The sequence below is a fragment of the Acinetobacter sp. 24-47-39 genome (assembly GCF_056783825.1).
In genome coordinates this window covers 1-57671 of sequence record NZ_JBWYIP010000004.1, presented here as the reverse complement: position 1 = coordinate 57671, position 57671 = coordinate 1, and the positions used below count along the sequence as shown (strand labels likewise).

At 36.1% G+C, this 57671-nt stretch carries 45 protein-coding genes and 2 pseudogenes (1 of these 47 running past the window's edge); 22 read left to right on the top strand and 25 right to left on the bottom strand.

Annotation, left to right across the window (positions count from 1 at the left end; all coding sequences use genetic code 11):
• Positions 1–1844 carry the 3' portion of a hypothetical protein gene (locus tag AC1M9C_RS05350; RefSeq protein WP_481953348.1) on the top strand. Its footprint begins 4 nt before the window's first position, so 1844 of the gene's 1848 nt are visible here — the last part of the coding sequence; its start codon lies beyond the left edge, outside the window; it ends in the stop codon at positions 1842–1844.
• Between the two features lie 143 nt (positions 1845–1987).
• On the opposite strand, the gene AC1M9C_RS05345 is transcribed toward AC1M9C_RS05350, so the two are convergent.
• A complete protein-coding gene (locus AC1M9C_RS05345; RefSeq protein WP_481953347.1) occupies positions 1988–2902 on the bottom strand; it encodes an IS5 family transposase in 915 nt (304 codons plus the stop codon).
• 582 nt (positions 2903–3484) lie between these two features.
• Here AC1M9C_RS05345 and AC1M9C_RS05340 point away from each other — a divergent pair.
• From AC1M9C_RS05340 to AC1M9C_RS05300, 9 genes and pseudogenes are all read left to right on the top strand, one after another.
• Positions 3485–4243, top strand: a complete 759-nt coding sequence (locus AC1M9C_RS05340) for an HD domain-containing protein (protein ID WP_481953346.1) — start codon at positions 3485–3487, stop codon at positions 4241–4243.
• Positions 4244–4247: 4 nt separating this feature from the next.
• Positions 4248–5051: an alpha/beta fold hydrolase gene (locus AC1M9C_RS05335; RefSeq protein ID WP_481953345.1), complete on the top strand. Its 804-nt coding sequence runs from the start codon at positions 4248–4250 to the stop codon at positions 5049–5051.
• A 392-nt stretch (positions 5052–5443) separates the two neighbouring features.
• The gene (locus AC1M9C_RS05330; RefSeq protein ID WP_481953344.1) at positions 5444–6346 is read left to right on the top strand and encodes a hypothetical protein; all 903 of its coding nucleotides are present in this window, start codon (positions 5444–5446) and stop codon (positions 6344–6346) included.
• Positions 6339–6854, top strand: coding sequence for a hypothetical protein (locus AC1M9C_RS05325; RefSeq protein WP_481953343.1), 516 nt, complete (start codon positions 6339–6341; stop codon positions 6852–6854). Before AC1M9C_RS05330 ends, AC1M9C_RS05325 begins: the two co-directional genes overlap by 8 nt.
• Positions 6855–6864: 10 nt before the next feature.
• Complete coding sequence (locus AC1M9C_RS05320) at positions 6865–8034, top strand: iron-containing alcohol dehydrogenase (protein ID WP_481953342.1); 1170 nt, start codon at positions 6865–6867, stop codon at positions 8032–8034.
• 5 nt (positions 8035–8039) lie between these two features.
• On the top strand, positions 8040–9059 hold the full coding sequence (locus AC1M9C_RS05315; protein ID WP_481953341.1) for an acyl-CoA dehydrogenase family protein: 1020 nt from the start codon (positions 8040–8042) through the stop codon (positions 9057–9059).
• Positions 9060–9071: 12 nt separating this feature from the next.
• Positions 9072–11615, top strand: coding sequence for an aminotransferase class III-fold pyridoxal phosphate-dependent enzyme (locus AC1M9C_RS05310; protein WP_481953340.1), 2544 nt, complete (start codon positions 9072–9074; stop codon positions 11613–11615).
• Positions 11616–11624: 9 nt separating this feature from the next.
• Positions 11625–12620: a phosphatidylglycerol lysyltransferase domain-containing protein gene (locus tag AC1M9C_RS05305; RefSeq protein WP_481953339.1), complete on the top strand. Its 996-nt coding sequence runs from the start codon at positions 11625–11627 to the stop codon at positions 12618–12620.
• A 179-nt stretch (positions 12621–12799) separates the two neighbouring features.
• Positions 12800–13937, top strand: a pseudogene (locus tag AC1M9C_RS05300) (IS3 family transposase).
• On the opposite strand, the gene AC1M9C_RS05295 reads toward AC1M9C_RS05300, so the two are convergent.
• The 8 genes from AC1M9C_RS05295 to AC1M9C_RS05260 all read right to left on the bottom strand — a co-directional run bounded on the left by AC1M9C_RS05295 (position 13929) and on the right by AC1M9C_RS05260 (position 23550).
• Positions 13929–14228 carry a helix-turn-helix domain-containing protein gene (locus AC1M9C_RS05295; protein WP_481953338.1) on the bottom strand — a complete coding sequence of 100 codons (300 nt, stop codon included), beginning with the start codon at positions 14226–14228 and terminating at the stop codon, positions 13929–13931. The pseudogene AC1M9C_RS05300 and the gene AC1M9C_RS05295 overlap by 9 nt on opposite strands.
• A gap of 437 nt (positions 14229–14665) precedes the next feature.
• Positions 14666–15241 (bottom strand): hypothetical protein, encoded by a 576-nt coding sequence (locus AC1M9C_RS05290; RefSeq protein WP_481953337.1) that lies wholly within the window; start codon positions 15239–15241, stop codon positions 14666–14668.
• 24 nt (positions 15242–15265) lie between these two features.
• Positions 15266–17674, bottom strand: a complete 2409-nt coding sequence (locus tag AC1M9C_RS05285) for a S8 family peptidase (RefSeq protein WP_481953336.1) — start codon at positions 17672–17674, stop codon at positions 15266–15268.
• Positions 17675–17678: 4 nt separating this feature from the next.
• Positions 17679–18875 (bottom strand): AAA family ATPase, encoded by a 1197-nt coding sequence (locus AC1M9C_RS05280; RefSeq protein WP_481953335.1) that lies wholly within the window; start codon positions 18873–18875, stop codon positions 17679–17681.
• Positions 18876–19086: 211 nt separating this feature from the next.
• Positions 19087–20118: a TniQ family protein gene (locus tag AC1M9C_RS05275; protein WP_481953334.1), complete on the bottom strand. Its 1032-nt coding sequence runs from the start codon at positions 20116–20118 to the stop codon at positions 19087–19089.
• On the bottom strand, positions 20115–21008 hold the full coding sequence (locus tag AC1M9C_RS05270; RefSeq protein WP_481953333.1) for a TniB family NTP-binding protein: 894 nt from the start codon (positions 21006–21008) through the stop codon (positions 20115–20117). Before AC1M9C_RS05270 ends, AC1M9C_RS05275 begins: the two co-directional genes overlap by 4 nt.
• A complete protein-coding gene (locus AC1M9C_RS05265) occupies positions 21005–22882 on the bottom strand; it encodes a transposase (RefSeq protein ID WP_481953332.1) in 1878 nt (625 codons plus the stop codon). Before AC1M9C_RS05265 ends, AC1M9C_RS05270 begins: the two co-directional genes overlap by 4 nt.
• Positions 22879–23550, bottom strand: coding sequence for a TnsA endonuclease N-terminal domain-containing protein (locus AC1M9C_RS05260; protein WP_481953331.1), 672 nt, complete (start codon positions 23548–23550; stop codon positions 22879–22881). The genes AC1M9C_RS05265 and AC1M9C_RS05260 overlap by 4 nt, the downstream gene beginning before the upstream one ends.
• Positions 23551–23608: 58 nt before the next feature.
• Between AC1M9C_RS05260 and AC1M9C_RS05255 the strand changes: the two are divergent.
• Positions 23609–24256: pseudogene (locus AC1M9C_RS05255) on the top strand (ATP-binding protein); the annotation flags it as partial.
• 44 nt (positions 24257–24300) lie between these two features.
• Here the strand turns inward: AC1M9C_RS05255 and AC1M9C_RS05250 are convergent.
• Entirely contained in the window at positions 24301–25041 is a 741-nt protein-coding gene (locus AC1M9C_RS05250) for a TorF family putative porin (RefSeq protein ID WP_035268070.1), read from the bottom strand.
• Between the two features lie 688 nt (positions 25042–25729).
• Here AC1M9C_RS05250 and AC1M9C_RS05245 point away from each other — a divergent pair.
• Entirely contained in the window at positions 25730–27043 is a 1314-nt protein-coding gene (locus AC1M9C_RS05245; protein WP_481591499.1) for an OprD family outer membrane porin, read from the top strand.
• 101 nt (positions 27044–27144) lie between these two features.
• Here AC1M9C_RS05245 and ppa read toward each other — a convergent pair whose 3' ends face one another.
• Both ppa and AC1M9C_RS05235 read right to left on the bottom strand, forming a co-directional pair.
• Positions 27145–27681, bottom strand: a complete 537-nt coding sequence (ppa, locus tag AC1M9C_RS05240) for an inorganic diphosphatase (protein WP_005233448.1) — start codon at positions 27679–27681, stop codon at positions 27145–27147.
• Between the two features lie 120 nt (positions 27682–27801).
• Positions 27802–28200, bottom strand: coding sequence for an MAPEG family protein (locus AC1M9C_RS05235; RefSeq protein ID WP_035268067.1), 399 nt, complete (start codon positions 28198–28200; stop codon positions 27802–27804).
• 100 nt (positions 28201–28300) lie between these two features.
• On the opposite strand from AC1M9C_RS05235, the gene AC1M9C_RS05230 reads away from it, so the two are divergent.
• On the top strand, positions 28301–28684 hold the full coding sequence (locus AC1M9C_RS05230; RefSeq protein ID WP_035268065.1) for a hypothetical protein: 384 nt from the start codon (positions 28301–28303) through the stop codon (positions 28682–28684).
• Positions 28685–28723: 39 nt separating this feature from the next.
• On the opposite strand, the gene AC1M9C_RS05225 is transcribed toward AC1M9C_RS05230, so the two are convergent.
• Both AC1M9C_RS05225 and parC read right to left on the bottom strand, forming a co-directional pair.
• Positions 28724–30397: a long-chain-fatty-acid--CoA ligase gene (locus tag AC1M9C_RS05225; protein ID WP_481953330.1), complete on the bottom strand. Its 1674-nt coding sequence runs from the start codon at positions 30395–30397 to the stop codon at positions 28724–28726.
• 150 nt (positions 30398–30547) lie between these two features.
• Positions 30548–32764: a DNA topoisomerase IV subunit A gene (gene parC, locus AC1M9C_RS05220; protein WP_180028852.1), complete on the bottom strand. Its 2217-nt coding sequence runs from the start codon at positions 32762–32764 to the stop codon at positions 30548–30550.
• A 244-nt stretch (positions 32765–33008) separates the two neighbouring features.
• Between parC and AC1M9C_RS05215 the strand changes: the two genes are divergently transcribed.
• On the top strand, positions 33009–34739 hold the full coding sequence (locus tag AC1M9C_RS05215; protein WP_481953329.1) for a hypothetical protein: 1731 nt from the start codon (positions 33009–33011) through the stop codon (positions 34737–34739).
• 34 nt (positions 34740–34773) lie between these two features.
• Here AC1M9C_RS05215 and niaP read toward each other — a convergent pair whose 3' ends face one another.
• The 4 genes from niaP to AC1M9C_RS05195 form a co-directional block, all read right to left on the bottom strand.
• Positions 34774–36093 (bottom strand): niacin transporter NiaP, encoded by a 1320-nt coding sequence (niaP, locus tag AC1M9C_RS05210; protein ID WP_481596093.1) that lies wholly within the window; start codon positions 36091–36093, stop codon positions 34774–34776.
• 144 nt (positions 36094–36237) lie between these two features.
• A complete protein-coding gene (locus AC1M9C_RS05205) occupies positions 36238–36882 on the bottom strand; it encodes a trimeric intracellular cation channel family protein (protein ID WP_035268119.1) in 645 nt (214 codons plus the stop codon).
• A 61-nt stretch (positions 36883–36943) separates the two neighbouring features.
• A complete protein-coding gene (locus AC1M9C_RS05200; RefSeq protein ID WP_373687195.1) occupies positions 36944–37411 on the bottom strand; it encodes a YchJ family protein in 468 nt (155 codons plus the stop codon).
• A 55-nt stretch (positions 37412–37466) separates the two neighbouring features.
• Complete coding sequence (locus AC1M9C_RS05195) at positions 37467–39053, bottom strand: TerC family protein (RefSeq protein ID WP_035268121.1); 1587 nt, start codon at positions 39051–39053, stop codon at positions 37467–37469.
• A gap of 349 nt (positions 39054–39402) precedes the next feature.
• On the opposite strand from AC1M9C_RS05195, the gene AC1M9C_RS05190 reads away from it, so the two are divergent.
• Entirely contained in the window at positions 39403–40029 is a 627-nt protein-coding gene (locus tag AC1M9C_RS05190) for an LOG family protein (RefSeq protein WP_481953328.1), read from the top strand.
• Positions 40030–40118: 89 nt separating this feature from the next.
• On the opposite strand, the gene AC1M9C_RS05185 is transcribed toward AC1M9C_RS05190, so the two are convergent.
• Positions 40119–41960, bottom strand: coding sequence for a choice-of-anchor I family protein (locus AC1M9C_RS05185; protein WP_481953327.1), 1842 nt, complete (start codon positions 41958–41960; stop codon positions 40119–40121).
• Between the two features lie 164 nt (positions 41961–42124).
• Between AC1M9C_RS05185 and mdtD the strand changes: the two genes are divergently transcribed.
• From mdtD to AC1M9C_RS05160, 5 genes are all read left to right on the top strand, one after another.
• A complete protein-coding gene (gene mdtD / locus AC1M9C_RS05180) occupies positions 42125–43516 on the top strand; it encodes a multidrug transporter subunit MdtD (RefSeq protein WP_481586706.1) in 1392 nt (463 codons plus the stop codon).
• Between the two features lie 88 nt (positions 43517–43604).
• Positions 43605–44369 carry a glycoside hydrolase family 25 protein gene (locus AC1M9C_RS05175; RefSeq protein WP_179998910.1) on the top strand — a complete coding sequence of 255 codons (765 nt, stop codon included), beginning with the start codon at positions 43605–43607 and terminating at the stop codon, positions 44367–44369.
• 99 nt (positions 44370–44468) lie between these two features.
• Positions 44469–45479, top strand: coding sequence for an MBL fold metallo-hydrolase (locus AC1M9C_RS05170; RefSeq protein ID WP_481953326.1), 1011 nt, complete (start codon positions 44469–44471; stop codon positions 45477–45479).
• 42 nt (positions 45480–45521) lie between these two features.
• The gene (gene dinB / locus AC1M9C_RS05165; protein ID WP_481953325.1) at positions 45522–46583 is read left to right on the top strand and encodes a DNA polymerase IV; all 1062 of its coding nucleotides are present in this window, start codon (positions 45522–45524) and stop codon (positions 46581–46583) included.
• A gap of 364 nt (positions 46584–46947) precedes the next feature.
• Positions 46948–47301, top strand: coding sequence for a RidA family protein (locus AC1M9C_RS05160; RefSeq protein WP_035268129.1), 354 nt, complete (start codon positions 46948–46950; stop codon positions 47299–47301).
• Between the two features lie 43 nt (positions 47302–47344).
• On the opposite strand, the gene AC1M9C_RS05155 is transcribed toward AC1M9C_RS05160, so the two are convergent.
• Together AC1M9C_RS05155 and AC1M9C_RS05150 are read right to left on the bottom strand one after the other, a co-directional pair.
• Positions 47345–47890 (bottom strand): DUF2726 domain-containing protein, encoded by a 546-nt coding sequence (locus tag AC1M9C_RS05155; RefSeq protein ID WP_035268130.1) that lies wholly within the window; start codon positions 47888–47890, stop codon positions 47345–47347.
• Positions 47891–48318: 428 nt separating this feature from the next.
• Entirely contained in the window at positions 48319–50715 is a 2397-nt protein-coding gene (locus AC1M9C_RS05150; RefSeq protein ID WP_481953324.1) for a YgiQ family radical SAM protein, read from the bottom strand.
• 325 nt (positions 50716–51040) lie between these two features.
• Here AC1M9C_RS05150 and AC1M9C_RS05145 point away from each other — a divergent pair, with 325 nt between their 5' ends.
• Positions 51041–52066, top strand: a complete 1026-nt coding sequence (locus AC1M9C_RS05145) for an alpha/beta hydrolase (protein ID WP_481953323.1) — start codon at positions 51041–51043, stop codon at positions 52064–52066.
• Positions 52067–52554: 488 nt separating this feature from the next.
• Entirely contained in the window at positions 52555–53097 is a 543-nt protein-coding gene (locus AC1M9C_RS05140; protein WP_035268133.1) for a type 1 glutamine amidotransferase domain-containing protein, read from the top strand.
• A 40-nt stretch (positions 53098–53137) separates the two neighbouring features.
• On the opposite strand, the gene AC1M9C_RS05135 is transcribed toward AC1M9C_RS05140, so the two are convergent.
• From AC1M9C_RS05135 to AC1M9C_RS05120, 4 genes are all read right to left on the bottom strand, one after another.
• The gene (locus AC1M9C_RS05135; protein ID WP_035268134.1) at positions 53138–53449 is read right to left on the bottom strand and encodes an ankyrin repeat domain-containing protein; all 312 of its coding nucleotides are present in this window, start codon (positions 53447–53449) and stop codon (positions 53138–53140) included.
• A 35-nt stretch (positions 53450–53484) separates the two neighbouring features.
• Entirely contained in the window at positions 53485–54339 is an 855-nt protein-coding gene (locus AC1M9C_RS05130) for a cell division protein (RefSeq protein ID WP_035268135.1), read from the bottom strand.
• A gap of 81 nt (positions 54340–54420) precedes the next feature.
• Positions 54421–55770 carry an aromatic acid/H+ symport family MFS transporter gene (locus tag AC1M9C_RS05125; RefSeq protein ID WP_092767403.1) on the bottom strand — a complete coding sequence of 450 codons (1350 nt, stop codon included), beginning with the start codon at positions 55768–55770 and terminating at the stop codon, positions 54421–54423.
• Positions 55771–56142: 372 nt separating this feature from the next.
• Positions 56143–57393 (bottom strand): esterase-like activity of phytase family protein, encoded by a 1251-nt coding sequence (locus AC1M9C_RS05120; protein ID WP_035268143.1) that lies wholly within the window; start codon positions 57391–57393, stop codon positions 56143–56145.
• Positions 57394–57671 lie beyond the last annotated feature (278 nt).

The following is a 57671-nucleotide window of genomic DNA, read 5'->3' as shown; positions in this document are numbered from 1 at the left end:
CAAAAATCACATATCTGAAATTCAAAAAATTTCCACAAAATGAAAGTTTTTGGAGATTAGACTGGGTTTCAACCGTCGAAAGAAATGAAAATATTGATAGTGAGCCCAAAGTTCTAGTTCATTTTAGCGAACTAACTAGTTACGAAGGAAATGCCCTTCACTCAAAATCAAGAACAGGAAATACAGAAAAAATTTGGCTTGGAATAGGGCAATTCCCTCTATTTAGAATAGGCTCTATTTGGCACAAAGGTTATTGTCTAAATTATCCTGGCTACCAATCACCACTATTTCCTTCACAATTACCATTAAAATCAATCAAAGTCACAATTGATACTAATACCGTTCGAAAAATCACTTTTTCAGGTCAAATTAATATAGATAATTTTGTTTACAGACCTATACCCAAAATCTATTTTGACATTGGTACTAACTTTAAAGAGTGCGCTAAAGGACAACTTATAATAATTAATAGCCTAACTTCAGATCAAACCTTGATTATCCCAACTTTTGAATTATTTAGATTTTACTATTCATGTTCAACAAAAGTAACTAAAGCTGTATTCAAAAATGATTTTTCTCAATACATTGATAAGAATGATTCTTCACTAAAACCTTACGGAGAAGCTTTCTTGAACTTAAAGCACAAATGTGACTCTAATGATGCTTGGTTCTTTTCAAGATGGTTGTTTGACCCTAATTGCGCTAAACAAATAGAAAATTTCCATCGTAAATTAATTACTAATAACATTAATAATGCAGGAACATTTTCACAAAAAAATTTATATGAAAACCACATAGACATCAGTTTTCCTTTTCTTGGCGTCACTGAATTACAAGCCTATGCAAAGCCTATTCAGTTAACTAGTCTTTGCAACAAGCAAAAAAAATGGGTTAATCTAGTACTCGGAATAGAGTCTTGCTCTGCACCGTATCCATTTGATTTTCTTTCTATAGATAGAGATTTAGACCCAAGAAAGGGGGATAATTCAAACGACCCTTCCTTAATAAAAGTTCCACCACCCCATCAAAAAGAAGCAATTGTAGATGAAAAAAGTGATGATACAGCTAATGTAACAAATGAGGAGGAACCAAAATTTTCAATCCCACTAGAGTTCAATATCAATTACAAAAACAGGTTCACAGCACTAAAAAGCAAATGGCTTCACGAAAAGCCAAAACAAACACAGAAATATAAAACTACAAGTCGTATTCCAGTTGAAAAAATTCCTTTTGAACAATTTGGAACAGGTGATGGAACGCATTCAAATGAAACAAATACAGGAGCACTTTCAGTAAAAGAAAATGAAACAGGAGTAGAAATCGAAACCATTAATTCAGAAGAACTTGAAACAGATTTAATCACGTTTCTTAAAATGGTTAATTTAATCAGATTAAAAAGAAAACAATGGGACATTCAATCAGTTTCAGCATTTAATGGGCGCATAAAAAGAATAGATGAAAGCGATGATTTTCTGACTTTTTTTCCAAAAATATTACCACCTTGCTCAAGTTGGCATTTAATAACACAAGAGCCAATGACACCACGAACTATCGCTATCTTTGAAATTAAAACTCTAACTTGTTTTTTTTATTTGATAGAAATTGAAAGAAAATATGGTGGAGCTCAAAAAACAGGACAAAGCACCTTAGCTATATATAATGAAACAAGAATAAAACTTGATGAACTCGAATTATCAAAATTTTTGAAAGCTACAGCAATAAAAAACTCTTGGCCTTCAACAAGCATAATGCCTGAGTTACGACGTATAACAACAAGGCATCATAAAAATAGAACTATCGAACAATTTGCAGATATAATTATAAAAAAACTAGAAAGCCACTAAGCCTCAGTTCCACAAATAAACTAGAGGGTCTATAAAATTTAAATTTATATAATTTTCAAATAGATACAGATTCGTTGCACAAAAATTTGAAAGGCAAAGCGCCCCTAATTGAGCTAAATTTAAGGCGTAACTTGGGTAAGTGGTCAACCTAATTCCGTAAATCTGTTGAGGACTGCTACACGTGCATGAACCTCATTGACTTGGCTATCAAAGCTCCTTGCACTGAGTTTATCTCCTAATAATTTGATGCAGTGCATTTTAGTCTCAACCAAACTTCGGCGATGATAGCCTGACCATTTTTGCCATAGTGTCCTACCTAAACGTTTAACTGTTCGAAGCAATTCATTTCGCTCTAGCGAGCTGCTCTTTGTATCTCTCCATGGTTTCGCATTTTTTCTAGGTAGAATCACCGCATGCGCTTGCCGATCTGCAATGGCCTGACGGCATTGCTTGGTGTGATAAGCTCCATCGGTATAAACAGAGTCAATCTGCTCATCTTGTGGAATCTGATCAAGATCAAGTAAATCACCTAGTACCTGTGAATCACTGATATTATAGGTTGTGAGCTGAATAGCTCGTATTTGAAGAGTTTCAGCATCTATAGCAATATGTAGCTTACGCCATTGGCGACGATATTCAGGTCCATGTTTCTTGCGTTTCCATTCGCCCTCACCTAGAAACTTCAAGCCTGTAGAGTCCATGAGTAGATGCAGCCCATAGCTACTTTTTTGGTAGCTGATTGCAATATCAATATACTTTTGTCTTCTACAAAGCGTACTGTAATCTGGCGCTGTCCAATTTAATCCGCAAAGTTTAATCAGACTTTGCACAAAGCCAGTGACCATACGTAAAGACAGACGAAATAAGGATTTAATTATTAAGCAGCATTGGATGGCTGCGTCGGAATAGGTTTGATTTCGTCCTTGTTTGCCTTTTGATAGAGCATACCATTGCGTAGTAGGATCAAACCAAATGGCAATATTTCCACGATTAATGAGTGCTCGGTTATATGCGGGCCAATTGGTTGTGCGGTAGATTTTATGTGTAGGCTTCTTCATTTGAAAATTATATGGCTGAAGAAGCCCTTAAGAATAGCTTTCTGCAACAAAGCCTCTCCTTAGTAGTTTGTTAAATTTATGTTTTTTAATGTAAATATGATTGTTAAGATTAATTATTTTCTAAGAATCTAGATGGCTGGTGACCACATTTTCACTTTAATCATTAACTTTTATTCTTAAAAATTGATTTTAATAGATCCAAAATAATTACTACCAAATTGGGAGACATTCAATCAAGAAACATGTGATTTGACGCGCTTTTTCTTAACCTAGTAATGTATGTTTTACTTACTGCCTAAAAAATAAAATATGTATACTACTGGTAACCTCCTAAAAATTACAAAATCTAACATACTATATAGTTTTACTAAACAAATCATCACTTTAGAACATTCATGTGGCATAACTGAAAAACAAGACTTAGTTTTAAATTTATTTGTAAAATTATAAATATACGACAAAAAAACATTTTTAATAAACAATTTTCAATAAAATTTTGAAATGTGTGAATCAATCTACAATATTGACAAAATTATCTGCCTACAATAATTTAGAGCAAATACTCTATTTTTTGGAAAAAAAATGCCTATAAAAAAAATTGGTAGCTTTGAATGGATGCAATCAACAAATGGACATCTCAATACTAAGGAAAAAATTAAACTTTTAAATTCAATCCTTTTACCTAGTATGCTTGGTGTAATGAAAGCTCAACTTCATATTGGGAGTTCAAAAAGCAATATAAATTTAGAAGATATAAAAGTTCCTGATACTAAGATTATCGTTGAAGCAACAAATGAGCTGAATGAGAAAGCTCCTAGTACTCTTATCAATCACTCATGGAGAACCTATTTTTGGGGTGCTGCGATAGGTCTTCAAGATCAACGAAAATATGACCCAGAAGTTTTATTATTAGCCTCTTTGTATCATGACATTGGCCTTACGGATACACATAAAAAATCAAAAGGTTGTAAATGTTTTACATATGAAAGCTCAACGCAATTTGAAAAGAGAGCGATGATCTTAAATTACGATAAAAACAAAATCAAAACTGTCAAAGATGCCATATGCATGCATATGAATGGCTATATATCTGAAGATAATGAATCAGAAGTAATTCTTCTTCAACAAGGTGCATCTTGTGATGTTGTTGGTGATAAATTTTTCACCTTACCCAAGGACTATAGATCAGAACTTCTAGAGAAGTATCCACGTCTAAGATTTAACTCAGAATTCAAAAAATTATTAGCAGAAGAGCGAAAAACTGTTAAAAGCTCGCGAACAAAATTCTTATCGCAGTTAGGTCTACCAATGATGATTTCAATGAATCCATTTGGAGAATAAAGCCATGAATCAAACTTTTCTATTTAATAATAAGTTCCCTGTTATAGTAAAAAAATTCGAAGCAGCTAAATCAACATCTGAAAATATAACTTTTATATTATTGCCAGCAATTGGTGTACCAATTAAAAAGTATCAAAATTTTATAGATGAATTAAATACCTATGGATTTAATGTAGTAGCTGCAGATTATCCTTGTTGTGGAGAAAATCAACCTCACATTGAAAGAGGCAAGGACTACGGATACGCAGATTTAGTAGAGGGTTTTGTGCCCCAGTTAATTAGTTCTGCTAATACAAAAAATATTATCTTACTTGGACACAGCCTTGGTGGCCATTTAGCAACTTTATATTCAATCGATAAAAAAATACCTGTTATAGGAATTGCAACAGGTAACATCCATTATAAAAATTGGGATGGTCTGGGCAAGTTCACTATTCTGAAAGCTGTGGGCTTATTCAAAATTCTAACAAATTTATATGGTTATCTACCAGGTTATAAAATTGGATTTGGAGTTAAAGAGGCTAAGACTTTAATTAAAGATTGGTGCCACACTGCTATTACAGGTAATTATAGCTACTATTTAAAAACTTCTAGTTTATCCGAAGCTAAGGCTTATTTTATTAACATTAAAGGTGATGATTTTGCTCCACTGCGGTCAACAAAAAAACTAGCCGAAATGTTCGATAATCACTCAGTCGAAAGTATTGAGTTAGAAGAAAATATTAAAGGAAATAAACATAGTATTTGGCTTAAAGACCCAAAAAAAATAGTGAATATAATTCAAAAAAATATTGGTGAGTTATGTTAAAAAAAATTCATTTCCTTAAAAAAGAGAGTTGTTATCTTTTTTTTATCACAATAATTTTAACAATAATTTTATTTAATCAAATAAATATTATTTATTATATGGTCTTTTTTTTATTGATTGATTTAATTGGATATATACCAGGAAGAATATGGAATTTATTTAAGGGTGACGAAAATACCGCAAAAATATTCTATAAACTTTATAATTTATGTCACAGCTTTGTCACTATAACAATTATAAGTCTAATCTGGCTATATTTCGTCAAAAATGATTATAGTTTTATAGCTCTATATACGCATTTATTTCTTGATAGAGGTTTACTTGGTAATTTTCCAAAAGAAGAAAAAGATACTTTTAAAACCCCAACAATTAATCTAACGGATTGAGTTACTATGAATTTATCTGGTTTTTTATTAGAAGCTACAAATACAGAAGCAAAAGTTAAAAGTAATATTTTGAATGATTGGTTCACCATCAAAAGTAATGAACATAAGATAGACACTTTTAAAGAAGATATTCAATTCAATAACAATTATTTAGAAGAATCACTAAAACAAGAGCTTAGCTTTAAATCATTAACAGAGTATTATGCTTCTAAAGCAATTCTAGATATTGTAAAAATTGCACCCTCATTAAAAGAGTATGACTTTTTAAACACTCTACTAATTGATGAAACTCATCATAGTTATCTTTTTAGAACCTATCTTAAAGACAATGGTCTATTAACCCTTACAAACCCTTTAGAGGAGATGGCTGAAGTACTAAACCATTCTCATCAACAAGTTGTGATTCCTTTTCAGGATTTTATTAAAAAGTGGGTGGTTGATAAAAATGATTTTTATGCGGGTATTAGCATTATTACAATTATTTTAGAAGGTATCCTTGCGCCAACAGCAGAATTAAGTGAAGTTAAATGGCTTCCATTTTATAAAAAAGCATCTGAAATTCAAAGATATGCAAATATTGATGAGATTAGGCATCTGACAATATGTGCAGAAATTCTTAAATCAAAAGTAAACACTAATCCAGAAATTAAAAATAGTCTCCAAGAATGCATTCATGAAGGCTTGAATATCTGGAATAACTCTAATATTCAAAATATTATTTTGCAAAGAGAATCTCTTTATCAGCAAGGGATAGAAGAAAATAAACACTTAATCGAAGATTATTATTTAATTGATGGAGTATTGCTTAAAGATACAAGCTCTGAGATGCGTCTTGAAATTTCCAACTCAATGGTTTATCAAATGCAAAAATCAAGACTTGATTATATAGGGATCCAACTTGATGATTAAAAATAAATTAATTAATATAACTTCTACTCATATTATCCATTTATATTTAAACAGTACTTTGATAATTATTGGTAATATTTTAGATAAAGCGAGTAAAGAAAACTATGCACTTCAAGAACAGCTTGAAGACTTCAGAGATGGGGCTAAAATTTTATTTAAAATTAATTATCTAAAAAATGGATTTATCGTTTTACAAGTCAGGAATAATTCTCTTCATCTTATTAAAGAAGTTGAGAAATCTATAACAGAATATGACTTGGCAATCGTAGTTAAACATCCTGTTCTGGCATTTAAAATATTAACTCTCCAAGAGAGCAATACAGTAGCTGTGGCAAATAATAGATTTTTAACAAGCGGTGATGCTTCATTAGCTATACGTTTTATCAATTGTCTAGAAATCGTTGAAGCCAACCTATTACCTTCATTTATTGCTAAGAACATTGTTGCTAAGCATGAGCATATTCCATTAAGTAAAAAAATTAATTTTATAACTAATTTACTAATCTGAGATATAAATAATGTTTAATAACTATGAATTTTTTAGCCCTGTAAGAATACTATCTGGAATAGAAACACTTAAACGCTTACCAGATATCATCCATAAGCTTGAAGGATCTAGTGTTTTCATCATGACAGATAAAGGAATCTCAGCAGCGAACGCTCATGAGCCTGTAATAAATGTATTAAATGAAAATAATATTCCATTTGTTTTATTCGATGATATTCCACCTGATGGTAGTGTTGATGCAGTCTACAATGCACGCGAACTTTATAATAAGCATAGCTGTAATTTGATCATTGCAATTGGCGGCGGATCTGTAATTGACACTTCTAAGGCATTAAATATTACAGTCACTTTACCGGGTGATCTCGAAAAATACCAAGGAGTAAATAATCTTCCTCATAGATTAAAACCTTCTATCATCATTCCCACAACTGCAGGTACCGGTTCAGAAGTTACTGCTGTTGCAGTAGTTGCAGATAAACATAAGAAGCTAATTTTTAACTCACGATATTTAATGGCTGATTATGCCCTACTTGATCCACTAATGACGCTAAACTTACCGTTGTATATTACAGCAATGACAGCAATGGATGCTTTAACACATTGCATTGAGGGATATACTTGCAACGGTAGAAATCCGATTTCATCAGAACTTGCTTTCTCAGCAATTAAAAAGATATTACTTAATCTACCTATTGTGATGAAAGACTCTCAGAACCTTCAGTCAAGATTGGCTCTAGCAGAAGCATCTACTATGGCAGGAATGGCATTTTCTAATTCAATGGTTGGCTTAACACATTCTTTAGCACACGCATTAGGTGTTAATTTTAAAGTTCCTCATGGCTTATGCTGCAGTATCTTTCTACCACATGTCTTAGAATTTAATAAAAATTACATTTTAGATGAATTAAGTGAACTCTCTTTACTTTTTTTAACAGAAAATGAGTATAAATCCAGCAGTAAAAAGGTTCGTGCGGAACTCTTAATAAAGAAACTTAATCAATTAAAAGAAAGCTTAGAAGAGATTTCTAAACTTCCCTCTAAGCTGAGATCAACCAATAAAGTGGTAATGGATGATTTTAATTTTATTGCAAAAAAAGCTTTGGTCGATGGTTCCATAATTTATAACCCAGTAAAACCTACAAAGGATGAAGTTATTGAAATCTTGGAAAAAGCATGGTGAGATGAATGAATATAATACAAGGAAATAATTCTGAAGACATAGTAGTTAAAGATAAAGATAGTTTAAAAGCATATCTGCAAAACAATAAACTACTATCGGTTTCTTTAACTACTAAGGCAAACGAGTCACAAAAATCATTAAAGTCCCTTTCTGATCTTATTCGTAAAAATGCAGCACTAGACCCAAGTTTGGGAATAGCATTGACGATGCATCACCATATTGTTCTAGTTCTAGCTAAATATCCTGAGATTTTCAGAAACTCAGCTCAAATTTTGAAAGAAGTTCATCAAAATGAAGCATTAGTTGCCTCAGCATTTGCAGAAGGAAATGCTGGCGTAGATGTCTTTAATCCATCTTCTGAAATTACTAACACTAATAACTTTTTTATCTTAAATGGTCAAAAGAAGCCTTGTACTTTATCAAGTATCTCTGATTTTTATGTTTTATCAACAGCATTAGATAATAAACTGAAATTAATTAACTTACCATCTAAAAGAGAGGGAATTTCAGTACAATCTTTTTGGAACTTAGATATTTTCAAATATTGTGACAACCAAGCAGTAATATTTGAAAACGTAAGTTTACGAGAAGAAGAGCTTTCCATTCTCCAAGATGATGAATTGTCATTATGTTTAATTTATGGCTTATCTTTGTTTAATTATTTTGCAGTAAGTTCATATATTGGCATAGCTGAAGAATTAATGAATATTATTCCCCAAAATCTAACTAATATCCCTCATATAAAAATTAGATTAGTTGAATTCAACAATATTAATACCACCATTTTATCTCAAATAAATAAAATATGTTCTGAAAATACTCTTACCGAACAGAGCTTAAGTGAAGTTCTAAATTTAAGATACATAATAGAAAAAAACTTGGATAACATTAAAACTTTTGTGCTTCAAAACATTGGTGGAATAACAGTAATGAAAAATCCATTAATTTTAAAATTAGTTAATCATATCGAAATGCTAAAATATCATCCAACAGGTAAATTTCAATTTTATAATCAATTTGTTTAAAAGAGAAAAAAAATGTATAAGATTAATGAATATCGGCAAAATCTTCTAAATAAATTTAAAATTAGCCTTAGTCCTCAATCCGCTAAAGATAATATTTTTTATTTGCCTAATGGTAAGATCGCTTATGATTATTTAGCACAATACGGGGCTGTACCTTTTGGACATAATCCAGACTTTCTAAAAGAAGCTATCCAAAATTATTTTTCTTCTAACCAAGCTAACTTCATACAACCTAATATTCATCCAAAAGTTGAGGAATTTGCTACAGCTTTAATTGAGTCGGTTAACTCCAATCATTATTCAAGATGTATAACTACTAATAGCGGAGCTGAAACAGTTGAGGCTGCACTGAAACTGGCTCGTATTAAAACTGGTAGGCGTAAGGTACTTGGTATTTTTAAAGGTTTCCATGGTAAAACATTTGCAGCCTTATCTGCAAGCGGATCAAATCGCTTCAAAATGCCTTATATTCATGACAGTGATAATTACGAATATGTGAATTTAAATGATATACATACTCTGATTAGCAAACTAAGTACAAAAGAATTTGCTGCTTTCATTGTTGAACCAGTACTAGGTGAAGGAGGAATGATTCCAGCTTCATGTGAGTTTTTAAGACTGGCAGTCGAACTTTGTGAGCAACATGGGACAATGTCGATTTTTGATGAAATTCAAACTGGCTTAGGACGGTTAGGTGATTTCTGTGCAGCAAAAAAATATAAAATATTTCCAGATTGTATTTTATTTTCAAAGGCGTTAGGAGGTGGAATTGTACCTATTGGTGCTGTAATTTATAAAGAACAGTTCTATGATTTTAACTTTGATAAAAAACATAGCTCCACATTTGCTAATAACTCCCTTTCAGCAACAATTGCTCTAAATGTGATTAATTATTTGAATAATCCTGAGAACAATATATATAAAAATGTGAATAATTTAAGTAAGTATTTAGATGAGTGTATAGAAAACATTACTGATCAATATTCAGATATTATTAAATTTACTGGTAAGGGTTTAATGCGCGCCTTTGAATTTTACAATAAAAATGCTCAACAAAATATATTAGTTAATTTCTGTCAAAACAATGGTAGTTTAGCTTATATTATTTGTGGTTTTCTTTTAAAAAATCATAACATATTTGTAATGCCTTTATTGTCTCAACCATGCTCAATTCGATTTGAACCTCCATTAAATATTAATTATAATGATATTGATCGTTTTATTCATGCTTTAGAAGAAATTTGCATAATAATTAATAATGGGCGTTACGATTTACTTTTCGGAAATTTAATAGATATAAATAAAGATTCTTTACCAGATTTGAGTATCTCATTTCCAGTTTCATATGTAGAGGACTCTAAAATAGCTGAAATTTACTATAAAAATGAAGATAAAAATTTAAATGCCGGTAAAACTTTTGCTTTCTTCATTCATGCTACTTCCGCTGAAGATCTAGTAAATACATTCCCTTATTCAATTAAACAAAATTTTAATGATGAACAACTTCGGCAACTTGCGGATGAAATTCTAGATATTGCTCGCATCGATTACAGCCCTGATGTAGGCGCTTTTTTTACTGTATACAACGATCAGACATATGCAAATGGAATGTTTATCTTTTCCCCACTTAGTCCAAAAGATATGATGCGACTTAATGAAAAAGAGAAACTAGAACTAATGCTTGAATACCTGCAAGTGGCTGAAGAAAATGGTGCCGAGTTGGTAGGGTTAGGCGCATACACATCTGTAATCGCTAATGGTGGAACTAGCATCTTACCTTATACCAATAACCTTACAGTTACTAATGGGAATTCACTTACTGCTCTTTCTACAGTAGAGAGCCTATTTTCACTAATAGAAGATAAAAATGTAGAAAATGCATACGCGGTTATTGTGGGAGCAAGAGGATCAGTAGGAAAAATAGCTGTTTCAGGAGTGGCCCACAAATATGGCAATTTAATATTGGTAGGTCGGCCAGGAAGTGAATTAAAAATCCAGCAAGAAATTATTCCTTATTTAATACAGAGCTGTCTAACTACAGATTATGAAATTTCAAAAAATTCCTTTTTTGATAAATTAAGTTCTTATCTAAACATTACTGATTATAAGACGATCAATTTTCATAAGTTAGTTGATGATATTTCTAAGTTAGGAGTTTCTGTGGAAGTCGATTATCAAATTGCTTTCTCGAAAGCAGATGCAGTCATTTCAGCTACAAGTGAAGGTAAGGGTTTCCTGAATACTAAATATCTCAAAAAATCTGCTTTAGTATTTGATGCTGCCAGACCGTTTGACTTCGTAAATGATGAAGACTTCAAAATCTATGAGGGAGGTCTAGTTAGACAACCTAACGAAGTGTTTTATAGCGACTGTAATATGGTAAAAGCCCCGCCTGGAATTAATTTAGCTTGTTTATCAGAAACTATTGCCTTGGCATTAGATAATACAAAAGAACACCAAAGTATTGGAAAAAGTATAGATTTCAAAAAAGCAAGCAGTATCTTAAATATATCAAAAAAACAAGGCTTTAAGTCAGTCAATTACAACTTAAAATAAGAGTTAAATATGTTTTCTATTAGATCCTTACATACTAATGAACTAATTGATACAGAACTTCTAAATCTTTGCGGAAGTTCAGTATCACCCCTGCTTTTTGAAAAAAATCTTACGTGGTTTATATCTGATAAATCTGCTATAGCCTTTTTTCAATACAAAAATACTTTGATCAGTCTAGGGGGAATTTTAGCAAGCACAAATGATAAAGAACAAACACTTAAGAACTTCTTAAAATACTGTAAAGACAAGAAATACCAATACCTTTTTTTACATTTCCCTAAAGAGGATATTCCATTCTTTGAAAGAAACTCATTATTGATCAATCAATTAGGAGCATCTTATACAATTGATATTAAAAAATATTCACTCGAAGGAAAGAAGTTCCAACAACTACGTAATAAAATTAATAGAGCTAAGAAAAGTGGTGTTTCAGTAGAAAGAATTGATGACCAAGTTAATTTTGAAATTCTTAAACCGAGGCTTAAAGAGATCAATAAATCTTGGTTAAAAGATAAAAAAACTAAACATTTAACCAATTTGGTTACTGATTTCGAAGCATTAAATTTAGATTCTGGACTTCATAAACTCTATATAGCTAATAAGGAAAATGAGGTCATAGCATATATTATATATAGTAAAAATTTTGGTAAGTTTAAGGGATGGTTTCATAACATTACACGTAAGGCCCCAGGTACTCAAGATGGAGTAATGCAGCTAATCAATCAAAAAGCACTCAATGAATTAGAGGATTTAGATTATCTGAATTTTGGGTTTACACCTTTGGTGGAACTACAGCCTAATTTGAACTTTAATTCTTCTCCTACTTTTCATAAGATAATGAGATTTATGGAAAGTAAAGGTGGTGTTGTCTATCCCGCTCGTTCACAACGGCAATATAAAATGAGCTGGCGACCACAAATAATTGATTATGAATATATTGCATTTCCTCAAGGGAAAGCTATCAAATCTCTTTTAACTCTACTACGCTCAACGAATAGTATATGATCACTTTTACAAAAATTTAATGATGAAAGATTATTAAAAAAAACTCAATAGTTAATATCTTTGCATAAATTAGATTGATTATCCCCTATAGATTTTCATAAAATTTATATCTGTAAAGTGGACTGCCACCACTCTCCTAGACAAATATCATCTATTCTTTTTGCATAGGAGAGAACATTATGAGTGGACAACGATACACCCCAGAGTTTAAAGATGAAGCTGTTAAATTGATTACTGAACGCGGATATTCTGTCACTGATGTCGCAGAACGTTTAGGCGTATCACAACACAGCATTTATAAATGGCCAAAGGCAGTGCAACCTTTACGCAACAGCCCTGATGAACATGAATTGCTCGAGGCAAAGAAAGAAATCCTTCGCCTTAAAAGTCAGCTTAAACAGACTGAAGAGGAACGGGAAATCTTAAATAAGGCCGCAAGGTACTTTGCAAGCCTGCCCGAGTAAAGTATCAGTTTATTCTGGAATACAGCCATCAATTTAAGATTAAAACGATGTGTCGAGTTCTTAAGATTGCTCGTGCTGGCTATTATGCTTGGCTACATGAACCCGAATCAGGCAGAACAATTGAAGATAGACGGTTATTACAACTAATCCGTTCTTCTTATGATGCCAGTTATGGCATCTATGGTTATCGTCGCATTACGCTGGATCTTAAAGAGCTAGGTGAAAGCTGTGGACCTAATCGTGTGTTGAAGATCATGAAAGACAATGGCATTACCGCTGTTCGAGGATATAAGAAGCATAAAAGTTATGGTCGTGGTCGTCCTCAGATTGTGCCACCTAACCATTTAAATCGAGAGTTTGTTGTAAACACACCTGATACCTCGTGGGTAACTGATATTACCTACATACGCACCTGGCAAGGCTGGTTATATCTGGCGGTGGTTCTCGATTTATATTCAAGGAAAGTCATCGGTTGGTCAATGAAACCTGCGCTTGCCAAGGATATCGTTTTAGATGCACTTCTTATGGCGGTATGGCGACGCAAACCGAATGAACCTGTGATCATACACTCAGACCAAGGCTCACAATACAGCAGTGGAGACTGGCAGAAATTCTGTCAGAAGCATAATTTAGTTCCAAGTATGAGTCGTCGTGGAAACTGTTGGGACAATGCTGTTGCGAAACCTTTTTTAGCAGCTTAAAGAAGGAAAGAATTAAAAAGAGGATCTATAAAACACGAGAAATAGCGCGTGCAGATGTGTTTGATTATATCGAGATGTTTTACAATCGAATCAGGCGTCATTCGCACCTCGACGGAATGAGCCCAGAAGCATTCGAGGCAGCTTCAAAATGAGGCTGTCTCGTGTCTAGGATACTGGGAGCAGTCCACTACGTGGCGGACGATTCTTGAAGCAGTAGGCTCTGACACACCATAACTCGTTGCGACATGAAACAATGTTCGATATTCACGCCAATAATTTAAGCACAGAAGGATTTGATCTTCTACACTTAACTTAGATGGTCTACCTTTAGCAGGTACAAGCATTTTTAGCTGTTCAGCCATTAAATCAAAGGTTGACCATGAGATGCCTGTATATCGCTTAAACTGTGTTTCAGAAAGCTTCTTTGAGTCGATGTATTTCATTCGCAAATTATGCATGAATATTTAAAATTATTCGGTACAAATAGTCAGCAAGGGATAGATCGTTTTTTGATTTATGAAAGAGATCTAATATTTTTTGATAATTGTATATTATCCATACATCTCTCTACAAACAAAAATTAAAACCACTAATACATTTTTGAATAGTAAAAATCATAAATTGATTTTAATCAATTTCATTTTATAGCGATATCTGTACGATATAGGTTACATTCAAGTTTATAAAAAAACCACTTAGCCAACAGAAAGTTTATAATCCTATTTTTCAAAAACCTAAATCTCATCAAAGAGATAACTTACCATGAATTTACTTAAACTTTAATAAAAATTTTATACCTTGATTTTTATAGTTTTTTCGATCAGAAATTAACTTATCTTTTTTTTAGGGAAGTGTTTTGAAAAACTTCCCAATCTAAAAGCTATTCCTTTTTCACATCAAGTAAAGGTTCTTTTTTTTTATTTTTATCAAAACTTTGTTCTTTAGCTTGCATAAAACCAAAAATATTTAATGAAAAAAATAGAAATATTGAAAATATAGTAGCAACTATATCCTTATCACTAGTTTTTTTTAAATCAACGTTAATTATTTTTAAGGCAGAATAAAAATAACTACCAAATAAAATTATTGGAAAATTTAACCACACTAGCATCGCTACTTTACCTGTTAAATTTGCTGTAAGGATTAAACCCACTATTTCAAAGCAAGTAAAATAAATTGTTAAGATTATTAAATATACTTGATTTTCTATATCTTCAGAAACTATCCCTTTTAAACCTTTAAATACATAAAGCGTAAGGACTACAAATAACAATAAAACGAACAATAAATAAAAAACAGCATAATCTATAACACAAGTATTACTCTTCAACTCTATTACACATTTTTCAGAAACTAATCTTATTACATAAAAAACTGCATAATAGCAAACAACAAATAAAGATATTAATGTTGCCTGTCTCAGTATTACATCAGTCAAATCTATTTTTTCAGTCATTCAATTCACTATTTTTAAATTATTTTACGGCTTTAAACGAGGTCTCAATGCTGTTCTAATATCAGAAAGTTGTACACCTTCTGACTGTAACTGGCTCCTAACAGCATTAAATACATCTTCTATTTGATTAGGATCGCTAATAGTTACAATGATACTGAATGGTATAGGCTCTTTGATCACATAATCTGCTCTAGTTAATGGCTCTACTACCAAACGACACTGTGAAGATTGTCCAACACCTTCAATAAATACGTCATTTAATTGTTTGATTGGCCACCATTTAGCTCCTTGTGCAATTCTTTCTTTTTCTAAGCCACTATCTGCTTTTTCATTTCTAATCATTCCACGATAAGAAATTTTTCCAGTGTTTTTATCAATTTTAGCTTGTCTTAGCCATGTGTTTATATTGACTAAGACGAATTCAGCGCCATTTTCTCTTTCGATTGGAGGGCGATACACTGTTGTAATTTTCACACTACCTTGACATTTACCTTCTGGAGTAACTAGGCAAGATGGCCATGCAAAATCAAAAACCATTTGCTGTCTATGACCTATTTCACCATTAAACACCATTGTAATTTCATGATTATTTAACAATAGTGATGAACTTGCATTTTGAGGTAATCCAACCCCAACATAATCTTTTGCTACTCTTTTTAAATTCTTCGTTTGTAATATTTGCGGTACTTCAGAATTATGTAATAACAATCCACTCAAAGCCTCTCTAGGCACTTTCCCCTCAATTGCAAAATCTAGTGCTGCAAGAGTTTTTGCTACTAACGGTGCAGCATAACTAGTACCGCAACCTTGACATAAATTACCGTCAGGACTTATCGAATAAAGACCATGTGATTTTGCTAATCCTCCCCCCACATGTGCAATATCAGGCTTTGCTCCATATGATGGACCAGGTCCTTTTCTAGTATACTGAGCTGGTTTTATATTACCTGTCATTGAGCTTGGATCTAACGCTCCTACTGTAATAGAACGTAGACTATCTGCTGGTTGAAAAATTCTATCTTTTCCTGAGTGTCTATACTCTGCAAGCATTTGCAAAGCATCTTTATCAGTTGATGGCCACGGTTTTCTTACAGTATTTTGATCTAAATTGCCTGCTGGCAATACAAAAATAACATCATATTTATCGCATATCTGGTCTATTGTATTTGCAAATAAACTATAGCGAGTATCCTCAACTAAAGTTTCAACAGACAAGCTCATATTAAAAATACGAACTCCTTGTGAAACTGCTTCTGCTATTTCAATTTCAAGCTGCTCAAGAAAGTCAATAAACCCATTTGGGTAGTAATATGAAAATTTCTTTTCATCTGGATATATCCCCAAATCATAAAACTTACATTCACTTTCTTCTAATTCAGGTAAGGGATTTAACTTTTTCCCAGCACTTACAAGCCCTGCAATGAATGTACCGTGATCAGTTTTCTTCATGTTTGGAAATACAAAATCAGAACTTCCAATACTCCATGAATTTAAGGCAGCAATGTCAGCAACACCAGAATCAATAATTCCAACCACAGGATAATTTTTACCTGCTTGAGGTAAATTCAGAGTACAAACAGATTCATTAACTGTGGATTCATTAGATGCTTGTAAAATTGGTGGAAGAAAGATAGATCTGACAATTTGTGAATTATCTAAAAAGGCAAGTAATGACTCATGATCTTCAAGTGTTGCTCCATTTGGGCGATTCATTTTAATTACAAAAAAAGTGTTAGAAAGCCAATCCTTATTCACTTCTATTACAGAAATTGGGATATCTAATGCATTTAAGCTAGCTTTAAATTTTCTCAATAGCTTTAAAGACTGACTCTTCTGCTTGTCATTAACAGTTTGTGAAACAAAATCAGCTGAATAGAACGTCTCTATATAATAAGCTCCGCCTGTTCTAGCATCACTTAACCAATTCCAAGCTTGCTCTGTCGTAAAATTTCTTCGCTCTTGGGTTGAATAAGCTCTAATTGTAGTAATTGCACCAACCTCACTCCTTTGAGCACTCGGTTTAGCAACTGTTTTACCCTTTTTATCCTTTACCCAATTTGTTTTTTCTTCAGCAGCGATTACAGCTAATTCAGCTGTTTGGAGATCTTCTTCAGATAATTCAACAATTAACCGTCCGAGTTCATTACCACCAATAGATCGTACTTTTTTTAAAGGAAAAAGTTTATCTGTTGGTTTATGACTTTTAGCCCAAGCAGCTGATTGTAATTCAACAGTAGCGTATATAACCTCATTATCTTTGAGCATTTTACTACTTCTAAGATATTGAATTTCTTCGATCAAATTTTGTTTATGAGTCTTAAAATCTTCATCACGCCCAGCATAAAAATCCTTATTTCCTCCACCTGGTGGCTTATTATTGGCCACCACATAGTTTTGTGTATTTAGGACAATTTGTACTGGGTTATTACTCATATTCTTATCCTTCTAAAGCTACGATATCTTTGTTGGAATTTAACATTTTGCTAATTTTAGGTTGTGTTACACCAAATAATTGAGCTATTTTCATTTGTGAAAAACCTAACTCAGTATCATGGTTCAACACTTGAGCTAATTCTTCAGGTGAACTTAATACCTTTTGCTTTCGCTCATTGCTATTTGTATTCGCATTCAAACGCAAATATTCTTTAATTGTTTCTAAAAAATGAAATTCTTTATCTAGAATGGCAATTTTTCTTTGAATAAAAAATGCCAATTTTTCAATATCCGATCCACTATAACCTTTTGATAACCATACTAAAAAATCTAATTGGACATCAGTTATTTTAATTAAATCATTAAAATGATTCTGCAACATTGTACGTCGTGCTAAAGCTACAGGTTTTGGAATTTCAATTCTTAAATCAAATCTACGCCAAATAGCTGAATCTAAAAGTAATTCATGATTAGTAATCGCAATTGTAAAACCAATCTTGCTTCTTTCATCAAGACATTGAAGTAAGGTATTTACAACCCTCTTTAGCTCACCAAGTTCATTTGGATCATCACGCAACTTAGCAATTGCATCAAACTCATCTAACAACAAAATACATTTATACCTATTTGCAAAAGCAAAAAGATTTGCAATATTTCGCGCAGTTGTACCTAAAAAAGATGAAAGTAACCCATCGAGGCGAGCCACAATAATTGGTAATCCTAATGTTTCACCGATATGATGTGCTAACAATGTTTTACCAGTACCTGGTGCTCCAAAGAGCATTAAAGATAATGCAGGCTCAATTCCCTTGCTCTTTAATTTATCGACATGTTTCCATTCATCCAAAATATTATTGATACTTAAAGCTAATCCACTTTCGAAAATTGGCAAAGTTATAGGATTAGCGCTAGGAAAAATAATTTCGGCTAATGATGCGCTTGTTTCTCTATCAACAGGAGCCTTCACTGTTGGAATCAATTGCTCACCTGTTAAGGCATTTGATGACAGAACAACTCTGCTCGGCAAAATTTCTATATTCTTTTTTTTAGCTTGTAAAAGCTTTTTTAATCCAGCAACTTGATCCACCTCTTCATCTTTCTCCAAAGCTTTTATCAACCTTTCAACATGACCTGATATGGCTGGATTTTCGACTTGTAGTGCTGCTCGGCATATAGCGACAACAATTGAGTAATGTTGCATGTTCCACCTAATTGCTTTCTATTCCAAAAAATAAAAAACTATAACTAATTTTAATTATTATATAACAAAATATCAGACAAATATTCATTTTTAAATATATTTATAAATAAAATTAGATTTTTTATAAACTATTTTATACTTTTCATAACTAAAATCATTTTTTAACTGATACTGCGTTTCGATAACACAATGTCTTTTCTCTTCTTTTGTACTAATCTCTAAAAATACTTTCAAACAAATATGGTCTATATTTCATATCCTGCATTATCAATGAAGGAATAACTTTCCAGAAATCAATATAATACTTAATTCTATAAGGCCAATCACAAAGTAACCACAGGGCAATTTGTACTAAGTAGTGTCGCTCAGAATGTCTCAAACTTTCAAAAGATCGTTTAGGCTTATTTGTAAAATCTACTAACTCATTATTGATCCCAAGATCTTTCTCTAAATCAACTATATTGAATCTTGCCCGAGGATTTGATCTTGCACTAATAAGGAGCATTAAAATTTGTCGAAAAATTTTAAAAAATAACTGCGAATAATGAATTATTGGTAATGGATGCATAGTAAAGCCTTTATTTGGTGCATCCAATAAAACTCTCATCGCACCATAAACTTCTGTATCTATAGCATTCCAACACTTTTGTTTTTCTTCTGCTAAATCAGTTAAACATTGATGGCAAAACCTCACTGAATGCCGTGTTACTTCATTCTTATAACCGATATCACCACGGAAAATAATTATTGGTGCATCGCAATTTGGACATGAATCTCTTAGTAAGCAATTGTGCACTGGGCAAACTGTATAAAATGCTAATCTCCAAACACTTCGAAAGTATGATATGTGATTTTCAGCCAAACAACTTGGGCAATATTGCAGACCATGAAGCCGTCTTAGACGATGATAAATACCTTGCGATAGTAACAAATGAGTATTTGTTTTAACTACAATATTATCGTACACATACCCTTCATATTTTTTTAGTGTTGTAGCATACACATCTTGAAAAGTTGCACCTGAAAGCTCCATCAACCCATGTATTAACCAATCTGGCGCAAAAACATCAATATCCCTATTCCATATCTGCTTATCATGACCAAAATATGATGAATATAACGTGTGAGCTTTAATACTATTAGCATGAGCAAGCCTAAGCATCCAAGATGATAGAATTTCTCCAATATAAGGTTTAGGATGAATCGGTAAGAACTTATCAGATTCTCCAAATAAATTTTTCATATCCTCGAAACGGAAGATTTTCTATCTGCTGGTCGGACATAACCGCATTTTTCTAAGGCTAAAATATCTATTTTTTCTCTATCATTTCTAATTGCCCAAATTGCAGCTCTATTTAAAAGTTGAGATAATTCACCAATTGTTCCACCTGACATATATAACAATTTAGTAGCAAGTTCCTTTTCTGTAAGCATTGATGGATTTCTTAAAGGAATGATTCTTTCAAAACTAGCTAAAAGTCTTGCTAAATCAGTATTTAATTCCCATTTTGGCAATACAGCTGGCATAAATCTATTTTGAACCTGAGGATCTACTTGAAGTGCTCTTATAGCATCTGCTGTACCAACCCCAACAATAGGAACATTAAGTTCATTGCCCAAATATTTAATTACATTTAAAAAATTTCTTTGCTTTAGGGATGGACCAGCTAATAAGTGCTGAATTTCATCAATTACAATCATCCCTAAATTTACTTGCTGTAATATAGTTATTACTCGTTGCCTTTTTTGATCTGTAGACTCAGAAGCTTTTAAACTACGAAACAATAAAGCTAAAATATTATTGTACAAACCTCTTTCGTCAGGACTTGGAGGTGATTGAACATAAAGAACGGGGATCCGAACAGCAACTCCATCTAGATTAGGATCGGCAGGGTGTAATTGTCTAAACCTCTCAATAAGTAAGGTTTTACCATTATTTGTCTCACCAGTGATCAATAAATTAGGCATTCGGGACTGCTTAGGGTGTAATAACAAATCCTCAAGTTGATCCAAAATCCTTTGTGCAGAAGGGTATCCAATCCACTTGTGCTTCAGAATATGAGCTATTCGTTCTTCATTTGATGTATTTAATATTTGGGATGCCACTTCTGAAAGATGGTCTATTTGTTTCACAAGTTTTCCTCAATTTCATCAAATGGTGTAATTTGATCAGCTGGGTAACCAACATATTGATCATAATCTTTATCCATTTTTTCAATATTCATTTCTTCTTTATGGATTGGTTTATTCCAAGCAACCTTTCGTTGTTTGTTCCTCCTTGCAGCTTTAGCATTTTTTGTTTTCTGAATCGCTAAAACTTCAATTTCACGCATTCTTTTTATACCATCAAAAATGAGTTCTTCATTAGGCTGTAACCCTTCATTTTCTTCTAGTCTTTTTATGACAGCTTTTAACTCCCATAAACTTATTGGGGGTCTTGAAATATCTCGATAAGGTATAGATACATAATTTTTTGAATGTGGATCCAAAAAATACACAACACTAATATCACGAGGATCTCGTGCAAATATAAATTTTCTTTTTAATTTTGAATTTTGTTCATCTCTCGCATGAATCCACACTCTAAGTACATCACTGTAATAATGAATATTATCTATAAGAACACCATATTCTTGAATCGTTCGTTCTACATAAGGCATGAAGTCTAGTCTAAGTTTTTCTTCATTATTTATAGGGATTGGCAAGCCAATTCCAGGGTAATTTTCAGTACCAAGAATAGCTTGTTCATATAATTTTATAGGTGGTATATCACTAATACCTTTATGTGATTTCTGATGGTAAACCTGCACGATAAAAATCGTGAACCAATGTTCAAATTCACTTAATGTCATACTTGCCATTTTTTCTGAATCATAATTTTTCTTATGCTGAACATTAGAAAAGGTTGTGCCCGATATAGAGTGAGTTTTTGACATAAAAGTACGAAATGCTCTTTCAACATGCCCTCCATAATTTGGCAACCCCTTAGGTCTATGTTCCAAAATAATGCCATGTTCTTGACACGCACGCTCAAGCATGGCACCTCGAAACTCTTTGGCATTATCCACATAGATTTTTCTCATTTTGCCCCAAATTGGCCATGGAGTTGCAATACCAAATTTAGCCAACCATATATCTTTAGTCATAATTGAGTGCGAAATACATAAGCCCACAGATAATGCTCCTGGTGCTTCTAATGTGATATAGAAGCCAGTTATCATCCTAGAGAAGCAATCAATTGCGATCGTTAAATACGGTCGACCTATTGGTAATCTATCTTTATCATCAACCAAAATAAGATCAACAGGCGTATGATCCATTTGAACAACAGCTAAAGGAAAATCTGCTCCAGGAAAACTCCCTCTAATTGGCTGAAACTTTTCTCTAGCAATTTTGCTACCGAATCTTGCACTAACTACGTCTTTTTCAGAGAGTTCTTGAATGCGATTTCTAATAGTATTTGGATGAGGTGCAACTATCTCATTTTCAAAGCATAATCTTTGTACTTCCAAACAAGTTTCAGCCACACTTCTTCTTTGACTAGTCAAATAAAATTTTGAAATTACATCATCAACAAACTCTTGTGTTTTACTTTCTAAACGAGACTTTTTGATATCGTTTCTTGGTTTTCTTAATAATGTACTGACTCGTCCTGTTTCTTCTAATTTATTAAGCCATCTATAAATGGTTGCAACATTCTTTTTGGCTTTTGTTGCAACACTTTCAACTTGTTCTAATGTTCTTTCATTTTTTTCTAAATCTAGAAGAGGTTTTATAAGAAGATACTTATCCCATGCTTTTTGCCAATCAGCATCTGAAACTAATGGCAAGTCTTGTCTAATTTGGCTTTCACATTCATTTAAAATTTTTAATTCATTTATAGGTGCTATATCTGATTGCTTCGTTATTTTATTACGTAAAATAGCTTTGTTTAAACCGACAAAATCTAATAAGTAATACTCTACATGATTCCATGTAACAACTGTCCCAGGTATTAGTCTGTTCATGACCTTGATTCCATTGTCCAAATCTTAGAACGCATAGTTAAGACTTCAGTCAAATCACATCCTATCCGCCTTAAAGCTATCAGCCTCCATAATACCCTTATTGCATCCGCCCTCACCCAAGGATCTCTAAATAAGCTCACTAATAAAGTTTCAGGATCTGAGATACGTAATTCCTCCAACTTGATCAAAATGTTATCTTCAACACTAACTGGGCTTATTTCATTCCTATATTCGATTAAAAATTTTATATTTTTTAAATAATTAGTTCTAATTTCAAATTCTGTGTAAACTTTAAAAACCCAACCTTGCTCTAATGCATAAACTTTTGCTGCTTTAAAACAGTCAATCAACCTTTTCCAATCCTTCCTAAAATCATCTCTATATTTAATTTCACACAACACTGGCTTTAGTTCACTCGCAGGAAAAAGGTCATGCCTATATTCAATTAAACCATCTGGAACATAGGTTGTTTTTCTACCAGATCTATCACGAAAGCTTATTTTTACAGGTTGTGGAGTATACAATTCAACATTATTATCAAATCTAACTAGCTCCATAAAGTCTCTTTCTAAAGATGACTCATATTGACCTAGTGTTGGAATAGTTCCTCTTATGGAACTAGTTCCAATCGCAATTTTTCGAACGGGCTTTTTTTGTTGTGAATTCATTCGCATTTATTCCTGTAAAAACTGTACTATATTCGCATTTATTTATGTTTTTTACAGTGGATCACACCCTCGACCAGGTGAGATCACCTTAGCCCATTTAGGTGTACTTTTTCTCGATGAATTACCTGAGTTTGACCGAAAAGTCTTAGAAGTATTGAGGCAGCCTCTTGAGTCGAAAGAAATCGTCATTTCCAGAGCATCAAGACAAATTACTTTCCCGGCTAATTTTCAATTTGTCGCTGCAATGAATCCATGTCCATGTGGATATGCCTTCAATCAAGACAGTCGTTGTCAATGTTCACCTGAATCAATTAAGCGCTATCAAAATCGAATTTCTGGCCCTCTACTAGATCGGATTGACTTACATATTGATGTGCCACCTTTACCTCCTCAAGACATGCAAAGCACTACACCGATGGAGAATTCTGAAACCGTCAGAAAACGGGTGATTCAGGCCTATGAGTTGCAAATTCAACGACAAGGTGTGACAAATCAAAATCTAAGTTCTCAACAGCTTGATCAAGTGGCTCAACTAGATGATTCTGCAAAAAAGATTATCGCTATGGCTCAACAACGTTTGAATTTATCAGCACGTTCTTACCACCGAATCTTACGTGTCGCTCGTACAATTGCTGACTTAGCGTGTTCTGAACACATACAAACAGCTCACTTAACTGAAGCACTCTCTTATCGTAAACAGGAATAAAAAAAAGCGACTCAGTTGAGTCGCCTTTTTTAATTGAGTTGAGTTTAGAAGCTATAACCCAATGCTAATACCATTTTATTCTTTAAATTGTTTCCATAACGATCATCACCACCAATAATATAATTCATGCTTGCTGTGACACCTGTTTCCCCTAAAGCTTTACTTAGACCAATATCAAAGTGACGGAAATTAAAACTTTCTGACTCTGGTGTTTCTGCAACATACTTACCGTCTTTTTCATAAACATATAAACCCAAAGCTGTGTCCAAGCTAAAATCGTTTGGTAGAGGATAACTATATGTAGCTTTTAAATATGTGTCTCCAGCGTTCCCCCAACCTGTATCCTCCAACAAAGTTTGAGCAGTTACTCCGACATCTTTGTAATTCAGACCGAGTAATAATTCAAAGCCATCATAAACTGAGGTTTCAACGTCATAATAATAGTAATAAGTTGTACCTACAGTAAAACCAGTGTTTTCATTGATTGAACCGTTGTAACCCACATAAAAATTATTTTCCATTGGATTGTTAGTACCGTAAGCATCTGTACCTAACGTAGATGTCCACCACCCTGCGTACAATCCAGAACTATGGCTATAGTCTAATCCACCTTGTAATGTAGCTTCAGTATTTTCAGGAGCTGCCGTATTACCACGCAATATATAACTTGATAAAACACTGATATTACCTGATACAGAATGCGGTGAAGTTGGTGCTTCAGCAAAAGTAAATGTTGATGCAGATGCTACAACTGCTAGACCCAATGCTTGAATTGCTAATTTCATATTTATGTTCCCCCACATCATGATTAGATGCTTTTTCGGTTTATTTGTTGAACTCATATGTGAATTAGCAATAGCTATGCCAAAGTTAAAGGTGTCTAGATACAAAGGAATTAAAACAACGAGATAAAATAATTTAAATTAATGATTTTATTAGTATATTTATTTAAATTTCTTATTTTTAAAAATACTTAAAGCAATTTTTTGTGATGATCCCCTTCAGTTAAAGATATATCTTTTTAGATCACACATTCATTTACAACTTGCCTCATTTTAAGGCTATTTTTTAAACAAATTTAAAATTCGAGTATCAATTTAGTGCGGCATGAAAAGCCAATGATGTCTGAACCACATTAAAATTAAATGAAAATGAACTGAATAAATATCATTCTTATTTAAAATCCTTTATTCATCCTTATTTACTTCTGATGTTACAAAAAAAAACGTGCCAGATTGACTAAATTAAATAAAAAAAAGAATATCAGGTTAAAAATAAATATATGTTATTAATAGTTAAATTTAATTTTATAATAATTTTAATCTTTAATAATTCACAACTTAGTTTAATTTATATACTTTTTGCTTATGACTTTAGGTGCGAAATTGTGAATAATAGAGCCAATTTTGTTATACATTACGTATACAAATACTAAACATTAACCATAATCATTTTGTATGAGGCTCTCTCCCAATGCAAAAATTCCAAAAACTAAGCTTAGCAGTTCTTATTCAAACTGCTTTAATTTCTACTGCATTTGCGAGTGAGCAAAGTGAATCAAAGGGATTCGTAGAAGATGCTGAAGGATCAGTATTATTCCGTACAGGTTTCTTGCATCGTGATAAAAAGAACGGTGTCGAAGATACCAGCTCAGCAGCTCAAACAGCCATGGTTAAAATTGAGTCTGGTTTCACGAAAGGTATCGTTGGTTTCGGTGTTGGTGTTATTGGTGATGGGTCTTTCAAATTAGGTGATAATGCCCATACCGGTAATGACATGATTCCAGTCGATAATAATGGTCATGCTTATGATCATTGGGCAAGAGGTGGTGCTTTCATCAAAGCTCGTATGTCGAACACCACAGCTACTTATGGGACTCAGATTTTAGATTTACCTGTTCTTGCAAGTAATACAGCTCGTTTGGTACCTGAATATTACACTGGCTTGTTAATCCAAAGTAATGAAATCGATAATTTGACTTTGGTTGCTGGTAAATTTACTGAAAACCAACGTTCTAGTCAAATCAATACCGATGGAAATGAATTAGATCGCGCGGTTGTTTGGGGCGCTAAATATAACTTTGGTGATGCTCTCAATGCGTCTTATTATGGTACAGACATTAAAGATCGTTTAGAACGTCACTATGTGAATGCCAACTATAGTTATGCCGTGGCTAAAGGTAAGTTGACTCACGATTTCAGTGCATATCGTACTGAATGGGATGCTGCACCAAATAATACAGCATATACTTATTCTCATACTTCAAATGATTTCAACAACTTAAGCAATAATATTTGGGCAATTTCAACAACTTACAATACTGGTCCACACAATGTAATGCTTGCTTACCAACAAAATACAGGTAATACAGGTTATGACTATGGTTTGGGCAAAGGTGTTGGTGATGGCCATCAAACGATTTATATGCCTAACTCGTATTTATCTGATTTTATTGGTAATGATGAAAAATCTTTACAGCTACAATATACCTATGATTTTGGCGCATTAAATGTTCCTGGTCTGTCATGGACTTCGGCATTTGTTTATGGATGGGATATTGATGTATCTGCAGGGGGTACTGACCGCTCAGTATTGCTAACCAATGATGCACAGGAACGTGAATTCTTTAATCAAGTGAAATATACAGTCCAATCTGGTTTTGCTAAAGATGCAAGCTTACGTGTTCGTCACTCTTACTACCGTGCAAGTGATGAATATCAAAGTGCTTATATCGGCGACACCAACGAATGGCGTATTTGGTTAGACATTCCCGTGAAATTATTCTAATTTTCAACTAAAAAGATCAATAAAAAAACCTGCACTTTGTGCAGGTTTTTTATAAAAGCTACAAGATCAAAGTTTGTAGCTTTATTTATACATCAGGCAAATTATTTGTTTGCTTCTGCATAAGCAGCAATTGAGCTTAACACTTCTTGTTTAGCAACATCTGCACCTTCCCAACCACTTAACTTGACCCACTTACCTGGCTCTAAGTCTTTGTAGTGTTGGAAGAAATGTTCAATTTGACTAATCAATAAAGGAGGAAGGTCAGTATATTCTTGAACATCTTTATAGATTGGCGTTAATTTATCGTGTGGTACAGCGACAAGTTTCGCATCAACACCACCATCATCTTCCATATTTAATTTACCCACTGGACGGCAACGGATAACCGAACCTGGTTCTACAGGATGTGGAGTAACAACTAATACGTCTAATGGATCGCCATCAAGAGATAATGTATTTGGTACATAACCGTAGTTTGCTGGGTAGAACATTGCAGTACCCATGAAACGATCTACGAAAAGTGCATCTGAATCTTTATCAATTTCATATTTAATTGGTGCTGCATTTGCAGGGATCTCGATAATTACATAGATATCGTTTGGTGCATCTTTACCTGCAGGGATATTACTGTAGCTCATAGCAAACTCTTTACTGTCAGTGTTCATTAAAATGGGGTGATTATAACGCTTTATTCAGCAATCATCATTCGATTATACAAGCTGAAGATGTATTTTAGGTATGGTGTTAGTCTGTTTTTCTTAGAGCAATCGAATAATTAATAAAAGCAATAAGATCGGACAAAGCATTGATAAGAACCAAACAATTGATCTAAGGGTCGCCCAATTACATAAATAACAAATCCCATAGATGATTCGTAAGACGATATACGCCGAACCTAATAGAATCACCAATTGTTGTTGAACAACCATATACTCAGCCATCAAAACTGCCGCAATAAATAATGGCAAACTTTCAAAGCTATTTTGCTGAGCTGCATTTGCTCGAGCCGCTAAGCCTGTGGTTTTAGACATGAATTCACGCGGATTTTGATTATCCTGCCCTTTGAAACCACCTGCAATTTTAGCAATGACTGTAAATAAATAAGGGAGTAAACAAGCAATTAAAATAAGGTAAATAACACCTTCAATACCGTGCATGGATTTCAGTCCAATGATTTAAGCTGGTTTTATCTTAGCATGATGTTTGTGCGATAATTTTAGTTAAATTATTTTGTTTATTAAAATTCTGAGTAATGGCATGACCAATTCTGACCAAAAAAAGTTATTTGATGTTCTCGAGTTACAAAAGCAACATCAAAAACGTGTCGATCGTGTGCTTTATATCGTTCTTCCGATTATGGCTTTCTTGATCAGCGTAATTTGTGCCAATATGAATTGGCAATCGACTCTCGGCACATTGCTGGTTCTCATCATCGCCTTTATCGCAGTCGGGATTAAACGAGCGAATAAATGGATCTGGCTGAGCATTATTTCTGTATATAGCTTAGTTGATATTTACTTCAGTTATTCAGGACAGTTACCGAGTTCTGCTGTAGGGCGTCATTTAGGTACAATGCTGACATTCACATTTATTATTGCAACAGCGCGACCTTATATCGACCGTTGGCTAATGAAAGAATAAAATAAAAAAAAGCGCCTTACGGCGCTTTTTTTATTTGAATTATTTGCGTAAATCTTTACGAAGGATTTTACCGACATTCGATTTTGGCAATTCATCCATGAATTCAACATAACGAGGACGCTTATATCCTGTTAAGTTTTCTTTCGCAAAAGCTAATACTTCTTCTGTTGTTAATGATGGATCTTTCTTCACAACAAACAGCTTAGGCACTTCACCTGATTTTTCATCAGCTACACCAATCGCTGCAACCTCGAGTACTTTAGGATGTGTTGCAATCACTTCCTCGATTTCAGATGGGTATACGTTAAAGCCTGATACCAAGATCATATCTTTCTTACGATCAACAATCTTGAAGTAACCACGAGCATCCATGATACCGATATCACCAGTACGGAAGAAACCATCTGCGGTCATCACCTTAGCTGTTTCATCTGGTCGGTTCCAATAGCCTTTCATGACTTGAGGACCACGAATTGAAATCTCACCTTGCTCACCTTGTGGAACTTCATTGCCATCGTCATCCAATACAGCGACATCCGTTAAAGGTAATGGGATACCAATCGTACCGCTAAACTCTTCAGATGCCGGTGGGTTTGCCGTTGCAATAGGTGAAGTTTCAGAAAGACCATAGCCTTCAATAATATTTGTACCTGTGATTTTTTTCCAAGCTGCAGCAGTTGAAGGCAATACAGCCATACCACCACCCATCGCCATTTTTAATTTGCTATGGTCAAGTTGTTTGAATTCTTCATTATGAACGAGTGCGTTGAATAAAGTATTCACTGCTGGGAAGAAACCAGGCTGATATTTGCGTAGCTCTTTAATGACTGCAGGGAGATCACGAGGGTTAGGAATCAATACGTTTGCTTGACCCTTGTACATACCATAAAGTGCACAAACCATGAATGCAAAGATATGATATAGCGGTAATGCGCAGAAAATGCGATCGTCGCTCGCACCATCTTGAGCACCAAATTTAGATTGGAAAATACCGTCTGCTTGCATTAAGTTTGCAACAAGGTTGCGATGTGTTAATTCCGCACCTTTTGATACGCCTGTTGTACCACCTGTATATTGCAATACAGCAGTGTCGCTCAACGTTGTTGCTGGACGCTTATAATGTGCAGAACTGCCTTTAGACATCGCAGTCGTGAATTTCACGTGTCCTGGGATATTCCAAGCTGGAATTTGCTTACGCACTTTACGTAAAACAAAATTCACGAGTGTACCTTTTAAGGTACCTAACATATCACCTACAGTCGCCACGATCACATGCTTAACTGGCGTTTTACCAATAATTGATTGATAAACAGAAGCAAAGTTTTCAATAATCACAAGTGCTTCAGTGCCAGAGTCATTCAGTTGATGCTCAAGTTCACGAGCTGTGTAAAGTGGGTTCACGTTTACAAGAACTAAGCCCGCACGGAACACACCAAGTGCTACCACTGGATATTGCAGTACGTTTGGCATCATGACCGCTACGCGAGAACCTTTTGCTAAACCAAGGCTTTGAAGATAGGCTGCAAATTGACGGCTCGCCGTATCAAGTTCATTGAACGTTAATGTTTTATCCATAAAGATAAAAGCATCACGCGAACCAAATTTCTGGAAGTTTCTCTCAAAAATATCAACAAGAGAGGTATTTTCTGGTGGTAATTCTACTGTTTGTGGAATTCCAGTTTTTTGGTATTCAGCGAACCAAATCTTTTCCATAATGCCATATTCTCCAATTAGTAATACTTGGTTTTAAACTCTTCTTTTCGATAATGTATTGAGCATCTTATTTAATTTATTGCTCAATAAAGCATCCATAGCCATAAATACATTTCATATATAACGTATTTTGTCGACTAGATGCTAGCTTTATCTTTGAATGAAGAGTTTATTTGCTTTTTGATAACCTCGTGGTAATACCTGCCCTTTTGAAGCACGTTTACCGATGTATTTCAGCAGATCATCACCTTTTAATTTCAATTGTTGTTGTCCAGCAACGACCTGAAGCACATCATCCAAGTTAAGTGTTGTCATAGACACAATGCGTTCCTTTGCATCCAACTGCATCAATTTATTACCTTTTCCTTTATTGAGCATTGGTAATTCTGTCAGCTCTGTCAGTAATAATCGTCCAGAACTGCTGAGTACAGCGATATGTGTACCATCAATTTGTTGCAATGGCATTGCGCTTGCGTCATCTGCAAGCGTTAAAAACGCTTTACCCGCTTTAGCATTGGTGTCCAATTGTTTCGCTTGTGTTTTAAAACCATATCCTTTGGAGCTGATCGCTAATATTTCTACCTCATCTTCAGCAATCAGAATTTGTTGGAAATTTACTCCATTTGCTGGCGATAATTTCGAGCTTAATGGTTCACCTAAGCCGCGCGCTGAAGGTAATCCTGTAATTGGTAATGCGTAACTTCGACCAGATTGATCTAATACATACACTTTTTGATTAGATTTACCTTGTGCATGACTTAAATATTGATCTCCTGCACGGAAATTGACTTTATCTAGATCGATCTCATGTCCTTTCGCACAGCGAATCCAACCCGCTTCCGATAAAATGACAGTGACAGGATCAGCTGGCATCAAATCTTGTTCACTAATCGCGGTCGCTTCTTCACGCTGAACAATTGGAGATCGGCGATCATCACCAAACTTTTTCGCATCTTCTTTTAATTCTGAAATGATCAGATTTTTTAAAGATTCAGGATTCGCCAATTGCTCTCGAATCACGGCTGCTCGAGCTTCAAGCTCTTCTTGTTCACGGCGAATTTCCATTTCTTCGAGACGCGCCAAATGACGTAATTTAAGCTCTAGAATGGCTTCGGCTTGAATTTCATCAATACCGAAATGTGACATTAAGACTTCTTTCGGATGATCTTCCTCACGAATAATGCGAATTACCGTATCAATATCTAAATACGCAATTAAAAGCCCAGCCAGAATATGTAGACGTTTTTCAATTTTATTCAAATGGTATTGCAAACGTCTCGTCACAGTCGTTTTACGAATTTCAATCCATTCCAACAAAATACGACGGATAGATTTTACTTGTGGACGACCATCAGCACCAATCATATTCATATTGACGCGGTAGCTCGACTCGAGATCGGTCGTAGCAAATAAATGGCTCATGACCGCATCTGCATCGATACGATTTGAACGCAAGACAATTACCAAACGTGTTGGACATTGATGATCTGATTCATCTCGTACATCACTTACCAACGGTAATTTTTTTGCCTGCATTTGATCAGCAATTTGGCTGATAATTTTAGAGCCAGAAACCTGATATGGTAATTCACTGATGACAATTTCATTTTTTTCAACCGAATATACCGCACGCATGCGATAACTGCCGCGCCCAGTGCTTTGTAATTTCAGTAATTCATCAGCAGGTGTAATAATTTCTGCTTGAGTCGGTAAGTCTGGACCAGGAATATATTCAGCAACTTTTTCATCAGACAAATTCGGGTTACGAATCAGTGCAATTGTACCCTTAACAACTTCCCGTAAATTGTGTGGTGGAATATCTGTTGCCATTCCCACCGCAATTCCCGTCGTACCATTTAAAAGAATATTCGGTACGCGTGCTGGTAAATTTACAGGCTCTTTTAATGAACCATCAAAGTTATCTTGCCAGTCGACAGTTCCTTGACCTAACTCAGAGAGCAGGACTTCACTATATTGTGATAGTTTGGCCTCGGTGTATCGCATTGCAGCAAACGACTTTGGATCATCTGGTGATCCCCAGTTGCCCTGCCCTTCAATAAATGGATAACGATAACTAAATGGCTGTGCCATTAAGACCATTGCTTCATAACAAGCAGAATCACCATGCGGATGATATTTACCTAAAACATCACCAACTGTACGTGCTGATTTTTTGGGTTTACCACTATGCTTTAGACCAAGCTCGCTCATCGCATATACGATACGGCGTTGTACAGGTTTTAATCCGTCACTAATATGAGGCAATGCACGATCCATAATCACGTACATCGCATAGTTTAGGTAAGCTTGTTCTGTAAATTCTGCTACAGAACGATTCTCTGTCGCTTGGTGCGCAAGGCTTGTCATTGAATCGTGAAATCCTAATGAATGAATAGTTTAAGGGTGTATGCTAGTCTCCCAAACTGCGAAGAACAAGCAAGGTTGGACACTTTGTAAAGATAAAATAACAAAAAAAAGGCCAGTTGGTTTTATTTCATTTTAAATTGGACTTTTTTCTTGTATCCAATTAATTTTATTGAATATACAATAATCAAAACACAACTTTATAACAAATGATTTTACATACGCTCATCGTATGAACGGAACAAACATGCATAATTACATTCCTTATGATCTTCGCTCAAAATTATTTCAAATTGACCCTAATCTAGATGTTCATTGGCAAACGCGTTTAAAAAATATTTTTAATAGTGTTCCCGCACCAATACAAGGTCTGATACAGGAACAATTCCTGACTGCGAAGAATATTTACTGGGATCAACATCGACAATCATTCACTTTTAAGGGCATTGTTGGTCTTCAGGATTTAAGCAGTCATTTAATCTCACCAAAAATGCGAACTTTGGCTGAAAAGATCGCAGCCACTTTAGAAACGCTTAAATCATATCAAGACGTAATTAAAATCGCCGATTACTTAGAAACTGTACAAAATCAAATTGATCGTATTGAAACAGAAGAAGATCAAAGTTTTCTTAGAGACAAACAACTCCTACGAAAAACTTTTTTATATGATGCTGCAAATATCATCAAAACACTCGACTTAAATGTTCCTGATAATTGCCGACATTTAACAGCTGAAGAAATTCGTACTTTTATTCTTGAAGTTCATATTAAACATCAAATTTTAGGCTATTGGTTCAAAACCATCCTCCCGAGACAACTGAAGCAAATTAGCCATCCATTATTCCAAGACTTTATTGTTCAAGAACAAAAAATTCGTGATTTTGATGTCATTGAAAGCAGTCAGTATTTATATCTGGTCGCGACCATTCATGACTTTAGACAGAACCCATATTCTATCCGCCGCTTTTTAATGGAAGAAAAGCTAGGTCTTGAAGATCGAGTTTACCTAAATGGCGTGGTGTTAGATAAGAAACGCTTAAATGATCCAAGCTATTTAGAACAATTTAAATGGCAAGTCAGTCGAATTATTACGATTCAACGACAGATCACGACTCCTATTTTGGATCTGATGGAAAAATTTCATAACGTCAATTTTGATCTGTTATTACCGTTACTCAAAAAACCGCTCGATGCCTCTGGATTTTCAGTCGAACAAGTCATTAACGAGCGCCTTTTAGATTTCGAAAAAGCTTTAACTCTTGAGATCTTGCAACCTTTTCAATATGCACTGCGTCATTCAATTCGTCACCCTGATGAGTTTGATTATTGTTTTATCAGTATGCATCGTCTGTTCTCTGATATTGCGAGTTTTTATAAAGACTTTTCAAGTGAACCCATTATCGCCTTCAATACTCAAGCTCAAATTTTCGAATATAAAATTTTATCCTATTTAAAATTGATGGAAAAAAGACGACATACTATTTTTGTGAGTTTAGATGCAGAGTCTTATGCGGCAAGTCACAGCAAATCTCAAGCAGCGATTGAGCAAGTTAAAACAATTATTGCCGATGCTCTAGACCAACATAAAGTCAATCAAATTGCTTTCAATCAGAAAAAAAGAGAACTCGAAAGCCAATCAAACAAAGGATTCTTTCAAAAAATGTTTGATAAAACTGAAAAGTTAAAATCGGATCTTGAAGCGCTTAAATTGGCTGGAATTAATAATCGACGAATTGCATATTTAGATCTCGTGAAAGTGCCCAAAAAACATGATGAAACGACGGTGTACCTTGAGTTTGAAAGTTTGATTTCAATTAATCAGACTGAGCGTCACTATGCTTTTGTCAATGGCGACAATGGGGTATCAGCTTTGCCTATTTTAATTCAACTCCCTGAAGATAAAGAAAAATTCAATCTTCAGCAAGTGTCGAACACATTACATTTTGACTTAACTAAAGCACGTCAAAAATGGGTCTAAAAAAGAGGAGCTTAGCTCCTCTTTTTTCACTGATTTACATCCCCATAGACTCAAGTGTCTTACCTTTGGTTTCCTCACCGAGCACCAAGATCACGGCTGCAACTGCCAATAATACAGCGGTAAACATCATAAATACTTGGCTAAATCCATTTGAAGCCACCATCATATGGGTAACCACTAAAGGTGCAACAATCCCACCAATACGCCCAATTGCTGCTGCCCATCCTGATCCGAAAGCACGAATATTTGCAGGATATTGTTCAGGCGTGTAGGTATATAAAACGCCCCATGCACCAAGATTAAAGAATGACATCAAGCATCCCCAGAACATGATCATCGCTACGGTATCAGCCTGCCCAAAGAAATATGCTGATACTGCACACATTGCAATAAAGCCTGAAAGCGTCGCTTTACGCCCTAACTTTTCGACGAGCCATGCCGCGACAATATAACCTGGCAATTGTGCTAAAATCATCCCGAGAACATATTCAAAAGACTGCACAATGGTATATCCCTCTTTGACTAAAAGACTTGGTAACCACGTGAAAATACCGTAATACGAATAAACAATCCCAAACCAAATTAACCACAGCATTAAACTGCGCTTAGCGAAACCGCTTGACCATAACTGACCAAAACTGACATTTGAATGTGTTGAAACTGGTTTCACTTCAATTTTTTCGATGACTTCGACACCACACTGTCGCTCGATTTTTTGCACAATCGCGTGCGCTTCATTAATACGACCTCGATTGATCAAGTAAGGAACAGATTCCGGAACTTTTTTTAGAATGACGAAGACATAAAGTGCAGGCAAACCACCCAATAAAAATGCAACATGCCAGTCAAATTTAGGGATGACAAAATAAGAAACCAGTGCAGCACATAACCATCCTAGCCCCCAGAAGCTTTCAAGTAACACAATAAAGCGACCACGAACATGGGCTGGAATGTATTCACTCACTAAAGTCACGGCAACTGGTAACTGTCCGCCTAAGCCTAAACCTACAATAAATCTAAAGATTAATAACCATGTTAAATTTGGTGCGAAAGCACAAAGAGCTGTTGCTATACTATAGATGACCAAAGTTGTAGCAAATACTGCTTTACGTCCGATTCGATCCGCCAGTCCACCAGAGAACACTGCACCTATCGCCATTCCCACAAAGCCGATGGATACAACCCAACCTTTTTCAGCAGGCGTCATTTGCCAGTCTTCAGCCATCTTCGCCAAGATAAAGGAAATTAGTCCAGTATCCATTGCATCAAACATCCAGCCTAATCCAATCACCCACAACAAGGTGTAGTGAAATTTACCAATAGGTAAACGCTGTATTCGTGAGATTAAATCCATAGCATGCTCTCTGTGAGGAGTGATTTAAATACAACCAATGACAATCGCTGTTTTCTCAACACTGCTTTTTTTTTATTTTCTAAAGAACCATATAAAAATGACCGATCACATTATCGGCCATTTTGAAAGATGAGTGTAAAAAGTTTAATTTACATCTTTTGATGACGCCGACTGTTCATCATCATCTTTATAAATAAATTTTGGCATTTCAAGGCCAAAGTAAATTGCGATACAACGCAATGTGAAACCAAAAACAAGAGTAGAAATAATGGTGATATCTTGTGAAAAACCGACTTCGATACAGCCCCAATAGAAAATGACCGCAACAAAAGAAATACTGGCATAAAGTTCGCGACGGAAGACTAAAGGCACATCGTTACATAAGATATCTCGTAAAATACCCCCTGAAACGCCTGTCAATACACCTGCCACTGCACAAACCACGAAACCCTGTTCCATTTGAATCGCAATTTGACAACCAATAATGGTAAAACCTATCAGACCTAAGGCATCTAGAAGTAAGAATACCGAACGTAGATGTCGCATCCATTTTGCGATAAAAATCGTAAATAATGCTGCACAACATGTAAGTACTAGATATTCAGGATGTTTCACCCAAGTTAAAGGATAGTGCCCTAGCAAAACATCACGAACTGATCCTCCGCCCAAAGCAGTCACACAGGCAATAATAATGACACCAAACCAATCCATACTTCGTCGACCTGCAGACAAGGCGCCTGTCATCGCTTCCGCAGTAATCGCAATAATATAAATAACGGTGAGTAACATTGCCCTACTTCCAAATGAGGGTTTTTAATGCGCAATATTCTAAGTTAATTAAAAATTAATTCTAGAGAAATCGCGCACAACATTGCTTAAATTTTTTTCCTGATCCACAAATACAAGGCTGCTTCATCGTCACAGTTTGATCTGTCGTTGGGTCTAAAAAATACCACTGTCTATTGATGAATACGAAATTTGAGGTTTCATGATGGACATGTACCTGATCGACATGTTGGTAATGTGCTTTGAATTCAACTTGAGCATGGGTTTTATCCAGACGAGGTAAATGCTGAATAACCTCTAATTTTAACCACTGATTGCTCATCGCCCAATCCCGAATGGCAGCAATGTCTAAATGACTTTGCTGACCTGATGCTGTGGTACTCACAATATAGTCGATTTCATGTTTAGCGAATGCACTATAGCGAGAACGCATGAGCTGTTCAGCACTTTCTGCAACACGCTGACCACGATGTAAAGGTTCACAACAGTGTGTATAAATTCCATGCCCGCAAGGACAATTGAGTTCGGACATCAATATTCCAAAAAAAAATAGCACCTAATGAGATGCTATTTTAACTGAGTTTAAATCATTCTGATGGGTCTTGTTTTACGATGGGTACAATATGTACTTTTTCGATTTTATGACCATCCATTGTAACCACCTCAAATAGATACCCTTCTGCTTCAAAGGTTTCTCCATTTTCAGGTAAATGTCCTAAATGGAATAAGATATAACCAGACAGCGTAGAATACTGTTCTGACTCATCAACTAAATCACGATCAAGCAATAATGAAATATGACGAATATCAGTTGAACCCTCGAGCATGAGTGAACCATCCTCTAAGCTTTCAACTGCAGTTTCTATTTCATTTTCGTTCGGGAATTCACCCGCAATCGCTTCTAAAATATCAATCGGTGTTGCAATACCCTCAATGGAACCATATTCATTGAGCACAATCGCCATTTGTAAGGGTGCCTGACGCAATTGATCCATCACCATTAAGACTTGAGCGCTTTCATGGACAATGACAGGCTCTCGAATGTGTTTTTCGAAATTAAAATCGCCTGATTCAATATAGTCATTCAAAACGTTATGCGTGAGCACCACCCCAGCAATATTGTCTAGCTCGCCATGTGCAACGATCAAACGTGAATGTTTCATAGAAAGCACTTGATGTTTAATACTTTCAGGATCGTCATCTAAATCGATCCATTCGAGTTCTGGACGTGGGGTCATTAATGATTTGACTGGTCGCTCAGATAAACCTAATACTCCTTGCAACATCACGCTTTGGTATACCGCATTCTCATCCGAGAACATTTCCTCTACCAACGCTTGGGTAGCCAAAACATCATCCGTATTTGCCGATTGAGCATCTGCCGTTTTTGACTTACCACCCAGCATACGAATGACGGCAGAAGCTGTTTTGAAACGTAAATCAGTCGTTGTCACCGTTTTTTCTTGGTTACGGCGCATCAATTGATTTAAAAACTCAATCAGGACAGAGAAACCAATTGCAGCGTATAGATAACCCTTCGGAATGTGGAAGCCTAGGCCTTCGACAACCAATGAGAAACCGATCATCATCAAGAAACATAGACACAGAATCACCACAGTTGGATGCTTATTCACAAAGTCCATGAGGGCTTTAGAGGCCCATAGCATGATTCCTATCGCAATAATTACGGCGATCATCATGACCGAAAGATCTTTGACCATACCGACTGCTGTAATCACACTGTCGAGTGAGAACACTGCATCCAATACCACGATCTGTACAATGACCATCCAAAATGCAGCATGAACAGGATTTTCTTCTTTAACATGAACTTTACTTTCTAGACGTTCATGTAGTTCTAAAGTTCCCTTCATTAACAAGAAAATACCGCCAAAAATCAAAATAAGATCTCGGGCTGAAAACGGATGATCAAAGATATGGAATAATGGATTCGTTAACGTGATAATCCAAGCGATTGACGCCAAAAGGATTAGGCGCATGCCAAGCGCGAGCGTTAAGCCTAAAATTCTGGCTTTATTGCGTTGCTCAGGCGGCAGTTTTTCCGCCAAAATCGCGATAAAGACGAGATTATCAATCCCGAGAACAATTTCTAAAATAATTAAAGTTAAGAGTCCCACCCATGCGGAAGGATCAGACATCCATTCAAAAATCATGAGTTACACTCCCACGTTTCAGGAAGATGGGATTCATTTAAACCAAAGTGATGAGGCAAAGTTATAAATGCAGTATTTAAATTTAGAAAATAAATAATATTTTGTTCTATTGAGCGATGTCGATCACTACTCATATTGATGTATTGGTTGCCGAACAGATTTTCAGTATAGAAAAGATTTTATTGCAATTCACTATTTTTTCGGTGAATCAAGATTGGCTTTATCAATCATTTTAGAATGAAACTACAAAATATTTCAAAAAATTCTTATTTATCTATACAGTTGTCACCTTTCTTGCTTAGATTAAACTGCATGATGAAGTTAATTTAAAAAAGGTGAGTAAATAAATATGAATACAAGCGTTCTTAATAACACCTTAGAGACCGATACATCAGTTAAATCAAAAGCAACTCAATGCCTTATTGCACTTTATTGTGGTTCTCGTTTTGGCAATAACCCTATTTACCAACAAAAAGCCATTGCTTTGGCTGAAAAAATTGCAAGGCAAGGATTTGGCATCGTATATGGCGGTGCAAGTATCGGATTAATGGGACAAGTCGCAGATACAGTCATTGAAAACCATGGTGAAGTTGTTGGTGTTATTCCTGAATTTATGCTTGATTATGAAGTTGCCCATAATCAGTTAACAGAACTTCACGTGGTAAGAACAATGCATGAACGCAAAGCCATGATGGCTGAACGTGCTAGTGCTTTTGTTGCGCTCCCGGGAGGTTTAGGTACATTTGAAGAAATCTTAGAAATCGCAACTTGGGGACAGTTAAATCAACACCAAAAACCAATGATTATTTATAACGTCAATGGATTCTATAATGCCTTGATTGCACAACTCGATCATGCAGTAGAAGAAGGTTTTCTACCTGCTCAACATCGGGCAAAAATCATCGTATGCGAGCATTCACATCAAATCATCAATGCCATCGCAAACATGAAATGCCCTGAACAATTCGTGGTCTAAATTCAACAAGACTTTAAAGCATTACGCATGACGAGTAAAAAATAAAAGAGCCATATGGCTCTTTTATCATACATCTACACGATCAGGCTCTAATTCAACGTGATTTGATACGTTGCTGTAGTACCACTGACTTCATTCCCTACAATCAGTAAAGGCGTACCCGTTTGAGATTCTTTTGCGGAAACAAAGGTTAATCCTTCCGGACCTAAGTCTCCTGCCTGACCTGCCTCGATATCGGCAGTGGTTGCATCAAGTTTTCGCGAATGAATATATTGCACAAATTGGGGTTGGGCAGGATTGGAGATGTCATATACCATCACGCCTCCAACTCGTTCTAAACCAATAAATGCATAAGTTTTCTGGCCGATTTGACCTATCACCACGCCTTCTGGCTCTGATCCCTTATTGTCACTACGATTATCGAACCCTGCTTCTTCATGGTTTGCATTAAAGATCTCAGGATGGTGCTGAGCAATATATTGTTCAAAATCATCACCCGAATCCCAAACCAGCTCTAATCCTGTTTGAGCATCATTTTCTGTCCAAATACTGACAGATCGTGCCCCGAAGCTATATAAATGATCATAAACCAAATTGCCTCGAGCATTGAGTTTAGGTGTGCCATCAGTATTCTTTTGATAACCTTCAGTCCAAGTGATATTCAAACGACCAAGCATCTTGTCTTCACGGCATCCTTTAGCATCGCCATCGATCGCTCCACAATATGCAAAATGCTGAGGATTCAATTCAGCACCTTTCGCCAGTGCTCTTAATTGTGGTGGCAGATCTTCCCCTTGCCGTCTGTCGAAACCATCTTTATGAAATAGATGCTTCACACGCCATTCTTCAATAAAACCGTTTTTAATATTGCCTTGAGCATTCGGGTTATCCTTTAATTTTTCTCCCCAATATTCAGGATCATCTTCACCCCAAGCACGAGCATCCCCTTCATTGGCAGTGACAATATACGTTTTACCATTGACTTCGTAACTTGAGATCGCATCTGGCATATATAAGCCACGAACATGCTGCCAAGTTTGAATATTGATCTTCGCAAGACCATTTTCACCATCGGCATCACTGACATCTAAACCATGACCTTGTAAGCCATGATCTTTAAAACCGAGCGGATAGACTGCCATAACTTTGGCATTCAAAACATCCACTTTAGCTAAGGCATTATTTTCCTGTAATGCGACCCATGCAATTTTGCCATCTGCGCTGAGTGTGATGTATTCAGGTTCAAAATCTTGCGCTACTGTTGCATTTGGACCATAAATTCGCACACCTTGATCACGTAATAGCTGTGCTTGACTGTCAAAGGCTTTGAAGTCAGCTGTTTTTGCAACTGGTTTGTTCAAATTTGAGAGATCAATGATTGAAATCGAACCTTCGGGATCAATCGCATAATCATGAGATGGCTCTCCTTCATTCGCCACCAATAAGGTTTTACCATCTGCACTAAAAGTCAGCATATCGGGTAGAGAACCCACTGGAACTTGGGCAATAAAGCTCGAATCATTGGCATTAAAAAGTGCCACGATTCCTGGATCTGTTTTATCTTTGGCTTGTACAGCCAAGGCAACAATTCCATTTTTGACAGCAACACTATTTACTTCCGAGTCTGTTAAATAAGATTTAGCATCTAAAGAGCCAATCCATTTAGGTTGCTGAGGTTGGCGATAATCAAAAATATCAACCACGCCTTCTTTTGCGTTTACAACAAACAATCTTTGGCTTTGTGCATCATAGGCAGGTATCTCTGCTGCGCTGACCGCAAAACCACGACTTTCTGTACGACTGAGATAGTTGAGTTCAATCGATTCAGGCGTAATATCTGGTACTGATGTGATATTGTTAGTGTCATCATTACATGCCCCTAGCCCCAATGCACACATTGCGATCACAAGTGCGTTAGACTTTAGCTTCATTTTTTTAATCTTCTTATGGTGTTGTTGGCAACAACTTTATGACCATGCGATGACAATGCTGTGACCATTAGATTGCAATTTTGTTGCAAATCTTTCGTAAATAAACCACAAGTGATACAGAGAAACAGTTTTAAAATATTAACTTACTAATATGATCCTACAAGATGAGCAGCACAGCACACCAACCCTTACAGCCTGAGTTTAGATTATTGGTGTTTTTGGTCTCGATCGGCTTTTTTATGCAAGGTCTAGACACAACTATCATCAATACTGCGATTCCTGCAATCGCTCATCACCTCAATGAAGATCCTCTACACATGCATAGTGTCGTGGTGGCTTATGTATTGTCAGTCGCAGCCTGTATTCCACTCAGTGGTTGGCTGGCTGACCGATTTGGTGTCCGAAATATTTATTTTTCTGCAATTATCATTTTCACTTTGGCATCGCTCGGATGTGCATTTTCTTCTAATTTAAATGAGCTGTTATTTTTCCGAGTGATTCAAGGGATTGGAGGTGCTTTACTGCTTCCAGTTGGGCGTCTTGCAATGTTGAAAATCATTCCTAGAACCCAATTCCTTGCAGCCATGTCTCTGATGAGTCTTGCTGGTCTGATTGGTCCCTTAATCGGTCCTACTCTTGGCGGATGGTTAGTGGAGTACGTGACTTGGGAGTGGATTTTCTTAATTAATATTCCTATTGGACTCATTGGAGTTTTTCTCACATTTAAAGCCATGCCAAATGTGACTGAGACCCATGTTGCTAAGTTTGATTTTTTTGGCTTCTTGTTATTAGTCATCGCGATGGTTGGCTTAAGTTTAGGGATTGAAAATTTTGCTAGCCCCTATCTTCCACTATGGTGGAGTATTGTTCTTATTGTGTTTGGTTTATCTGCAAGTGCTTGGTACATGGTGCATGCCCATACCCACCAAAATGCTCTATTTCGTGGGAAACTATTCAAAAATCAAATTTTCGCGATTGGTATTGTAGGCAACTTTTTTGCCCGCTTAGGCGGCAATGCGATGCCTTTTCTTATCCCCTTAATGCTACAAGTTGCTTTTGGTTTTGAACCATTTATTACCGGTTTACTTATGATTCCAACGGTATTGGGTTCACTGGCATCAAAACCGATCATTCGCCAAATTATTCAACGATTTGGGTATCGTCGTGTGTTATTAGTCAATACCTGCCTTATTGGCTTATGTATTGCAAGTTTTGCCCTCACCTCAGCCGAAACACCTTTATGGCTAAGAACATTGCATTTCTTCATCTTTGGCATGTTGAACTCACTGCAATTTGTTTCTATGAATACGCTAACCTTAAAGGATTTGCCTCAACAAGATGCTAGTAGTGGTAACAGTTTTCTCTCGATGATTATGATGGTATCCATGAGTATTGGTGTAGCGCTTGCAGGTACACTGGTCAATGTGTTCACCGCTTATCTTGGTACTGCACAAATGCAACAGGCCTTCCAATGGACCTTAATTTTAATGGGCTCAATTAATATTATTACCATGTTTATTTTTTGGAAAATTCCGAAAGAAATGGATGATGACTAATGAATATGGATTCTAGATACTGTCGCTACCATTTACGTTTATTCGCGTTATGATATTAATCATATTTCGCACCAATCTTTAAGTGCTCATGAATTCAAAAAATAAGCAGCATATCTATTCGCAGAAGATTATCTTGTGGACCTCCCTTTTAGGTGCAGCCCTGATCGCACTCATGGTCGGATTATTGAGCTTTTTCTTTTTGCCGTTTCAACCAGCAACAGCTCAAGAGTATCCAATCAAAGGATTTGATGTCTCACATCATCAAAAAGAGATTCGCTGGTCGCAAATTCCAAAAAAGGAATACCAATTTGTCTACCTCAAAGCAACAGAAGGTGGCGACTTTAAAGATCGAAAATTTCAGGATCATTGGCTTAAAGCACGCGAGCATGGTTTTAAAGTCGGAGCGTATCATTTCTATCGACTTTGCCGTGATGGGAAAGTTCAGGCATTAAATTTCATTGATTCTGTGCCACGTAAAGAAGATGCCCTTCCCCCAGTCATTGATTTGGAATACGACAGCAATTGCATCAATACCTATAGCAAAGAAAAACTGTTACATGAAATCGATGTTATGCACGATTTGCTGCATCAACATTATGGCAAACAACCTATCTTTTATGTTTCTAAAGCCTTCTATAACATCGTACTTGCGGGTGCTTTTACGGATACCCCACTCTGGGTACGTGAATACACCACTCAACCTGAATTAAAAGACAATCCAGATTGGATCTTTTGGCAATACACCAATAAAGGCACAATTAAGGGTATTTCTACACCAGTGGATTTGAATGTATTTAATGGCGATCAAAACGACTGGATAAAATTTCTAAAATTAAATCAAATTGAGCCATAAATCTTAAGGAGTCAGTACGTTACAACTAAAGAGATCTAACTAAAAAATAGAGTGCAACTGGGCTCAAGCAAGCGAGTTACGCTTTATAAGGATGACATGATGTCGCTTAAAAAAGGGATTTTAACGGTGATTGGTCTTTTGGCTGTCACGCTCATGGCTGCGTTTTTTTATTTATGGCAACCATCAGGAAAGCTCTCCGAATTTAATCAATGGAAGGCTAAAATAGACCAACCCGTCAGTGAACAAAAATTAAATGTTCGCTTTTTTGGCGTTTCCACATTGCTATTTGATGATGGTAATTCACAAATTCTAATTGATGGTTTTTTTAGTCGACCATCTCTCATGACTATTGCTTTACAACGCCTTTTCAGTGATCAAGCACTGCTTCACAATATGATTCAGGACCATGAGCTTAAACGCCTCAAAGCCATATTGGTGACCCACAGTCACTATGATCATGCTCTGGATATCTCAGTGCTCGGAACTTCACTCCCAAAAACTCACATCATTGGTTCGTTGAGTACATTAAATATAGCACGAGGCGGCAAAGTGCCTGAGCATCAATTGAAACTGGCTGTGCCTTTTCAAGCACTACAATTGGGTGCATTTCGTATTACGCCTATTCCCTCACAACATACGCCACCTACAGCAGTGAACAATGATTTAGGTGAAGAGATTCTGCATCCACTGCCTCAGCCAGCACGTTTTTATGAGTTTAAAGAGGGCGGTAGTTTTGATTACTTGATTGAGCACAATAATCGCAAAATTTTAGTTAAAGCCAGTACAGGCGCGCTTCCTAATCAATTTCAAAAGTTAAATGTAGATGTCTTGTTTTTAGGAGTTGCTCAGCTTTCTAAACAATCACCCGAGTTTCAACAACAGTATCTCGCTGAAACTATTGATCAGTTGCAACCCAAAGAAGTCATTCCAATTCATTGGGACAATTTCTTTAAACCACTTTCACAACCTTTAGAATTTCTACCACGAATAGCAGATAATTCTCCGAAAAGCCTACAACTCGTGATTGATCATGCACAGCATCAAGGTCGAAAGGTGACTTTACTGACGGAGCCTTACGCATACCCAATAATCAGCTCAACGACGCCTTAATTATGGGTTAAAATTAAGGCATCTCATGATTGATTGAACATTTTGCGAAAGATAATTCATATCGATATGGATGCTTTTTACGCTTCTGTGGAGCTTAGAGAGCGTCCAGAATTAAAACACTTACCTGTGGTCATTGCATCTCATCACCCACGGGCCGTCGTTGCAGCAGCATCATACCCAGCTCGTGAGTATGGCTTACGTTCTGCCATGTCGATGACACAAGCTAGAAAACTTTGCCCACAAGTGATCGTCATTGAGCCAAATTTTTCTAAATACCAACATGTTTCAGCTCAAATTCATGAGATATTTCAAAAATATACCAGCATCATCGAACCCTTATCGCTGGATGAAGCATATCTGGATGTCACTGAACATTTACAACAGATTCCAAGTGCTACTGAAGTTGCGATGCATATTCGTGATGAAATATTTCAGCTTACTGGATTGACCGCCTCAGCAGGCGTTGCACCAAATAAGTTTTTAGCCAAAATTGCATCTGATTGGAATAAACCGAATAGCATTTGTGTGATCAAACCCAATCAGGTGCAACAGTTTATCTATGATCTTCCACTCAAAAAAATCCCTGGTGTAGGAAAGGTCACACAGGAAAAATTAAAAGCTTTGCAACTCGAAACACTCGGGGATTTACAGCAGGTCGAAGAAAACTTTCTCACTCATCATTTCGGAAAATATGGCAAACAATTATTTCTCTATGCTCAAGGGATCGATGAGCGACCTGTTCAAAGCGAACGTCAAAGACAGCAAATTTCTAAAGAAACCACGTTTGATGAAGATCTTTTTTTAAACCAATGTGATCAATTTTGGACTTCACTGCTTTCTCGTGTTTGGCAAAATCTTCAAAACAAGGAAATGATCGCTAGAGGTATCAGCGTCAAACTCAAACTTAAAAATTTTCAAGTTTTACAACACTCTAAAAGCTTTAAACAACCTTTCAATCACATAGAGGATTTGCAACTGGCACTCAAATTATTGTTAATGGAAATGAATATTCCTGATGAATATCAGTTTAGACTCATTGGTGTTGGGGTGTATCAACTTTCAGAAAAACAACAAGACACGCAACTCAATTTATTCGGATTGTAAATTTCGTCTAGTTTTCATGCAAAAGAACAAAATTAAGTCAATTTTTTTCGCCTTTTTTTCCTTTTTAGAGTAATCTAATCGCGCAATACATTTACCCATGTGTCTGCTGAGATGTTGTTAGAAGACCTATATCTAACACATTTGTCCTGTGATTGGCGTGACAATCCATCCGAATATTACAGGGCACTCTAATCTGAATGGGTACAATGTCCTTTCCCTCCAAATATTTCTGATCTCCTCCCATAAAAATAAACTTTCAGAGATACAGCAATTAAACCGAATTCATAGTTCCACTTCCCCTATACTTTCTAAATCCTATACGGCATTTCATAATCTATATTTATATCTATAAGGGATGAGCTTTATGTCTGTTCAACGTTTACACGTTCAAAAACGTTTTTCTGAGGTCGCTATTTTTGGTCACTTCGTTCATCTGGCAGGTCAGTTAGCAGAAGACACGTCGCTCGACATTCGTGGACAGTCACAACAAACCTTTGACATTATTGACCGTTTATTGGCTGAAGCAGGTACAGATAAAAGCCATATCATGTCTGTGACAATCTATCTAAAAGATATTGAAAAGGATTATGTAGCATTCAATGAAGTTTGGGATGCATGGGTTTCTGATATTCAAGCCCTACCGCGTACATGCGTAGAGGCCAAACTGTATCATCCCGATGTTCTTGTTGAGTTAACGGTAATAGCCGCGAAACCTTGATAAAAAAAGCATGCCTGAGCATGCTTTATTATTTCAAAGATGATTAGCTAAATGCGCGAATATCTGCCAATCGCCCAGCACTATACTTTTCTAATTTATGCTCAATCACGGATTCGTCTACCCATTCAATTGGCATTTCCTCGGTGTACTCATCCAAAAAATCACGTCTTAACTGCACATATTCTGGCACAGCATGGTAAGAGATCACTTTGTATCCCGCGGTTTCAAGTAATGCATTTTGAAACTGTAAAGTATGTCCACGTTTGAATGAAAATTTATCTTCTAAACTGACAATGGCAAGAACTTTACAATCCTTATTCATCACCACAAAATCAGCAAACATTGACTCATATTTACGGCGTGTACGTGGTAACTTTGTGGTCAGTAAGGCGTCAAAAGAGACATGTGCCAAAATATGCGCATTTGGCATGATTTCTTTAAGACGATTGAAAGTTACTTGCTGATAGGGGCTAAACACTGCTCTTTGACGGAGCATGCTATCAGAGGGTTGTTGATGCTTTAATCCTTTATAAGCAATGAACAACACCACAGCGAGTATGATCACACTCGCGATGATCATGATATCCATGACTAGTATCCTTATTTGAATTCTTATCGTTAATTTCTTTTTTAAACTACTTCAAAAAACACAACTTTTATTATTGTTTCATTATGCTGATGCTAAACATCGCATAGTCCAAGTGAAAAGCGCTCCAGACCAAGCTTATATTAAACATGTTCCGCACTTATTGGCTATAGTCTAAAACATGAACCACATCACACTATTACATAATTGTTGGACAATGAAAAATTTTTCATTTGAAGATAATACAATATCACCTGAAATGAAAAACTCAAAACCACACTAAACTACTAATTTAAATGATTTTATTTGAATAAAAAAGAGATTGATCCAAATCAAGCCCAATATTCCGATAAAATGAGCATCACCGAAAATATTGTATAGAAAATGTTCAAAAAAGGACGCCGCAGCGTCCTTTTAAAAGAAATTATCATTTATGCACGAGACTTGGGGTTGGATTTACCCTTAGGTTTCCCCTCGCCAAAAGGTTTTTTGCGATCTCCAGTCTCACGTGGTGGCAAACCAGTGTGCTGTGTCAAGATTTGGCCTTTCTTCGGACGATTATTTTGTCCTTGTGATTGACCACGATTAGCGGTTTGACCCGTACGTTTTTGTGAATCACCTGCAACAGTTGAATTTTTCTTACGTGCAGATTGATATTGACCATCCGTGCCCTGAGGCTGATACGTCGGAATCAAATGTTGCTTAGAATTACCAATTAAGTCCTGACGACCCATTTCTTTCAAAGCTTCGCGCAGTAAAGGCCAGTTATTTGGATCATGGTAACGTAAGAAAGCTTTATGTAAACGGCGGCGTTTTTCACCTTTTACAATGTCGACATCTTCAGTATAACGTGCCACTTTCGCAAGCGGATTTTTACCGGTGTAGTACATGGTGGTCGCAGTTGCCATTGGTGATGGATAGAAGGTTTGTACTTGGTCAGCACGGAAACCATTCTTTTTCAACCAAATTGCAAGGTTCATCATATCATAATCGGTTGTACCCGGATGCGCCGCAATAAAGTAAGGAATAAGATATTGTTCCTTACCTGCTTCTTTACTGAAACGATCAAACATTTGCTTAAAGCGGTCATACGTCCCAATACCCGGCTTCATCATTTTATTGAGAGGGCCTTTTTCGGTATGTTCAGGAGCAATTTTTAAGTAGCCACCGACATGATGAGTGACTAATTCTTTGACATATTCAGGGTTCAATACTGCAAGGTCATAACGTAGACCCGAACCAATCAAAATCTTTTTAATACCTGGTAAAGCACGAGCTTTACGATATAACTGCGTAAGAGGTGCGTGATCAGTATGCAAGTTTTGACAAACACCCGGGAACACGCACGATGGCTTACGACAGTTCTTTTCAATTTCTGGATCTTTACATGCCAAACGATACATATTGGCTGTTGGACCACCTAAGTCCGAAATAATGCCTGTAAAGCCCGGCGCCGTATCACGAATCTTTTCAACTTCACGTAAGATCGATTCTTCAGAACGGTTTTGAATAATTCGACCTTCATGCTCCGTAATCGAACAGAAGGTACAACCACCGAAACAACCACGCATAATGTTCACAGAGAACTTGATCATGTCAAACGCTGGGAAACGCGCATCGCCATAAGATGGATGTGGTAGACGTGCATAAGGCAAGTCGAACACATAATCCATTTCTTCTGTGGTTAATGGAATTGGCGGTGGATTGATCCAGACATCACGCTCACCATGCTTCTGCACGAGTGCGCGCGCATTCCCTGGATTGGTTTCTAGATGCAAAATACGGTTTGCATGGGCATAAAGCACTGGATCATTGGCAACTTCTTCAAAAGAAGGTAGACGAATCACAGCCAATTCACGTGGTGGCAATTTATGTTTAATCGCCTTAGATGATGGCTGTAACTGCACAATTTGAGTATCTGCATCCAAATTGTCGCCTTCACGAACAATCGGATTGCTGACCACTTCTTTTTGGAAATTCTGATACTGCGTTAAGCTGTTGCCTTTGTCTTTCTCAATTTCACAGCCATCAATATCTTCGGTCATCACATATGGATTGATGATTGGATCAACACGGCCTATGGTATCGACATCATTTGATGCGATCTCAACAAATTTAGCTTTCGCTGCACGGTTATGCTTATTAATAATAAATGCAGTACCACGAACATCAGTAATGTCTGTAATTTTTTCGCCTTTGGCTAGACGGTGCATCACTTCAATGATTGAGCGTTCACCATTACCATACATCAATAGATCGGCTTTTGAATCCATTAAAATAGAACGACGAACTTTGTCAGACCAATAGTCATAATGCGCAATACGACGTAATGAGCCTTCGATACCGCCTAGCAGAACAGGAACATCAGGGAACGCTTCACGACAACGTTGACAATAGACTGTTGCTGCACGGTCAGGACGTTTATTCGGTTGGTTATCTGGAGAATAAGCATCATCTGAACGGATCTTACGGTCAGCCGTATAACGGTTGATCATAGAGTCCATGTTACCTGCCGATACGCCCCAAGCAATATTTGGTTTACCAAGTACACGGAATGCTTCAACATTCGTCCAGTCTGGTTGGGCAATAATACCAACACGGAAACCTTGCGCTTCAAGCACACGGCCAATGATACCGGTTACAAATGATGGATGATCGATATAAGCATCACCACAGACAAAAATAAAGTCACAACTATCCCAACCGAGTTGGTCCATTTCCTCGCGTGACATCGGCAAAAAAGGCGCGGGTTCAAAACAAGACGCCCAATATTTGTCGTAATCAAACAACGCTTTTGGCGCAGTCTGAGCGGTATAAGCAGTAGACATGGCTAGCAATTCTCGGCTGGCAGATGGAAGATCAAAAATTAGATCAAAGATGAAAGCCGATCATTTTACCATGAATTCAACTCAACTTGCTTGATTAAAAAACAATCAAATACAACTGCTTAAATTTTCTATTCATCACTGATGACCTAAGACCTGTTTCTGTACATTTAACATACAACCAAATCTAAACAAAAAATAATATGCATTTAATTTCAGCAACTTGAGCTTAGCAATTGACTCAATTCCTTTACGACTGATGATTTGGGTAATAAACAAAGTTGCTTTTCATTTTTATAGTGTTTAAAAAAACGAAAGGCGTTTAATCGTGCTCAAAATAATACTCACAACCGTTGCCACCATGATGGCTTTATCAATTTCCAATTTGGCTTGGACTCAAACTAAAATTCCACAGTCTTACCAGCAACAAGCAGCTTGGCAACAATTACAACAAAGACTCCCTTTGAAATTTCGTATCAACGACCAAAACAAACCACATGAGTACTACTGGAGTTGGAATGATTACCGTGTACATGTCGATGCTTATCCCAATACTAAAGCGCCAGCCAAAGTCATTTTATTACATGGCGTAGGTACAAATGGTCGTCAGATGAGTTTAATCCTTGGGCGTCCACTTGCCCAAAAAGGGTATGAAACCTTCGCATTGGATTTACCCGGTTATGGTCTGACGCAATACCCTTCAAAAAAAGAAATTCGTTATGATCATTGGGTGAAATTGGTCAATGATTTTGTGAACGAACAAGCTCAAAAAGATGATCGTCCTATTTTCCTTTATGGACTCTCAGCAGGTGGAATGCTCACCCTACATGTGGCTATGCAGAATCAACATGTCGATGGCATCATCGGAATGACCTTTTTCGATCAAGAGTTTAAAGACGTTCAAAAAGGAACCATGCGTTTTAGTGCTCTAAGCCCTGTTCTTTTGCCAAGTATGAAAGCAGTAGCACATACCCCTTTGAAGCAAATCACCTTACCTATGTCCTTGGTCTCAAAGATGTCAAAACTCACCAATGACCCTGAAGCCTTAAGAATCATGTTGGCTGATAAAACATCTGCAGGTAATAGCATGAGCGTGGAGTTTTTAAACAGCTATATGCATTACCAAAAACCATATCCTTTGACTCAGTTTAATCAAGCACCTGTGTTGCTGACTCAACCTGAACAGGATCAATGGACTCCTTTAAAATTGAGCCAACCTGTTTTGAAACAGTTGAAAGTACCTTATCGTGTGATGAGTTTACAAAATGGCGGGCACTACCCTGTGGAGCAACCTGCATTAGATCAGCTGGTAAAATACAGTGATCAATTCATTCGTGAAAATTTAAAACGCTAAATTGATCTATTGAACGATAAATGAATCACTTAGATTGTTTTGTAAGCATTTTCCTACAATCATCTCTTCCATTGTCGGCTATGCATATCAACGACACTGGACTATTCTTAAACCATCAGGAAACAGGAAGTTTCCCAAACAAAAAACAACAATAATAAGTTTGAGCATCAGGACGTGAGGTACGACAGGAGTTATACCTAAAAGCAGCCGATACGAAGAAAAGCCCATCAGGAAGATGGGCTTTTCTTTTTCTTGCACATAGAATTTTTAAGCACACTACACGTTGTCACGCTTGTAAAACAATTATTCACCATGCTTTTTCGCTTTCACAACACTTTCATGCATTCCATTTGTTAGTTTTAAAGTGTGTCACGCAACAACTCTGACTGTAATTTCCAAAGTGCAAGCGACTTATGCTGTTCCTACAACACGGAATATCCTAGTGCAAACGGCTTGCATACAAAATTTTAAAGATTGAGGATGTGAACATGGCAAAAGCTTTATTTATTACTGCAAATTTTGGTGTTGAAAAAGATGAATTAATCAAACCCTTAGCATTTTTAAAATCAAAAGGGATTGAAACCTATCATGCTGCTGAAGAAAAGAAATCTGTTCAGACTGTGGTTGGGGATCAAGAGCCTTCAGATCAAGTTCAACCTGACATAAGCTTTGATGAAGTCAATGCAAACGACTATGACATCCTGATTATTCCTGGGGGAACGGTCAATGCGGATAACTTGCGAATTCATCCACAGGTTCAAAAATTGATTCAAAGTTTTGCTGACCATCAAAAACCAATCGCAGCTATTTGTCATGCGCCTTGGACGTTAATTGATGCGCAACGTATCAAAGATAAAAATCTGACGTCTTACAAGTCAATAAAAATTGATTTAGAAAATGCAGGCGGTAAATGGGTCGATGAAGAGGTGCATCGTTGTAATACTGGCGGTTGGCCGCTCATTACTTCACGTTGTCCTGATGATATTCCTGCATTTAATGAAGCCATTTATAAAGAATTGACGCAGTCTTAAACGATTAAAACCCCTTTTTAGGGGTTTTATTTCGCATGTTTTACAGACTTTTTAAGTAATCTACGATTTCTTGCTCGCCTGCCATTTCAGCAAGTTCTAAAGCTGTAAATTGCCCCTTGTAAGCAACATTTGCACCTTTTGCGACTAGCAGTTGTACTACATCTAAGTACCCATTCTCTGCGGCTGCTTGAAGTGCGCTATAACCTTCATCATCAATTTGGTTTACATCAGCTCCGTTGTTTAAAGCTGTTTCAACTTCTGTGATTTCGCCTAATGAAGCCCAATAGATCAGTTCAGGAAGATGAAGTTCGCTATCATCGTCAGGGAGTGGGGAGAATGAATTGAGTTTCATAGGAATATAATCAATTTAAATTACTTTAACTGATACTATAACTCATTTCGCTGTAAAGACTCCTTTTCAAATTTTAAGGCTTCTTTGTTTGAGCCTAAATATCTGTTGATTCCATCAATAGCAAAAAATCCACTAATTGGATTTTCATGATGACCAATTATTAAACCTCCTAAACAATTCTTTGCAGTACAGTTTGCAATAAGAGTACTGTTATTAGTGATTAAAATATTTGTTGGACGTATTAGAATTTCTACTCCGTTCCGAAGAAATCTACCCCTTTTGAATATTACTTTATTAGGGGGACAGAATTGTATTTCGATTAAAATCTTTCGATGGTTTTCTCTAACTGTAAGAGTAGTACCAATTAATTGGATATCCCAAGCTGATGGTTTGTAAATTAATTGATTATTTTTAATATGAAGTACTGGAGAATTATACTCATTAAAAATTACTAGGTTTAATAAAAAATGACCGTCAGCCAATATCAATCCAATTAGAGGTACTCCATCAACACTTAGTGGAATCATTGCAGTGCCATAACCATTATCACTACAAGTGAAAGTATTACCCCCTATTTCAACAATTGCTTCTTCACCTGAAAAATGTAATAGATATGGTTTTGATACTCCTTGTCGCAGGTTGAAAGGATCTTCATTAGCTTTTCTAACAACCTCCTTCGGTAATAATCCATTAGTTTTCTCACGATGATGATGATCACAAAGTAGCGTTATCTCTTCAGCTATATGACGCTTAACTAAAGCCCATTCTTCCATATGCTCATATTCATACAATGGCATTCCACAAATAACGCATCCAAAACCACATCTTTGTCTAACTTCTCTTTGTATAGGTAATGGAATATTTCTACTACTTACTTTTTCTTCGAGCATATTTTAAAATTAATCTTATCAAAATTAGTAGTTTATAACATAAAAAGCCCCCTTACGGAGGCTTTTAAAACATTCATTTATTTAAGCTTTTGCAATACTTGGCTGACTTGAACCAATCTTTTCAGATTCACTTTCATTCATAATCAAAGCCACTGCAATTGCGGTAATCAACACAGGTAAACCTACTGCCATAAAGTTAAAATGCGCTGGTAAGTTCATCCCAAGTAACCCGCCAATCAAGATTGGACCTACAATTGCTCCCATACGACCAATCGCAGACGACCAGCCAATCCCTGTTGAACGAACTGCCAATGGATAGTACTGAGCTACGTAGCTATATAATAACATTTGTGAACCAATCGACGCAGCACCTGCCAAGAACACCAAGATGTAAAGTAACAGCATATTCGACTGGAAGCCCATTAAGCTCATCACAATCGCACCCATTAAACCCAAGAACATCAATACAGGTTTTAAATGGTAACGGTCTGCCAAGATACCACCACCAACGATCCCCACTACCGCACCAACATTCATGACCATCATGAACATTAAGCTATTATCCATTGAGTAGCCCGCAGCCATCATCAATTTCGGTAACCAGCTGCTGAGTGCGTACATGGTTAATAAGCATGTAAAGAATGCAACCCAGAACAACAATGTATTTACAGCGCGGCCTCGACGGAACAAGCTGACAACAGTTGCCGATTCAGGCTCATCTACTTGATCTAGCTCGAAAGTTGTATCTTTCTCAACTTTTACTTTAGGTTCAATCTTCGCCACGATTTGACGAGCTTCTTCCTGACGATTTTCTTTTACGATGAAGGTTAAAGATTCAGGTAAGAATTTCCAAATAATTGGAAGTAAAAGTAATGGAATACCTGCGATAAAGAACATGATTTCCCACCCAAAACTTGGTGTAAACCATGAACCTAATAATGCAGCCATCACACCACCTACCGCATAACCACTAAACATAGTGGTTACCAAGGTGCTACGCATTTTTTGAGGTGCATATTCTGAGGTCAAAGCCACAAGGTTTGGCATAACACCACCAATCCCTAAACCTGCCAAGAAACGCAAAATACCGAACTCAGTTGGATTGGATGCAAAACCACCCGCAAAGGTTAATCCACTGAATAAAATAATACAGATCATAATGACTTTTTTACGGCCAATCTTATCTGCTAAAGAACCAAAAATCATTGCGCCAAACATCATCCCTGCAAGTGCAGTACTTGCGAGCATGCCTGCTTGAACAGCACTTAAACCCCATTCATCCATCAGTAATGGTAAAACTACGCCATTAATTGCTAAGTCATAACCATCAAACAGGATAATGAGTAAACACCAAGCGACAACATTGAAGTGAAATGGTGTGAATTTAGCATGGTCAATAATTTTATTGACGTTCATTGCTTGCTGTGACATTCCTCACCTCCTGTGAGAGATCGTATTTCAATAATCTTTAAGCACGATCCAACCAACTTTGAATTTAATTGTTGTGAGCGACGCATCAAAATCGTGTGCTTAAAGTCTGTGAGGTAAATTTCACATAATTCTGTGTTAATAAAAATTGAACGTTAGTCTAAAATCCAATCAAAATTAGGCTTTTTATCTAAATATCGCATTAGACCAAAGTTAGTTTGACTTATGAAAATCAGTGTTTCCATCATTTTATTGGTGAGTAATGATGATATCTCTCTCAAATACGAATTTATTAAAGTACTTATTTAATTATGATATTTTTCACTTAATTTAATAAAAAACCTCATAGATCAAAATCCATGAGGCCTTGAACAATTAATATAACTTTTTGTCTAATTTAATCTGAATAATTTCATTATCATCTGCAAGTTTTGCATTACGTCCACTCGAACCCGGAAAATTATTGTCATTCAACACTGTGATTAAATCAGGTCCTTCAATCACAATATCTTCAATGGTAAAGAATGGAAAACCGAAACGCTCACCCGTCATAATATCGCCCTCACGTGGCGTACCATATAATAAATTTGGATTTGCAATATCCATTAAATTGACTAAGTCTATCTTGTTAACCAACTGCTTCGGTTCATTCAGTTGTATTCGAACTAATTTCTTAAAACCACCAATATTATTTTCAGTATCATCACGCTCAATTACAATACCTTCATTTTGACTAAATAACTGGAAATCACCAATTGCTGTTGCTTTAGGGTCGAGCTCAAAATAGTAATGGTCATTTGTATATGCTTTTTTAGCAATATCAAATTTTGAAATTAATAAATGTCTTTGCGCATTCTTGCTTAATGGTTTTTCCAGCATTGGATATAAATATTGACCATCTGGAGAAATAGCCATACCTTCAAATCCACCACTTCTTTGCACGAGCGCATTTTCTATTTCAGCCGCACTTTGATGAAGTTGATTTTGTGGAGATCGAAGCTCTTCTCCTTCTTTTTCAGGATGAGGCAATGCAATCGGAGCACTCTTTAAGACACCATCAGCACTAAAATGCAGTAAAAATGGACCGAATTCATCTCCGATCCAGATATCACCATTTTTATCACGCTGTATAGATTCCGGATCAAAATCAGCACCTGTTAAAAGTCGTTCTGGCGTACTCTCATTGACAATTTTGAATGGTACTAACTTATTCGGATCACGAAGCTGTATATGAGACAGTACTTTAACGTTATTTGAGTTGGTCTTAGCAGTTCTAAAATCTACTGAAATATTATAAAGGCGCAATAGATAGTCTGCTGAGTTATCTTGTGCCCCAAATCCATTATCAGACATTACAAGATACGTTTCATCAGCATTTTTTAATGCCCCAGAAAATCCTTGAACTGGCTGACCTTTAAATGGCGGATAAATACCGTTTGCACCTTTAACATAAAGTCCTGAATCTGGTCCATCGGCATAGGTAGCCACATCAAGCTTTGCAAATGAAACAAGTGTAGGTTCATTTATTTGATTTTGTTGATCTGAGGTGATCTTATCATCAGAATCATTACAACCGCTAAGGGCTAAAAATGACAATAGCACTGTGCTTAAAAGTGTCTTGTTCATAAATCCATATGTATCACTTAATTAAGGACTCATGATTAAACGGCATGATGGTGTCATTCCTCTGACAGATCAATGAAGATTTGATTAAGGCTTTTATTATTAGTTCCTCACTATATAAAAATCTTTATCAGTGAGTTCTAAAATACATTTCCCTTTATATTTAATTCTTTAATTCTTTATTATCCCGCATAAAAAAACACCCCCTTCTATTGAAGGGGGTGTTTAGAATAATGAGCTGGCGATGACTTACTCTCACATGGGTAACCCCACACTACCAT

Coding starts and splice junctions, on each gene's coding strand:
- AC1M9C_RS05185 (WP_481953327.1), bottom strand. CDS start 41,960: ATGAAGCTAAAGTCTAACGCACTTGTGATCGCAATGTGTGCATTGGGG.
- ppa (WP_005233448.1), bottom strand. CDS start 27,681: ATGAGCTACAGTAATATCCCTGCAGGTAAAGATGCACCAAACGATATC.
- AC1M9C_RS05310 (WP_481953340.1), top strand. CDS start 9,072: ATGTATAAGATTAATGAATATCGGCAAAATCTTCTAAATAAATTTAAA.
- AC1M9C_RS05135 (WP_035268134.1), bottom strand. CDS start 53,449: ATGAAACTCAATTCATTCTCCCCACTCCCTGACGATGATAGCGAACTT.
- AC1M9C_RS05315 (WP_481953341.1), top strand. CDS start 8,040: ATGAATATAATACAAGGAAATAATTCTGAAGACATAGTAGTTAAAGAT.
- AC1M9C_RS05130 (WP_035268135.1), bottom strand. CDS start 54,339: ATGCTCGAAGAAAAAGTAAGTAGTAGAAATATTCCATTACCTATACAA.
- AC1M9C_RS05330 (WP_481953344.1), top strand. CDS start 5,444: ATGAATTTATCTGGTTTTTTATTAGAAGCTACAAATACAGAAGCAAAA.
- AC1M9C_RS05250 (WP_035268070.1), bottom strand. CDS start 25,041: ATGAAATTAGCAATTCAAGCATTGGGTCTAGCAGTTGTAGCATCTGCA.
- AC1M9C_RS05225 (WP_481953330.1), bottom strand. CDS start 30,397: ATGGAAAAGATTTGGTTCGCTGAATACCAAAAAACTGGAATTCCACAA.
- AC1M9C_RS05205 (WP_035268119.1), bottom strand. CDS start 36,882: ATGTTACTCACCGTTATTTATATTATTGCGATTACTGCGGAAGCGATG.
- niaP (WP_481596093.1), bottom strand. CDS start 36,093: ATGGATTTAATCTCACGAATACAGCGTTTACCTATTGGTAAATTTCAC.
- AC1M9C_RS05285 (WP_481953336.1), bottom strand. CDS start 17,674: ATGAGTAATAACCCAGTACAAATTGTCCTAAATACACAAAACTATGTG.
- AC1M9C_RS05150 (WP_481953324.1), bottom strand. CDS start 50,715: ATGTCTACTGCTTATACCGCTCAGACTGCGCCAAAAGCGTTGTTTGAT.
- mdtD (WP_481586706.1), top strand. CDS start 42,125: ATGAGCAGCACAGCACACCAACCCTTACAGCCTGAGTTTAGATTATTG.
- AC1M9C_RS05120 (WP_035268143.1), bottom strand. CDS start 57,393: ATGAACAAGACACTTTTAAGCACAGTGCTATTGTCATTTTTAGCCCTT.
- AC1M9C_RS05325 (WP_481953343.1), top strand. CDS start 6,339: ATGATTAAAAATAAATTAATTAATATAACTTCTACTCATATTATCCAT.
- AC1M9C_RS05340 (WP_481953346.1), top strand. CDS start 3,485: ATGCCTATAAAAAAAATTGGTAGCTTTGAATGGATGCAATCAACAAAT.
- AC1M9C_RS05230 (WP_035268065.1), top strand. CDS start 28,301: ATGACCAATTCTGACCAAAAAAAGTTATTTGATGTTCTCGAGTTACAA.
- AC1M9C_RS05280 (WP_481953335.1), bottom strand. CDS start 18,875: ATGCAACATTACTCAATTGTTGTCGCTATATGCCGAGCAGCACTACAA.
- AC1M9C_RS05125 (WP_092767403.1), bottom strand. CDS start 55,770: ATGTCACAGCAAGCAATGAACGTCAATAAAATTATTGACCATGCTAAA.
- AC1M9C_RS05155 (WP_035268130.1), bottom strand. CDS start 47,890: ATGGATATCATGATCATCGCGAGTGTGATCATACTCGCTGTGGTGTTG.
- AC1M9C_RS05235 (WP_035268067.1), bottom strand. CDS start 28,200: ATGCACGGTATTGAAGGTGTTATTTACCTTATTTTAATTGCTTGTTTA.
- AC1M9C_RS05200 (WP_373687195.1), bottom strand. CDS start 37,411: ATGTCCGAACTCAATTGTCCTTGCGGGCATGGAATTTATACACACTGT.
- AC1M9C_RS05260 (WP_481953331.1), bottom strand. CDS start 23,550: ATGAATTCACAACAAAAAAAGCCCGTTCGAAAAATTGCGATTGGAACT.
- AC1M9C_RS05215 (WP_481953329.1), top strand. CDS start 33,009: ATGCATAATTACATTCCTTATGATCTTCGCTCAAAATTATTTCAAATT.
- AC1M9C_RS05190 (WP_481953328.1), top strand. CDS start 39,403: ATGAATACAAGCGTTCTTAATAACACCTTAGAGACCGATACATCAGTT.
- AC1M9C_RS05335 (WP_481953345.1), top strand. CDS start 4,248: ATGAATCAAACTTTTCTATTTAATAATAAGTTCCCTGTTATAGTAAAA.
- AC1M9C_RS05295 (WP_481953338.1), bottom strand. CDS start 14,228: ATGAAATACATCGACTCAAAGAAGCTTTCTGAAACACAGTTTAAGCGA.
- AC1M9C_RS05170 (WP_481953326.1), top strand. CDS start 44,469: ATGTCGCTTAAAAAAGGGATTTTAACGGTGATTGGTCTTTTGGCTGTC.
- AC1M9C_RS05345 (WP_481953347.1), bottom strand. CDS start 2,902: ATGAAGAAGCCTACACATAAAATCTACCGCACAACCAATTGGCCCGCA.
- AC1M9C_RS05290 (WP_481953337.1), bottom strand. CDS start 15,241: ATGACTGAAAAAATAGATTTGACTGATGTAATACTGAGACAGGCAACA.
- AC1M9C_RS05140 (WP_035268133.1), top strand. CDS start 52,555: ATGGCAAAAGCTTTATTTATTACTGCAAATTTTGGTGTTGAAAAAGAT.
- AC1M9C_RS05305 (WP_481953339.1), top strand. CDS start 11,625: ATGTTTTCTATTAGATCCTTACATACTAATGAACTAATTGATACAGAA.
- AC1M9C_RS05160 (WP_035268129.1), top strand. CDS start 46,948: ATGTCTGTTCAACGTTTACACGTTCAAAAACGTTTTTCTGAGGTCGCT.
- AC1M9C_RS05195 (WP_035268121.1), bottom strand. CDS start 39,053: ATGATTTTTGAATGGATGTCTGATCCTTCCGCATGGGTGGGACTCTTA.
- AC1M9C_RS05175 (WP_179998910.1), top strand. CDS start 43,605: ATGAATTCAAAAAATAAGCAGCATATCTATTCGCAGAAGATTATCTTG.
- parC (WP_180028852.1), bottom strand. CDS start 32,764: ATGACAAGCCTTGCGCACCAAGCGACAGAGAATCGTTCTGTAGCAGAA.
- AC1M9C_RS05245 (WP_481591499.1), top strand. CDS start 25,730: ATGCAAAAATTCCAAAAACTAAGCTTAGCAGTTCTTATTCAAACTGCT.
- AC1M9C_RS05275 (WP_481953334.1), bottom strand. CDS start 20,118: ATGAAAAATTTATTTGGAGAATCTGATAAGTTCTTACCGATTCATCCT.
- AC1M9C_RS05320 (WP_481953342.1), top strand. CDS start 6,865: ATGTTTAATAACTATGAATTTTTTAGCCCTGTAAGAATACTATCTGGA.
- AC1M9C_RS05265 (WP_481953332.1), bottom strand. CDS start 22,882: ATGAACAGACTAATACCTGGGACAGTTGTTACATGGAATCATGTAGAG.